42 protein-coding genes and 1 pseudogene (2 of these 43 only partly in view) are annotated in these 57,671 nt (G+C 57.1%); 18 read left to right on the top strand and 25 right to left on the bottom strand.

Going from position 1 to position 57,671, the window contains the following annotated elements; all coding sequences use genetic code 11:
* Positions 1-3,299, bottom strand: partial view of an efflux RND transporter permease subunit gene (locus EI982_RS01040; RefSeq protein ID WP_217635363.1) — the 5' portion only. The gene continues 13 nt to the left of window position 1, outside the view; 3,299 of the gene's 3,312 nt are visible here — the first part of the coding sequence; its start codon is at positions 3,297-3,299; the stop codon falls past the left edge of the window.
* Positions 3,300-3,544: 245 nt separating this feature from the next.
* Here EI982_RS01040 and EI982_RS01035 point away from each other — a divergent pair, with 245 nt between their 5' ends.
* Positions 3,545-4,216: a helix-turn-helix domain-containing protein gene (locus EI982_RS01035; protein ID WP_199710322.1), complete on the top strand. Its 672-nt coding sequence runs from the start codon at positions 3,545-3,547 to the stop codon at positions 4,214-4,216.
* 52 nt (positions 4,217-4,268) lie between these two features.
* On the opposite strand, the gene EI982_RS01030 is transcribed toward EI982_RS01035, so the two are convergent.
* The 3 genes from EI982_RS01030 to EI982_RS01020 are packed head-to-tail and all read right to left on the bottom strand — an operon-like array spanning position 4,269 to position 7,096.
* Positions 4,269-4,922 (bottom strand): hypothetical protein, encoded by a 654-nt coding sequence (locus EI982_RS01030; protein ID WP_123124703.1) that lies wholly within the window; start codon positions 4,920-4,922, stop codon positions 4,269-4,271.
* 27 nt (positions 4,923-4,949) lie between these two features.
* Positions 4,950-6,869 carry a heavy metal translocating P-type ATPase gene (locus EI982_RS01025; protein ID WP_123124704.1) on the bottom strand — a complete coding sequence of 640 codons (1,920 nt, stop codon included), beginning with the start codon at positions 6,867-6,869 and terminating at the stop codon, positions 4,950-4,952.
* 11 nt (positions 6,870-6,880) lie between these two features.
* Positions 6,881-7,096 carry a heavy-metal-associated domain-containing protein gene (locus EI982_RS01020; RefSeq protein WP_123124705.1) on the bottom strand — a complete coding sequence of 72 codons (216 nt, stop codon included), beginning with the start codon at positions 7,094-7,096 and terminating at the stop codon, positions 6,881-6,883.
* Positions 7,097-7,281: 185 nt separating this feature from the next.
* Between EI982_RS01020 and EI982_RS01015 the strand changes: the two genes are divergently transcribed.
* Complete coding sequence (locus EI982_RS01015; RefSeq protein ID WP_123124706.1) at positions 7,282-7,803, top strand: ArsR/SmtB family transcription factor; 522 nt, start codon at positions 7,282-7,284, stop codon at positions 7,801-7,803.
* A gap of 59 nt (positions 7,804-7,862) precedes the next feature.
* Here EI982_RS01015 and EI982_RS18600 read toward each other — a convergent pair whose 3' ends face one another.
* From EI982_RS18600 to EI982_RS00990, 7 genes are all read right to left on the bottom strand, one after another.
* Positions 7,863-8,012 (bottom strand): DUF2270 domain-containing protein, encoded by a 150-nt coding sequence (locus EI982_RS18600; protein ID WP_233255214.1) that lies wholly within the window; start codon positions 8,010-8,012, stop codon positions 7,863-7,865.
* A gap of 734 nt (positions 8,013-8,746) precedes the next feature.
* Positions 8,747-10,423 (bottom strand): transposase, encoded by a 1,677-nt coding sequence (locus tag EI982_RS01005; RefSeq protein ID WP_157687732.1) that lies wholly within the window; start codon positions 10,421-10,423, stop codon positions 8,747-8,749.
* 460 nt (positions 10,424-10,883) lie between these two features.
* Positions 10,884-11,267: a DUF5658 family protein gene (locus EI982_RS19060; RefSeq protein WP_394352047.1), complete on the bottom strand. Its 384-nt coding sequence runs from the start codon at positions 11,265-11,267 to the stop codon at positions 10,884-10,886.
* Position 11,268: 1 nt separating this feature from the next.
* Entirely contained in the window at positions 11,269-11,862 is a 594-nt protein-coding gene (locus EI982_RS01000) for a response regulator (protein ID WP_157687731.1), read from the bottom strand.
* Between the two features lie 10 nt (positions 11,863-11,872).
* Positions 11,873-12,196, bottom strand: a complete 324-nt coding sequence (locus EI982_RS19055; RefSeq protein ID WP_199243577.1) for a HalOD1 output domain-containing protein — start codon at positions 12,194-12,196, stop codon at positions 11,873-11,875.
* A 158-nt stretch (positions 12,197-12,354) separates the two neighbouring features.
* Entirely contained in the window at positions 12,355-15,063 is a 2,709-nt protein-coding gene (locus EI982_RS00995; RefSeq protein WP_157687730.1) for a response regulator, read from the bottom strand.
* Between the two features lie 3 nt (positions 15,064-15,066).
* The gene (locus tag EI982_RS00990) at positions 15,067-19,539 is read right to left on the bottom strand and encodes a PAS domain S-box protein (protein ID WP_157687729.1); all 4,473 of its coding nucleotides are present in this window, start codon (positions 19,537-19,539) and stop codon (positions 15,067-15,069) included.
* Positions 19,540-19,969: 430 nt separating this feature from the next.
* Here EI982_RS00990 and EI982_RS00985 point away from each other — a divergent pair, with 430 nt between their 5' ends.
* On the top strand, positions 19,970-20,371 hold the full coding sequence (locus tag EI982_RS00985; protein WP_089767472.1) for a DUF8048 family protein: 402 nt from the start codon (positions 19,970-19,972) through the stop codon (positions 20,369-20,371).
* A gap of 132 nt (positions 20,372-20,503) precedes the next feature.
* A pseudogene (locus EI982_RS00980) lies at positions 20,504-20,674 on the top strand (type II toxin-antitoxin system PemK/MazF family toxin); the annotation flags it as partial.
* A gap of 174 nt (positions 20,675-20,848) precedes the next feature.
* Here the strand turns inward: EI982_RS00980 and EI982_RS00975 are convergent.
* The 4 genes from EI982_RS00975 to EI982_RS00960 form a co-directional block, all read right to left on the bottom strand.
* Positions 20,849-21,250, bottom strand: coding sequence for a DUF7970 domain-containing protein (locus EI982_RS00975; RefSeq protein ID WP_157687728.1), 402 nt, complete (start codon positions 21,248-21,250; stop codon positions 20,849-20,851).
* Positions 21,243-22,181, bottom strand: coding sequence for a ParA family protein (locus tag EI982_RS00970; RefSeq protein WP_157687727.1), 939 nt, complete (start codon positions 22,179-22,181; stop codon positions 21,243-21,245). Before EI982_RS00970 ends, EI982_RS00975 begins: the two co-directional genes overlap by 8 nt.
* Before the next feature lie 129 nt (positions 22,182-22,310).
* Positions 22,311-25,949 carry a UvrD-helicase domain-containing protein gene (locus EI982_RS00965; RefSeq protein WP_157687726.1) on the bottom strand — a complete coding sequence of 1,213 codons (3,639 nt, stop codon included), beginning with the start codon at positions 25,947-25,949 and terminating at the stop codon, positions 22,311-22,313.
* The gene (locus EI982_RS00960) at positions 25,942-28,998 is read right to left on the bottom strand and encodes a PD-(D/E)XK nuclease family protein (protein WP_157687725.1); all 3,057 of its coding nucleotides are present in this window, start codon (positions 28,996-28,998) and stop codon (positions 25,942-25,944) included. Before EI982_RS00960 ends, EI982_RS00965 begins: the two co-directional genes overlap by 8 nt.
* Positions 28,999-29,333: 335 nt before the next feature.
* On the opposite strand from EI982_RS00960, the gene EI982_RS00955 reads away from it, so the two are divergent.
* Positions 29,334-31,271 (top strand): AAA family ATPase, encoded by a 1,938-nt coding sequence (locus EI982_RS00955; protein WP_157687724.1) that lies wholly within the window; start codon positions 29,334-29,336, stop codon positions 31,269-31,271.
* Positions 31,261-32,835, top strand: coding sequence for a hypothetical protein (locus EI982_RS00950; RefSeq protein ID WP_157687723.1), 1,575 nt, complete (start codon positions 31,261-31,263; stop codon positions 32,833-32,835). The genes EI982_RS00955 and EI982_RS00950 overlap by 11 nt, the downstream gene beginning before the upstream one ends.
* A 91-nt stretch (positions 32,836-32,926) precedes the next feature.
* Here EI982_RS00950 and EI982_RS00945 read toward each other — a convergent pair whose 3' ends face one another.
* The 5 genes from EI982_RS00945 to EI982_RS00925 all read right to left on the bottom strand — a co-directional run bounded on the left by EI982_RS00945 (position 32,927) and on the right by EI982_RS00925 (position 40,406).
* Positions 32,927-33,781: a DNA adenine methylase gene (locus EI982_RS00945; protein ID WP_157687722.1), complete on the bottom strand. Its 855-nt coding sequence runs from the start codon at positions 33,779-33,781 to the stop codon at positions 32,927-32,929.
* Positions 33,782-33,901: 120 nt separating this feature from the next.
* Positions 33,902-34,300, bottom strand: a complete 399-nt coding sequence (locus EI982_RS00940; protein WP_157687721.1) for a DUF8076 family protein — start codon at positions 34,298-34,300, stop codon at positions 33,902-33,904.
* 78 nt (positions 34,301-34,378) lie between these two features.
* Positions 34,379-37,018, bottom strand: coding sequence for a DUF1156 domain-containing protein (locus tag EI982_RS00935; protein ID WP_157687720.1), 2,640 nt, complete (start codon positions 37,016-37,018; stop codon positions 34,379-34,381).
* A 9-nt stretch (positions 37,019-37,027) separates the two neighbouring features.
* The gene (locus EI982_RS00930; protein WP_157687719.1) at positions 37,028-37,918 is read right to left on the bottom strand and encodes a PglZ domain-containing protein; all 891 of its coding nucleotides are present in this window, start codon (positions 37,916-37,918) and stop codon (positions 37,028-37,030) included.
* Positions 37,902-40,406 (bottom strand): DUF499 family protein, encoded by a 2,505-nt coding sequence (locus EI982_RS00925; RefSeq protein ID WP_157687718.1) that lies wholly within the window; start codon positions 40,404-40,406, stop codon positions 37,902-37,904. The genes EI982_RS00930 and EI982_RS00925 overlap by 17 nt, the downstream gene beginning before the upstream one ends.
* A 216-nt stretch (positions 40,407-40,622) precedes the next feature.
* Between EI982_RS00925 and EI982_RS00920 the strand changes: the two genes are divergently transcribed.
* From EI982_RS00920 to EI982_RS00895, 6 genes are all read left to right on the top strand, one after another.
* Positions 40,623-41,651, top strand: coding sequence for a Cdc6/Cdc18 family protein (locus tag EI982_RS00920; protein ID WP_157687717.1), 1,029 nt, complete (start codon positions 40,623-40,625; stop codon positions 41,649-41,651).
* A gap of 141 nt (positions 41,652-41,792) precedes the next feature.
* Positions 41,793-42,851 carry a hypothetical protein gene (locus EI982_RS00915; protein ID WP_157687716.1) on the top strand — a complete coding sequence of 353 codons (1,059 nt, stop codon included), beginning with the start codon at positions 41,793-41,795 and terminating at the stop codon, positions 42,849-42,851.
* Positions 42,852-43,103: 252 nt separating this feature from the next.
* On the top strand, positions 43,104-44,048 hold the full coding sequence (locus tag EI982_RS00910; RefSeq protein ID WP_157687715.1) for a hypothetical protein: 945 nt from the start codon (positions 43,104-43,106) through the stop codon (positions 44,046-44,048).
* 2 nt (positions 44,049-44,050) lie between these two features.
* A complete protein-coding gene (locus tag EI982_RS00905) occupies positions 44,051-44,356 on the top strand; it encodes a DUF8156 family protein (protein WP_157687753.1) in 306 nt (101 codons plus the stop codon).
* 2 nt (positions 44,357-44,358) lie between these two features.
* A complete protein-coding gene (locus EI982_RS00900) occupies positions 44,359-46,524 on the top strand; it encodes a type B DNA-directed DNA polymerase (protein WP_199243576.1) in 2,166 nt (721 codons plus the stop codon).
* Positions 46,525-47,707: 1,183 nt separating this feature from the next.
* A complete protein-coding gene (locus EI982_RS00895; protein WP_157687713.1) occupies positions 47,708-48,985 on the top strand; it encodes a Cdc6/Cdc18 family protein in 1,278 nt (425 codons plus the stop codon).
* Between the two features lie 88 nt (positions 48,986-49,073).
* Here EI982_RS00895 and EI982_RS00890 read toward each other — a convergent pair whose 3' ends face one another.
* Both EI982_RS00890 and EI982_RS00885 read right to left on the bottom strand, forming a co-directional pair.
* Entirely contained in the window at positions 49,074-49,397 is a 324-nt protein-coding gene (locus EI982_RS00890; RefSeq protein WP_157687712.1) for a DUF6788 family protein, read from the bottom strand.
* Positions 49,398-49,519: 122 nt separating this feature from the next.
* Entirely contained in the window at positions 49,520-49,933 is a 414-nt protein-coding gene (locus EI982_RS00885) for a MarR family transcriptional regulator (RefSeq protein WP_157687711.1), read from the bottom strand.
* Positions 49,934-50,061: 128 nt separating this feature from the next.
* Between EI982_RS00885 and EI982_RS00880 the strand changes: the two genes are divergently transcribed.
* Complete coding sequence (locus tag EI982_RS00880) at positions 50,062-50,610, top strand: DUF8170 family protein (protein WP_157687710.1); 549 nt, start codon at positions 50,062-50,064, stop codon at positions 50,608-50,610.
* A 67-nt stretch (positions 50,611-50,677) separates the two neighbouring features.
* Here EI982_RS00880 and EI982_RS00875 read toward each other — a convergent pair whose 3' ends face one another.
* The 3 genes from EI982_RS00875 to EI982_RS00865 all read right to left on the bottom strand — a co-directional run bounded on the left by EI982_RS00875 (position 50,678) and on the right by EI982_RS00865 (position 52,957).
* On the bottom strand, positions 50,678-51,502 hold the full coding sequence (locus EI982_RS00875) for a hypothetical protein (protein ID WP_157687709.1): 825 nt from the start codon (positions 51,500-51,502) through the stop codon (positions 50,678-50,680).
* 87 nt (positions 51,503-51,589) lie between these two features.
* Positions 51,590-52,522, bottom strand: a complete 933-nt coding sequence (locus EI982_RS00870; RefSeq protein WP_157687708.1) for a M78 family metallopeptidase domain-containing protein — start codon at positions 52,520-52,522, stop codon at positions 51,590-51,592.
* Between the two features lie 87 nt (positions 52,523-52,609).
* Positions 52,610-52,957 carry a DUF8013 domain-containing protein gene (locus EI982_RS00865; protein WP_157687707.1) on the bottom strand — a complete coding sequence of 116 codons (348 nt, stop codon included), beginning with the start codon at positions 52,955-52,957 and terminating at the stop codon, positions 52,610-52,612.
* 446 nt (positions 52,958-53,403) lie between these two features.
* Here EI982_RS00865 and EI982_RS00860 point away from each other — a divergent pair, with 446 nt between their 5' ends.
* From EI982_RS00860 to EI982_RS00840, 5 genes are all read left to right on the top strand, one after another.
* Complete coding sequence (locus tag EI982_RS00860) at positions 53,404-53,583, top strand: hypothetical protein (protein WP_157687706.1); 180 nt, start codon at positions 53,404-53,406, stop codon at positions 53,581-53,583.
* A gap of 104 nt (positions 53,584-53,687) precedes the next feature.
* Positions 53,688-54,566 carry a hypothetical protein gene (locus EI982_RS00855; protein WP_157687705.1) on the top strand — a complete coding sequence of 293 codons (879 nt, stop codon included), beginning with the start codon at positions 53,688-53,690 and terminating at the stop codon, positions 54,564-54,566.
* Between the two features lie 3 nt (positions 54,567-54,569).
* Positions 54,570-55,367, top strand: coding sequence for a hypothetical protein (locus tag EI982_RS00850; protein WP_157687704.1), 798 nt, complete (start codon positions 54,570-54,572; stop codon positions 55,365-55,367).
* 66 nt (positions 55,368-55,433) lie between these two features.
* On the top strand, positions 55,434-56,423 hold the full coding sequence (locus tag EI982_RS00845; RefSeq protein WP_157687703.1) for a hypothetical protein: 990 nt from the start codon (positions 55,434-55,436) through the stop codon (positions 56,421-56,423).
* A 2-nt stretch (positions 56,424-56,425) separates the two neighbouring features.
* Positions 56,426-57,671, top strand: the 5' portion of a protein-coding gene (locus EI982_RS00840; RefSeq protein WP_157687702.1) for a Piwi domain-containing protein. It continues 65 nt past the right edge of the window; the window shows 1,246 of its 1,311 coding nt (coding positions 1-1,246); it begins with the start codon at positions 56,426-56,428; the stop codon falls past the right edge of the window.

The following is a 57,671-nucleotide window of genomic DNA, read 5'->3' as shown; positions in this document are numbered from 1 at the left end:
AGCCAAGCACGGCGAAGACGTGCGACTTCTTTGGGAGTGATATCGTCACGCTCGATAGCGACCTCGATGTCCGCGGCAGTGACTGCACCACGCTCAAGCACGCGTTGGAAGATATCCTCAACGACAGTGGCCGTCTCGTCTCCACCGACCGACCATCGGCAGTCACTGCTTTCGACGGTCCCCTCAAACGTGACTACATCGCCATCCGCTGCTTCCGCGGGGAGTTCGACCGTGTACTCGAGGCTCGCGTCGACCACCGAATCAGCGATGTTCCAGTACACTGTGATGGTTCCGTCATCCCGGTCTACGGCAACTGGTTCGGGAGAGAGGTCGATATTGCCGATCTCGCCATCGACTGATTCCCTGAGTATCATCCGATCGCGAACGTTCCGGAGCGAGACAGTCACTGGAACCACCTGGTCGGGGGAGAGGTAGGAGCGGTGAACCGTTCGCGTCACGTCAGCCTTGCCTTCAGCTGTGCTATCGGGTGATTCTGTCGCCGTACCGGTGGTGGATTCCCTCAGTCCGGAATCTCGATTCACCACCCGTGCCCAGACGACGAGCAAGCTCGGGAGGACGAACACGCTGGCGAGGAACGCGAACACGATCGTCAGCGCGGTGATGAGGCCGAACGACTGCAGGAACGGGAGGATCGCGACGAGCAGCACAGCGAACCCGCTGGCGGTCGTCGCCGCACTCGAGAGTAACGCACCGCCGGTCCCGGTGACGGTCTCGTGGAGCGCCGCGGCAACCGTCTCAGCCCCGGCTAGCTCCTGGTTGAATCGCTCGCTAATGTGGAGGCTGTAGTCGACGCCGAGCCCGATCGTGAGCCCGGTGATCATGCCGGTGACGATGTTGAACGGGATGTCCAGCAGCGCCATCGTCCCGAGCACCCACGTCAGGGTGAACGCAACGGGGACGATCGTGACGACGCCGAGTGATGCGCTCCCCTCGGTGAGCCGGTAAGCGACCGCGAGGACGACGACGACCGAGAGCAGCGCGACGACGAGACTCAGGAGCGCCGTCTCCGCGAGTTGGTCGGCCGTGATCTGGTTAACGATCACGTCGCCGGTCGCGATGACGGAAACGCCCTCCCCGTCGGCGTCGTCGGCAACCCACCCCATCTGGTCGTGGACGACGTCGTCGTCGACGCCACTGTCGACGGTCACGACCATCCGGACAGCCCGATACTCGCCGTCCTCCCTGTGGACGACGTCGGCCGCTTCCTCGGGTGCCACCCGATACAGTTCGTCGTAGACGGCAGTCACGTTCTCGTCAGGGACGCCGTCGCCGTCGGTGTCGGCTGCCGCTAGCGTCCGGTTGAACGACGCGTTGTCCGCCGCGACGCGGTCCATCACCGTGATCGGGTCGGTCACCGCGGGCTCTCCGTCGGCGTACGTCTCCGTCGCCGACATGTCGCTCGCGTTCGTGCGTGCGGCGTCGAGCCGGTCGAGTGTCACGGGATCAGTCACGTCGCCCCTGACGAGTATCGTGGCTGTGGTGTCCTGTCTGACGAAGTCACGGTCGAGCGTGTCGATCGCCCTCTCTGCCGTGTACGTCCCGGGCGCGATCGGATCGGGGAGGTCTTTCAACCAGTCGTCGGGATCTTCCGCGAGGAAATCCGACTGCTCGAAGCTCGCGTCGATACCTGTCGCCCCGTACGCACCCGTCGCGCTGACGAGGAGCGCGACGGCGATGACGACGTAGGGGGCCTTCGTCGCGAGCGTCGCCCCCGTACCTAGGACGCGACTGACCGGCCCGCCACCCGTTCCGACAGCTGGTTTCAGGCGGTCGATCCCACGGCGTTCGAGGAGCTCGTCGAGTTCGACTTTCAGCGCCGGAACGAGCAGGCCGAAGACGAGCAGCGTGGCCACGATGCCGATAGCGCTGACGACGCCGAGTTCGCGGAACACCCCGAGCGGGCTCGTAAGGTTCGAGAGGAAGCCGATGACTGTCGTCGTGGTGACGTAGACGAGTGCGACACCGACGCTCCCGAGTGCGACAGCCATCGCGCGACTGGGCGACGTCTCGCTCGACTCGCGAGCCTCCCGATAACGCATCACGACGTGGAGGCCGTAGTCGATAGAGAGGCCGATCAACAGGACGAGGACGACGATGAACGGCTGGCTGAACGCGATGTCGAACCACCCCATCGCACCGAACGTCCACACGAGCACGAGCGCGATCCCCAGGAGACCGAGCAGGATGTCCAGCAGGTCCCGGTAGACGACCACGAGAACGAGCAAGACGAACGCGATCGCCAGTGGACCGACCAGGAGGACGCTGTCGATCATCGAGTCCGTGATCTCCGTCGAGACGACACCGTCACCGTAGACCAGGACGGCCATCGAGTCGTCGTCCGGCGCCAGGTCCGTCATCGTGGCCTGTGCGTCCTCGATCTCCTCGGGTGCGTCACCGGGTGCGAACGATCCGCCTGCGGACTCGTGGGTCACGACGAGCAGAGTCGCGTTCGTCTCCGTCGATCCCGGCTCGTAGTAGTCGGGCATGAAGGCAAGCGCGCGTGCCGACCGGTCCGATTCACTGGAAAGTACGTCCGCGACGAGAGCCTCGACTTCGGAGTCGTTTAGCGACCGGAGTTCCTCGATCTGCGTCTCGAGAGTTGGGTCGAGGCTCTCCAGCTCGTTTCTGTCCTCGGCGAGCGTTGCGTACTCGTCCGCGAGAATCTGTTTCGTGACGTTCCCCGTACTCTCACCGGTCTCGTCTTGCGCGCGTCGCTCCTCGACAGCGTCCGCGAACAGCCGGTAGTCCGCCTCGGTGAGGGTCACCGACGTGTTGGCGTCGACGGCCTCGAACGCGGGGCGAACACTCGCGTTCGGGTTGTTCGCGAGCGAATCGATGGCCTCCGCAAGGCTCGCCTCTGTCCTGGTTAATTCACGTTCGCGGGTCTGGAGCTCGGCGGCCCGGTCTTCCCGGATCGAGGTGGTCGCGACGAGGTTCGCGACGCTTCGCGTGGAGTCGTTCTCGACGAGGGTCTCGTTGACTGTTTCGTTGGTCTCGAGCGCCCGTTCGTATTCGAGAATAGAAACGAGGGTGTCCTTATCGAGGACGTTGTCGTCCCGGACGATGACCTGTGCTGAGGTCGTATCCGTCGACCCGCTCGAGAAGTTCGCGTCGACGTAATCGAGCGCATCGGCTTCGTCGGCGTCGGTCTGGAACTGGTCGAGGGACGTCGATCGGTCGACCATCGGCACTCCGGCGGCGACCACCGCGGACGCGACGACCATGACCGCAATAACGAGCCGAGCATTGTCCGTGATCCACTCGCTCACGTCGACCATTACTGAACATACACCCCCAGTTTCGACGGCGTGGACGAGGTACGATCCACCGTAACCGCCCCGTTGAGCGTGACGCAGGCCAGCGATCTGGCGACAGAAATCTGGACATCGGGAAATTTCGCTCCCGGGCTGCTAGCCACGCGTTCGCGGAGTTCCGACATTACATGTCCGTACACGCCTCGGCTGGTTAGTGATCAGCGCGAGAAATTGAGGCGCACCCTAACATATTCGTATAACTCGGTATAATGAGCGAAATAGTAGGTACGCTACAGACGATGCCACACGCGAAACTTTCCATAGATATCCCCGACCATACCTGGATCGGAGATCTCTCGGCTGCTCATCCGGAGGTGGTGTTTCAAGTCGTCACGAGTATTCCTGGCGAAGGGACCGGTATCGGGCTTGTCAGGCTCAAGACCGCTGACCCACTTCCACTCATTACCGACATTCAATCCCGTGACGACATCGAGGACCTCGAGCTACTCTGGAAGCACGAAGACGAGGCGCTCCTCCAGATAAAGACGGTGAACCCACTTCCACTTCTCCCGGTCCTGCGAGCCGGTGTTCCACTCAGAATGCCCTTCGATATTCAGAACGGTGTCGCTACGTGGGAGGTGACGACATCGACGAGGCGGCTCTCGAGTCTCGGCGATCACCTCGAGGATTTAGGCATCGGCTTCACGATCGAATCTGTTCGCGAAATCGACGCGAGCCAAGCAGACCAGTTGCTCACGGACCGACAGCAAGAGGTGCTTCTGGCTGCTGTCGAAGCAGGCTACTACCGGACACCACGGGAATCGACATTAGGCGAGGTGGCTGCGGCACTCGACATCGCGAACGCGACGTGTAGCGACGTGTTGCACCGAGCGGAGGGCCACATCATCCACTGGTTCGTCGAGGAGCATATGGAAGTGTGATAGCCCGACGGCGAAATCCTGGCCGACTGTCGTACCGTGGTTGACGCCGTGTCTAGACGGGTTCTACAGTGAACAGCGAGTCGTCCGCCAGGACGACTTGGACGCGGCGATGCCATGCGTCAGCGAAGGCCTCCCGTTGCTGGTCACTGGCTGACCCATCGAGGATCCCCTGGAGATTCCCGATTGCCGGTCCCCCGTCAGGGACGTCTCCGACGTGGTACGTTACGGCGACGGTATCGTCCGTATCGGTTCGTCGGAAACGGAACGTCGGGTCCGGCGTCTCCGAGTCGAACGCGTCGAAACGCAGGAGATCACGGCGCCCACCGTAGCCGCCGGCGAGTCCACCGAAGCCGTCGTCTTCGGTCGCACCGGTCACAAACGAGATGATGCGACTCATCACGCCGTACGCGGCATCGTCTCGCGGACCGGCCGCCTGCACCTCGATCTCGCTCCGGACCGGATGCTCGTCGGCGTACAGCGCGTCGAGGCCGAGCTGGACGATCCGGTAAGCGCCCGAGGCTGTCGGGCAGGAGTGTCCCGCCTCTTTCACCGCGTCTCTGTAGGTGATGACGAACGGATCGCCCGGTTCAAGGACGCCGAGAGCTTCCGCGACAGGGTCGCGAATCTCGATCGGGGCAACGTCGTAGTTGACCTGCCAGTTCGTGCTATGCTCGGTTCCGTCGGTCGCAGTCGAATCTGTTGTCATGCGTGTAATGGAGTTCGTGTCCAGTAGTCAGTAGCGAAGCAGTCGCATCCCGTTTAGGATGACTGCGAGGACGCTAGCTTCGTGGACCAGCATCCCAGCGGCGAGGGTGACGTAGCTGGTCAGCACGCCTGCGAGGAGGACGATTACGGTCAGCACCGCGAGCCCGACGTTCTCGAGGACGTTCCAGCGCGTCGCTTTGCTCAGTTTGACCGCGTAGGGGATGCGTTCGAGGTCGTCGGCCATCAGCGCCATGTCGGCGGTCTCGATGGCGGTGTCCGTCCCGGCGGCACCCATCGCGATGCCGACGTCGGCAGTTGCTAACGATGGTGCGTCGTTGATACCGTCGCCGACCATTGCGACGACGTGGCCGTCGGTCTGAAGCTCCTCGATAGTGGACTGCTTATCCTCGGGGAGCAGCTCGGCGCGGTAGTCGTCGATGCCGACCTCCTCGGCGACGGCGGCGGCCGTCCGCTCGTTGTCGCCGGTCAGCATCACCGTCTCGATGCCGGCGTCCTGAAGCGCCGCAACGACGCCAGGAGCGGCCTCCCGGAGTTCGTCCCGCAGCGCGATTGCGCCGATGATGTCCCCATCTCGGATGACGTGGACGACCGTTTCGCCGCGCTCCTCACGCTCGCGGACGTAGTCGGCGATCCGACTGGGGACGTCGATGTCGCGGTCGTCCAGCAGTGCGCGGTTGCCGACGACAACTTCGTGGCCATCGGTATGGGCGATAACGCCCTTACCAGCGACCACGTCGAAATCGTCCGGATCGGAAATCGACTGGAGGCTGGCGTCCGTATTGTCCGCCTGGGCGACCGTCGCCCCACCGTCCGTCGCAGCAGTCGGGCGCTCGCGGGCCGTGTCGACGATGGCGTCGGCGAGGTGGTGTTCGCTCTTCTTCTCGGCGGTCGCCGCGAGCGAGAGGACCTCGTCATCAACAACGCCGAACCCCTCGACGTCGGCGACGGTGCTCTCGCCCTTCGTGAGCGTCCCCGTTTTGTCGAAGGCGACGAGGTCGATCTTGCCAGCGCGTTCGAGGTGTTCGCCGCCCTTCATCAGGACGCCCGAACGGGCGGCGTTGCCGATGGCCGAGACGATGCTGACCGGCGGCCCGATGACTAGCGCGCCCGGACAGCCGATGACCAACAGGGTCAGCGACAGGATCGCGTTCTGCGTGATTGCATACGCGCCAATTGCTAACGCGATGACGGCTGGGGTGTAGTACTTCGCGAACCGGTCGATGAGACTCTCCGTGGGCGACTGGGCCTCTTGGGCCTCCTCGACGCGACGGATGATACGTTCGAGCGTCGTGTCCGAGCCCGCACCCGTCGTCCGGATTTCTAGTGCGCCCTCCTGGTTGACCGTCCCGGCGTAGACCTCGTCGCCGTCAGCCTTGTGGACGGGCGCACTCTCGCCGGTGACCGGCGCCTGGTTGACTGCACTCTCGCCGTCGACGACGTCACCGTCGACCGGAATCTTTCCGCCCGGCTTTACGACGACGACTTCGCCCTCTTCGACCTCACGGGCGGGAATCTCCTGGAGTTCCCCGTCGCGCCGGACGGTCGCCGTGTCGGGCGTCATCTCCAGCAGCTCTTGGAGTGCCGTCCGAGTCTTCCGCATGGTCCGCCCCTCGAGGTAGCTGCCGAGGCTGAACAGGAAGATGACGGCTGCGGCCTCCCAGTACTCTCCGATGACGATGGCACCGATGGCGGCCAGCGTCACCAGCGTCTTGATGCCGAGTGTCCGGTTGGTGACCTCGTGGTAGGCGGTTTTAGCGATGTCGTAGCCGCCGACGATCGCCACGAGGATCAAGATCGCAGCGCTCGCCGTGTCGAAGGCCGAAACGTAGCCGAGCGTCCAGCCGCCGGCGTACAGCAGGCCACTCACCGCGACGATGATGGCCTGCCGGTGTTTGCGATAGTACTGTTTGACTGATTGGGTATCCATGGCTTTTCTCCTCAGGTGGGCTGGGGCGTGTAGCCCTGGTTCTCGATCGTCTGTTCGAACGTGGCGGGATCGGCGACGTTGTCGTCGTACTCAATCTCGACCCGGCCAGTCGCGTAGTGAACTTCAACATTTTCGACGCCGTCCTGATTCGCGAGGGCGCGTTCGACGGTGCTTGCACAGCTCGGACAATCGAAGTCCATCACGCGGAGTTGCGTTGTTTCGCTCATCACAGTTCTACGTAGTGCCCATACCCTCTAAAGTATTTTTTAGATGATATGTTTGAATATGGATACGGAGTGTTTGAACGGACAAACGAGTCATCTAGAGCTATGACAGGCCTCCGAGGTGGGCATCAGGTGGAGTCCGTGCGATGGTCGCCACTACTTAGCCTGTACACGCTCTCGGTCCATATATGAGCACATCTGATGCCGAGCACGAACTCGAGGATATCGCCGTTCGAGATACGGGGGTCTCCGATGCGATCGATGAACCGATGCGAGCGATGATTCTCGATATTCTTGCTGACGAGACGCTGACGGCGAGCGACGTACACGAGCGCCTCGCCGACCGCGGAATCGACCGAACAGAAAACACCGTGCGCCACCACATCAACGAGCTCCGGGACGCGGGCCTCGTCGATGTCGTCCGGTTCGAGGAGGGGCGCGGTGGGACGACGAAATACTACGGGGCGAACACGATCGTCCTCTCGTACTCACTACCAGATTCGGCCGACTCCGCCGTTGAGGAGATGATCGACGCTATCCAGCCCCAGATTACGGATGCCCTCACCACGCTCACGGACGAGTACGACGACGAAATCGAGGACATTGTCACGGATATGCAGCCCTGCGAGCATTGCCGAACCCAGAAGTACGAAACGCACGTTCTTCTGACTGTCTTGCGACGTGCATTCGTTCGTGGTCACCGAGAATGACACTCAAAAACTAACGACGGCTATCACGGGAATCACGGTATAGAGGACGGCAACACCAATCACGAGCACGCCGGGAATCTGGCCGATAGCAGACTCTCTAGCCGGGGGTGCTCAACGAACGCCGTAACGCGAATGACCCACGCTGCGAGGATCACGGCAAACAGCGGAAGGTAAATCCAACGGAGCCGGTGGGCAATCGCTTCCTCCATTGTAATTTTGAACGTCGATCGGTAGTAATAGTCACTCCGGATCAGCGACATCTTGTGAGGGGTCCAGTCCCGGAACAAAGACGTACTCACGTGATTCGTGTCTGCACGGGCACTCGTAGGAGGGAACCATATGCATTGAGACAACCACCCTCAACCACTCTTGCCAGTGGAAGTTGAGACTACGGCGGGTTTAGCGGGGCTGTAATGCGTGGTTTCGGGCGAATTTGTAAGTGGAGGACGCTTAGAATCCCCTCTCAAAGATTTTCTCGTGTCGTACTGCCAACTGGATCGAGGAATTTCCAAGATTCCCGACAGCGTTGCCACTCAGGAATCCGCATTGCCCCGGACAGAGCACCGCTCTATCCGATTCCGGTCTCCTTCTTCAGCAGCGTAAGCGTATTGTCGGCCGTCACAATAGGTGAGTGTTCGTACTCACCCGTCAACTCGACTTGGACGAGCAAATCGACCAACTCTGCACGACTGAGCAGTGAGGGCTTGAGGCATATGCATTGAGATGGCCAGTCTCAACTCCTCTGAGCCGGCTGGAAGTTGAGACTACAGCGGGATTAGCGGGGCTGTGATGCGTGGTTTCGGCCGAATCGATGAGCAGAAACTGATTCAGATCGCTTTCTGAACGGCCGTTATTGTTGGATAGCCAATTTATTCGAGGTGTTTCCGAGACCGCGGGTAGTGTAGCCACTTAGACACCGCGCTACCACGGGGAGAGATCCTCACTACCCGATTCCAGTCTCCTTCTTCAGCAGCGTCAGCGTGTTGTCGGCTGTTACCATCGGCGAATGTTCGTACTCACCAGTCAACTCAACCTGCACGAGCAGATCGACAGCCCGCCAGATCGAGTACAACAGGCAGGCGAATGCGAAGTAGAAGAACCGTAGCCCGAAATCCTTCGACGTCGTCGCCGCCATGAACCGCTTTATCGATCTGTAGCCGCTCTCGATTTCCCATCGGTAGCCATACTTCGTAAGGTGTCCGCTCCCCCGGTTCGTCATGAACACCGAATACTGCCGGTGATCGTCGTACTCGGAGTCCTCTTTCCGCCGGTAGATCAGCGTCGTCTCGTGCCATTCGTTCTTGCCGAGGTGAAGCTTCCGATCCGTCTCGTATCGGTCCTGGTCACGCTGGAGCAACCGCTTGGCTTGGGCCTTCTCGCTGGTCTGCATCCGCTTGGGAACGACGTAGGAGAGGCCGCGCTGGCTGATCATCTCTAGGACGTGCTGGCTATCGAACTCCCGGTCCATCAGCACGTTATCGACGTGAACGAGGTCCTCAGCCGAATCCAGCAAGTCCTCGACGATTTCCAGTCGTGTCTCCCCCTTTCGGACGGGGCGCGCGTCCAGCACAATCGGGACGGCATTCCCGACCAACTGCACCGTCGCCCACTGGTAGGCGTATTCGTCGTTCTTCTCCTTCGTTCCGATGATCTCATCCTCGTAGCCAGTTCTATCGCCTGTGAAGGGGTCAGCTTCGGTAATGTCGATCGCGACGATCCCCGCTCGAAAGAACTGCTCTGTCTCCGCAACTTCGTTCAGGAGCCGAGTGATGGCCTGCCGGTACATCTCTCGCACTTGGTCAACCGAGAGGTCGCGGATGTGCTCGCGATGGGCGTGGCCCAGCGGTGTCCGATCCCGAGTCGATTCGTAGACAAAACTGCGAGCCCCTTCATTCGCGGCCAGCCGCTCGCGAAGTCCGAGATACGTCTGTAAGTCCCAGTAGGCGTTCTCGTGTATCTCACAGCCCTCGCCACGTTCCAGCGAAAACGCCGGGAACACGATGCGGCTGACGTGTCCGGTGATCTTCTCTGCCTGCTCCAACGTAGTTTGATCATTCGGGTCTGACTCACCAGACTCGTTCCCGTGGTATCGGAGCTTTCGTGCCGGCTCACGCGGAACCGCGACACCTGCATTCTGTGCTTTGATGAGAATCGTTCGAGCCGCTGTCTCGACAGTCTCTCGGAGGTCAGGGGTGAACCGCTCGTGCCAGCTTCGCCACAGTGTCGATTGGTACGGGATCGTCTCGAACCCCAGTTTATCGCGGAGTTCAGGGTGGTTCCTGAGGTAGCCAACGAGTGCGGTTTCGTGCTCCCACCCGTGGCATTCTTGCAGGACGAACACCCGGAAGAGAGTGGCCATCTGGTAGCGTGTCGACCCCGCATACTGATCATGGGCGCTAAATCGAAAGTAGGCTAGCGGGAGTGCACAGACGAACTCCTCGATAGAGTCGTGACTATCGTGATCGAACCACGTCTCTGAGACTGTCCGGATATCAGATTCCAGTCCAGCGAGCGACGTTCGATCGTACAATGGTGTCGAATTGTACGCCGGCCACTCACTATATTGTCGTTGGGCGATCCGTCGAAACACAGTCCGACAGGACTGACTGGTGTAGGGCATCAGTCTATAGAAAGTAGAACGAACTCAAAACGCGTGTTATATTTAATTAAACGGGGGGTGGGGGGTGGGGTGGGTGTGCCTCTGACGCTTCGCTGGATACCAGTTTGAGAGGTATCCGGTTCGATTATTATTGAGGAAGAACATAATTCTGAACCCAATAGATATACCTGATCAATATTGTCAACGTCTAAGTATTGGCCTTACTATCTATAATCCGGCTTTGAGGGATGAACGGGGCTATGTATAGTGTAACTCGTGGATTGTATCTGCTAATAAGTGCCAATACTCTATCCAGTTTTAATCCGTGAATTGCCGCAGGGCTAAGGCATCCTCCTATACCGTTTATAAAATGAGGGTTTGGAGCTTCATTGCAGAAATCAAAGCAGAGAAAGCAGCATAGCAAATGATATAATTAACACAATTGAAGCATATATTAATAAACCGACAAACTCGATCAATCTCATATCCAAATGAGTACCATATTATGAAGCGACACAGCGCTCCATACGACCAAAACTGAAAGGTATGCTACATTGCTCCACAGATCGATATTATGTCTCGATTGTGCGACTCCGGGAAGCAGGTATTCACCAAGAAAGAATAATAACACTAGTGACACCGACGAGAGAAAGAATAGGCCGGGGATGATTCCGAGAGTCTCAAGAATAAGTACGACAATCGGATTGGCTTCTCGCAGTCCGATGCTCAGCCCATAGTACGTGAGACTCGCATCTATAGCTCGTACGAAGACCAATCCGATGAGCAGCGGATATTTATTTTCTGCGAGTACTTCGATACTGCTGCTGGTAGCACAATTAGTGGATGCCACGGCTCCTCGCACCATATCAGAATTGCTCTACAGGTTGGGATCCGATACGCTGGTCTCTGACCAGCATATCGATCTGATAATCTGTTTCGAGACGCTGAAGTGTCGTATCAGCTTCCTCCTCCAACTCCCGTATTCTCTGGAGGAGATCGCCGTATCGATCGTCCTGTTCCAGCTCTGTTTTGTCAAGGTTCGCTTCTAACGTGGCTTTCCTCGCGGTGAGTGAGAGAAGCTCTGTGAGTGAATCTTCGTATGTTAGAATCAGCTCTGCAGCTTCCACAGCTCGAAGAAGCTTTGTCCGGTCGATTGGTTTGAGAAGATAGTCATCCACATCGATGGACGCTAGGTCTTCCGTTGGCTGAACAGCTGTTACCATGATCACCTGCTGGGCATCGCCGCCTTCACGAATTGATTGTAGCACTTCCGTGCCAGAGAGGCCCGGCATTCGACGATCTAAAAGGACAATATCAATCGGTTCCTCAGCGAAGATTTCCAGTGCATCTTCCCCGGAATAGGCCACATGAACCTCGAACTGCTCCTGTAGCCAAATGCCGAACAAGTCAGCGAGATTCTCTTCGTCTTCGACGATCAGAACGGTACTGGAATGGGTCATCTATTCTCACTCACGCATCTCGTTCGACGATGACACGCACCGTTGATGCGTACATGACCGTCACAAGTGCGTCCTGAAAGAGAAACTCCACAGAGGGCATATGACTGGTCTCCTCGACTGTACGAGTTTTGAACAAGCCATCTAATTTGTCTGCATCAACAAATTCGAACACCGGAGGTGATCTACTGAGTTCCGGCCAGTCTTCGACAGCTTCTATAAGTGTCTCAATGACCGCATCCGAAACACGGACAGGTCTATCAAATTCACGCACTATTTGGGAATCTGTACTCCATCCCGTAGGTTCAGACTCTCGGTGCGGAGAGCTTTCGGCCATAAAGAATACATCTATTCTACAATCAAACGTCTTCTACCCTCTAATATCGGGTTGCCAAATTTAATGCCTATATGGAAAGGCCCACTATTTGGAGCCAGTTTTCCGAATGTCGATAAGCAGGACAGCCCGAGTACTGTAGAACGTGATACTGAGGCAGGTCACAGCTCGGTTGAATCCTGATAGAGAGTCGTCAGCAGATTAGACTCAGCAGCTCGAAGATGCTGGTTGAACGTTGACTGTGCGATATCGAGAGTCTTGGCAATCGACGTCGAATCTGCATCCCGCGGCCAATTAAAATATCCTGCGTAGAGCGCCGTCTGCAAGACTTCTTCTTGCCGGGCGGTAAGAGCTCCATCAAGACGTACTGAGAGAGAGGTATTAGTTTCTCCCCGCTCACTATCCAGTTTGGATAACAGGGTGAGATCGCTGTAGTCTTCCCGGAGTGAACTCAGATATTCCCCGACGTCGACGGTGAATGGCACGGTTACTGAAACCACGATCTCGTTGGACTCGGAAGCGTTTGTGATTTGATTTATGGCAACTCCTTGGTCGGTCAGTTTCTCGCAAAAGCTGCTGTTCCGCACCGGGACTTTACAGTAGATACCATTTCGAGAGTCGCTCAAAATGACCGTCTCTGGATCGAAACCAGCAGCTTCGAACGCCTCGGGGGTCACGTTTTCACCGGTCACTCGCGCGAACAGGAGGTGATCTGGACTCTCAGTCACTACATTCAACACTTCGAGATCCGTCTCCATATCCGAAACAAGAGTTGCAAGGCCAGTATCGTCCTCGAACTGAATTTCGAGAATTGTGCCCCCACCAGATAGAAGCGCCGCCTTTTGCTGGAGTGCTGATATCCCGTGACCTATTATTTGACCGAGCTCTGTGAGGGCTGTCACCTCTTCTTCAGCGAAGGCGTTTGGTAGTTTGGAGTGGACTTCTAATACGCCAAGGATCGAAGCCTCGCTCTGTAGTGGTACAGCCACAATCGAGTTGGTGCCATTTTTCAGTGCGTCTTGTTCCCACTCCGTTTCGGAGTGAGCGGTCATTAAGTCGCTCTCCACGACCGAACCTTCAATCCTGTATGCCCGTTCAGCAGGTGGCAATGTAGAGTTACTCCGCTGGGTATTGTCATCTGCTGGAGTGTCGTTCGCCCCCACTTTTTGATATTGGAGCGACTCCGTTTTGGCTCTGACCTCGATCGTGTTCGTATTAATATCTTTTTTACCGATCCACGCCCCGCTAATCAGATCCAGATGAGCTAAAGCATTACAGACCTCTTGCTCCAGTTCTTCTCGTGTATTTGCACTGATAACCGTGGCACTTATCGACCGTATCAGTGTGTTGATGCGATCCAGTCGTGTCAGCCGTTCGTTTTGCTCGTTTAACCGCTGGTCGCGTTGCCGAAGGGCCGCCTCTTGTGCTGTTCGTTCGAATGCGCTTGCTGCGTTCGCTGCTAACGTCTTTGCCAATTTGTTCTTTCTCGAGGGGATCTCTGGCGTCGTGGTCATCCCCACCAACAGAACCCCCTCTGATTCTAGTGAGTAGAGTCGCCACGACGAGAACTCCTCTGCCAACCACTGGCTCGACCGAGTATCTACTACGTCTTCGTCGTCGGGAGCCAACTGTTCCGTTCGAGTCACATAGGTCGTCCAGACTGGTGTGTCTCCTTCAGAGATAGTGGGAAGGTCGATTTCAGTAACATCTTCCGTGGATGCGTGTGCTAGTGGGACCAAGCGTCCCGTGTGCTCTTCTCGTGTATATATCGCGGCAAACTCGAATCCGAGTTCCCCGACTGCGGCAGTTGTCACGGTCTCGCCGATGCTACGTTCCGAGTCCGCTGTCATTAGATCGCGGGAAACCGCATGCAGATCCTCAAGCTGTTGTTCATACGCGTACCTCTCTGTAATATTGTGGTAGTGTTCAATCCGCCCGCCTGCATAAAGACCAGTTTGAATCGGCCCGCTCCAGTACTCCAACCACTGCTGCTCTTTCGAAGCCGTCTCAGGGATACGGACGATGGCTTCGACTTCGGAATTCATGTTCTCTAGAGAATGAGTTACGAGGTCAGACAGTGTTTGCTCACCTGAGGGATATTCCTGGTACGATTCAGAAGCAATTCGACTGTAGTCAGCCCCTTGGATATCGTCTCTATCAACTCCGAGTAATTCTTCGGTAGTTTCGTTTGCCCACACCACTTGTCCATCACGGTCAATTACAATGACCCCTTCCTGTGATGTGTCTAATACGTCTTCAGTGAGGGACTGGTACTGCTGTTGTTCCCTGCGCTCTGCTGCAGTTCGTTGCAGACGCTCGATAGCCACTCGAAAATCCCTATCTGGCAGGTTCTGGAGGTACCGTTCGACTTTATTTTCGAGTTCTGTGATTTGGTCTGTGAGTGCCTGGTATTTCGGGCTCGTTTCGAGGGTATCTGCCTCCATGACGGCTTCCAAGGTCGATTGGCGTTCTATCAGCGAGAACAGCTCTTGCAGATCCTCGTTGTACTCGGCACGAGTGAGCATCTGGGAGATAACGTCTTCGAGGTCGTCAGCTTCAACGGGCTTTTCGAGATACGCATCGAATCCCATTTTGACGATATCGAAGTCCGGTGTCACCGCAGAGACGATAACCACCTGGCAGTTCGACTCATATTGTCTGAGTCGCGTGAGAACCTCTCCGCCGGATAACCCGGGCATCATCCGATCCAGAAGAACGATATCGACAGTCGCATCGAACGCTTCCAAGGCTTCTTCGCCAGAGTACGCGGTTTCGACAACATAGCGGTCTGCGAGCCACTCTGCATACAGCTCAGCCAAACTCTGGTCATCCTCGACGACCAGGATTTTTGTATTTCCGTCTTGGGTCATAGTTTACGACACGATGCCCGGTTTTTCTGAGTCCTCTCGAGCCGGTTGGGTGGGGACTTCCAGTCTGATCTCACTCCCATCGCCCGAGGTTTCAACTGAAATCGATCCCCCGGCACGAGTCACCAGTGATCGCACCATCCACAATCCGAGTCCCTGCCCGTGACTCAGCGGCGTTTCTTCGCCAGTTTCGAGGAGATTTTTCTCCATTTCCGGGAGTCCAGGCCCAGTATCGGACACACAAACCTCTACCCACCGTTCATCGGATTGCGAGACACTGATCTGTACGGATGGATGCTCAGTATCGTTCGCTGTGATGGCGTTCTCAACGAGCTCAGAAATCGCCTTGTCAAGTTCACTCGGTATTTGTGATTCTAGATCGTGGTCGGCTGTGATAGTGATATTCGCATTAGCATATTCGTCTTCTTTTTTGGCTTGAATATCCTGAGCTATTTGCTGAGCACTCTGGTAGGAAGCGAGAGCGCTCTCGCTCGTGAGTATATTCTGGAGCTCTTGGGTCTTGTTTGCCATTCTTTCCCACTTGTCGAGAATGTCTCGGATCGTCGCAGCGCGCTGTTCACGAGTGTCTGTCTCTGTGTCCGACGCAAGCAGATCGACATACCCTCTCAGTTTCGTCAGATCATTTCGGATATTGTGCCGCATAATCCGGTGTAAGACCTGGACGTGTTGCTGACGCTGTTCCTGAGCTGTAATATCTCGTGCCTCAAATACTAGGAAGCTAAGCTCCCCGTGCTGGCTTGAGATCGGCTTGACCGAGAAGTCGAAGCTGGCGAGTCCATCAACGCCTTCTGCTTCCACGTCGAACCGAACGAATGAACCCGAAGATGCTTGAGTAACTGCCTGTCTAATTTGAGTTTGCACTTCAGACGAATGCGCGAACAGAGGGCATTCCCAGAGCGGTGTGCCTCTGCTCTCCTCCACACGTATGCCGCCGAACTCCATGAAGGGGTCGTTTAGCTCAAGGATTTCACCACTCTGGGTCATCAGACCCGTCAATTGGAACGTTTGATTGAATACGGATTCGAATTTTTTCGTTTGTTCTCTTATATTACTGATGTCACGTATATATAACAGAAACCCACCAATTGCTTCATCGTCAAAGAGATTCCGTCCACGTGCCTCTACGGTAATCCACTCGTCATCCGCATCCATTGCTTGGAACTCTAGCTGAACGCTTGAATCGGAATCCTCCACGGCGGCGAAAAACGCTTCCATTACACGTTCCCGATCCTCTGGATGGATATAATCAAAGACACTCTCTTGATTTAGCTGAGTTGGATCATATCCAAGAACCCGTTCAGCAGAGCCACTAAGATAGGTGAAACACCCGTCGCGATCTAAGATAGACACGACGTCGACTGATTCCTCAACGAACCGCTCTGTTCTACGCCGCTGTTGACGCTGGTTAGTAAGATCTCTGATGACCATTCCGTATCCCAGGAACACTCCATCTTCAGTTTGAAGCGGGACGTATGAGACTTCTGCAGGAAACGACGATCCATCCTGACGGACTCGCTGTCCTTCGTGAGTACTTTCTCCTGCGAGTGATGCCTGTTTTAACAACCGATCAGCAATCCCACGTTTTTGATCCTGTTCAGGGTGTAACTCTGCTGCTGGCATACCAATTGCAGCTTCTTCCTCATATCCAAAGATGTCGGCTGCTCCATCGTTCCAGCTGTCGATCTGTCCATCGTCATCGAGAAGTACAAAGGCGTATTCTTCGAGACTTTCGGAGAGTATCTCAAATCGCTTCCGCTCCTGTTGAATCTGCCGAGTCCGTCGTTTTTGCTCCGTGATATCCGTTGCAATCGCGACAAGTTTCTCACCAGTTTCGTCATCGGGTATCAGAACAGCATCTGTGCGTATCCATCGCGTTTGTTCGTTGGCGTCAATAACTCTGAAATCCGCAGACAAGTCGTTGATCTCGCCGACTTGTTCTAATGAATCACGAACACGGCCTCGATCTTCTGGCGCGACGATCTGTACGAACTCTTCATAGTTGTCCGGATCATGGCCAAATAAATCGACAAGCGTGTCGTCGAATGATATCTGATCCGTCTCAAGACTCCACTCTGCAATACCAGTGTCCGTTCCAGAAAGAACCAATTCGAGTTTCCGGTTCTGTTCTGCCAGGCTCCGAGTCCGTTGCCTCCGACCTGTTACGTCCTGCTGTATGCCAATAAACTTCGAAAGCGTCCCATCTGCATCAGTGACTGGCGTGACAGACAATCGATTCCAGTATTCACTCCCGTCTTTTCGGTAGTTTTTCAGTTCTACCGTTACCGGTTCACCGGCCGCAATCGCCTCTCGAAGCTTCGATATTTCGTCTGGGTCTGTCTCGGGTCCCTGGAGGAAACGTGGATTACGACCTAAGGCGTCGTCCTCCTGGTAGCCAGTAATGTCGGTGAATCCTTTATTTACGTACTCGATCGGGTTGTCTTCCCGCTGTGGGTCGGTGATCATGACCCCAACATTCGAGGAGTCAATCGCTTGCTCCTTGAGTTCGAGTTCGCGCTTCCGTTCTCGTTGTGCAGTCTGATCGCGCACAGTACAAACGAGGGGGCCCTCATCGATGATGGTCAGAGAGAGATCAGCCGGGAATGTGGTCCCGTCCGGTCGGGATCCGGTTACCTTACCCCGCCAGTGGCCCTCCGACTCAAGAACAGGGAAGGCTTCCGACTCAAGACGCTCTTCCTCATCTTCGTCATAGAGCATCCGCCAAGAGTCCCCGAGGAGTTGGTCAGTACCATCGAATCCATACATATCCACGTGTGTGTCGTCGATGTAGGTGTATTCTCCATCCTCAAGAATAGCGAAGCCGTCTTTCGCATCCTCGACAGCCTGCTGGAACGTCTCTAACTCGCGACGTCGTCGCTCACGGGGAGTAATATCACGGCTAGAAATGACGAGCGATTCGACTCCAGATTCCCCTGTAACCGGACGGATTGTGCCCGTCATGAACCGACTGTCACCGTCCTGATCCGAATGTTCAGCCTGGAAACTAACATACTCGCCAGCAGCCGCTCGTTCGATCCAGTTTTTTAGATCTTCTTGTAGGTCCGAGGAATGCGACCACCAGTCTCCTTCCCAGAACGGTTCCCCCAAGATATCGGATTTGTCGTTCGAAACGTAGTTTAGCGCTGTTTCATTGACCTCAATCGTCTCACCATCAGTTTCTAATAACGCCACCAGCATTTCGGGGTCTTCGAACACCGACTCGAAACGCCGCTCATTCTCCCGAAGTTCCGCTTGACGCCGATATTTTTCAGACACGTCACGGACAACACAGACGATTCGATCGTCTTCCAAGCGTGTCAGCGATAGTTCGGTCGGGAATTCTCCCTTGCCTTCTGGAGATGCAGTTACAGTGCCTCTCCACTCTCCATCAGATCGGAGCGCTGAAAGCGCCTCATCCTCTATGCGCTCGATTTCAACGGCATCAGTATACAAATCACGCCAAGTCTGCCCCAGTAACTCATCTTGGTCCTCGAACCCGTACATTTCGGCATGCGTTTGATCAACGTACGTGTACTCCTCGTTCTCCAAAATAGCAATCCCATCACTCGCGTTCTCGATGGCCGACTTAAACGACTCTAGGCGACGCTGGCGTTCCCGCTGTTCCGTCACATCTCTCGCCACGGTATGCATATAGGCCGCCCCATCGCGCTTGATCCGACGGTTCGAGAACTCGACATCGATTTTACTGTCGTCGCTCCGAAGCAGTTTTGCGTCAGTGGTTGCTGGTTCGCCGGCTAAAATTTGGTCGTGGTAATCCTGATAGGCATGTAAGTCGACCTCTTCGTGAAGATCGGGAATACGCATCGAGAGGAGTTCCTCTCGCTCATAGCCAGTTAACTGGCAAGCAGCCTGATTCACTTGGACGAAATTCGCATCTGAATCACTAATGAAAATGGCATCGTTGGAGCTTTCAAACAACGTGTGTGTCCAATCACGCTCAGCCTGTAACTCCTCGAGGTGTCGGATTTGTGAAATTGCAGGTTCGAGATTCGAGGCGACGATTTTCGCCAGTTCTGCGTCTTTCTGAGTAAAGGCATTGAGTTCAGTAGCTCCGACACTCAAGACGCCGAAATCTGAAATTGGCACAATAATTTCGCTCCGAATCGGGGTGTCTGAATTATACGTGCCATCGGCCTCGTGGACATCGTCGAACACTTCCGGACGGTTCTGTCTGTACACACGTCCGGCGAGAGAGTCAGGTGGAAGGATAGGTGCATCGCCGATCACCTCTTGTGCCTCAGTTGATTCGGCGATTGGGCAGAGTTCGTTTTCCTGCTCATCGTACTCCCAGATCGCCGAAAGAGGCGCATCAAAATTGAGATCCAACATTCGGACAGCAACGACAGAGATGTCCTCGATAGAACCAGCTTGATTCAGTTCCGAAGACAATTCGAGAAGTCCCGCGGGGGTATGTTCCGTGTACGCGTCTCCATCGCTCATACATCCGATGTTGTTGTTCCGCTCTATTATGTTTTCGCTTAGAGAACCATTTCATATCGGCCCTAATAGAATTAGATCGATAAATATAGGGTACAGCTATTCAGCCTTGAGAATCAATCGTGGCAACAAGATGTCGACGGAAGCAGTTGAGGTACTCGGGCGGAAATACAGCGTAGATATACTGCGGGCGGCAAGGGAGCCGCGATCAGTTAGCTGGCTGAGTCAAGAGCTAGATATTCCGATTGCCACTTGTTACAGACGTGTGAAGGAACTCTCTGAGAATATGTATTTAGAAGAGGTCACTGCGGACGAGAGCAGGGACAGAACACAGTACTGTCGAACGGCGGATAGTATTGAACTCAGCCTTGCATCTGACGTATTACTTAGCGGCTCTCGATCTCGGGAAACTCAAGAAGTACCAAGAGATACAATACCGTTAGATTCCGTTACGCTTGATGAGTTCTCCCAAACGATTGATGCTGTCGAAGACTACTTCGGGAGTTTGATCGACGATGTTGCTGTTCATGCATCCATTTCACGCCGGCAGCTTGTGGCGGTGCTGGCACGCGCCCAGCTCTCGGGTGGTCAACTCGACACCGAGGGACTGAGCGATAACGGCGACATCGTCCACCAGTCGAACGATGAGACACTGTTTTGGCTTGACGGTGATTTCTGGACGGAGCTGGGCGGGCTCCACTACTTGAGCCCAGACGAGGGACGAGCAGCCAGAGAAGTTCATCGCCGACTCATCGAAGCGGTCGCCGGAGATGTCGCCGACTACAATCGCGAGCGCGATCCGTTTATTCTCATCACGGAAACTCCTGGGTGTTGATATCGTTTTATTTGCTCCGTTCAATATTCAGTGTATATTGTAAGCTTCGGCCGCTACCGACCGTAGTATGTCGGACAGAACAAGTCCTCGGTTAGGTATCATCGTTCTCACTTCTTGACGGGTTGATTGGCGTTACTTGTGGAAGCGTCGGACTCACTGGTTGAGAAAGATCACTTCGTGCGGCTTGACCAAATTCGAGTCGTGTCTGTCGAGAACCGAATCCATTCGGTGGCTGGCAGTCTCGACGACTCGACAATGGGTGAGATCGACGACGCGCTCAAGTTAAGCCACGGGATCGACTGATCGAGAGGTCCTGTGCAAAGAAATCAGTGTCAGACCCGTATGCATTGAGACGATCAGTCTCATCTTCTCTGAGCCGGCGGTCCCGGCTGAGTCCACCGTACTGAGGAGGAATTCGGCACCTCTGAGGCTGCTGTGAAGATATTGTAGAATAGTATTCTATTTTAGAATAGCATACTATTCAGTCGATTCTGAAGAAGCAGACTCGCGGGCTTGTTCGAACCGTTCGGCCACTTCATCCACGAGGTCTTCCTCCACAACGGTTCGTAGGAGAGCATCAGTCATCTCTCGAACGACGATGTCCTGGTAGCCCTGCTGGTTGAGTTCCCGCTCTAATTCGTACTTCAGCCAGGAATCGAAGTCCTCGATCGTGGCCTCACGAGCGTAGAAGGGGCGCTGTTTGGCTGCCTCGTAGCTGAACGCAGTATCGGTCATCGGGTCCCGCGGCTCGACCGAGTCACGAGCAGAGGTCTCCTCCGTCGTCTCCGATTCAGACGTCTCATCCGTATCCTGTGGTTCGTCATCCGGTTCATCCTCGAGTGTCTCCCCCAAGTCGGCGAACGGATCGTCCTCAGCCATGGCGGACCACCTCCCCGGCCTTGACGATGTGCGCCAACTCGTCAAAACACTTCAGCTGGTCACAGTCGGGATCGTAGTCCAGCAGCGGTTTGCGCTCGCCGTAGGCTTTCGTGATGCTGGTTCGGTCCCGTATACCCGGTGAGGGGCTGAGGTCGCCGGCGTCGACGGCCTCCCAGTCCGTGATTCGTGCGAAGTTCGGGATGCGGTCCTGGAGGTTATCGTGCGAATTGAGGCGTTCAAGCAGCTGGCGATCCTGGGTCTGCTGGTCGATACGGCCGCTCAGCATATTCGGAACTAGCGCCAGGACGTCGACGTCCATATGCTGCCGAAGCGGTGAGATCTGTCGCTCGATGGTCCGCTCCAGGCCGGCCATCGCCTCGTTTCCAGGGGCAAGCGGAAGCACGAGATTCGCCGTCGCGACGAGCGCGTTGTCCGTGAGTCGGGACCGGTACGCCGGCGAATCCGTGACGATATAGTCGTACGTGTCCTCGAGGAGTGGATCGACGACTTCCCGCTTGAGCAGCGCAGAAGGTTGGAACACGTCGCCCACGACGATCTCCCGCTCGACCTGTTCTAAGTCCTCGCTGGACGGGAGAATATCGAACTCGTAGCTGGTATCGTAGACAACAGAAGTCGGGTCAGCATCGTCGAAGAAGACGTCACCGATGGTTTCCTCGGTGTTGTGATACTGGTCGTCAAAGCCTAAACCGACGGATGCGTGGCCGTTCGGATCAAGATCGATGAGGAGCACATCGTGGTCCTGTGCGGCCAGCTGTCGAGTGAGGTTGACAGCAATCGTCGATTTGCCGACACCCCCCTTCAGCATACACACCGAAACCGCCCGAGAGTTCCCGTCGGTCTGTATCGAATCATATGGGCTATTCGGGCTATTCGTTCTATCTATGCTATTCGTACTATCTGAGCCACTCATGCTATTCAGCAGTATCAACCCCTCTCGACTTAACTCTGTGGTGAATAGCCCGAATAGTATTCTATTCAGAATATTTTTGCTATTCCAAAATAGTATACTACTCTGGAATAGCAAAAATAGAATTAGCGCTCAGACGACGAGATCCAAGATAGAGCGAAGTTCGGATTCGATATCAGTCAGTTCACTCCGTTGCCACTCAAACTGTTCTTCGACGCCGACACCGGTAAACCGGAGTGAAGCACGAACCTGTCGTGCGGGATCGTGCTGAAAGAGCGCGAGAGCGTAAGCAAGCATCTGCGGCCGATAGTGATCAGCGAGGGCACCGGTCGTTGTCGACGACAGGTCGTTCGTCTTGTAGTCGATGATGTGATACGCATCTGGAGTGACCAGAAGACGGTCGATATCACCCACTATGCGGGAGTCATCGAGACGAGCGACAACTGAGTACTCATCGTTGGAGGCTTCAAGCGAGAGGGCCGCCTCAGTTTCATCGACGAACCGGATCGCATCCTGGGCATGGCTCACGGCTGCTTGGAGGTCATCATCCGTCGGTTCCTCACCTCCCATACGACTCAACTGACGAATGAACGAGGGCCACTCATCCCGTGGAGGACGGAGCTCATTGAGCCGATGGACAACAGTTCCGAAGGTGGTCGGACTCAATCCGATTGTCTCATCCCCCGACGTGTAGCTGTGACCGTTCTCGGAAGCGTCCGCAACGGCACTGACGAGTGTTGTCGCAGCAACGCGAACAGCGGCCTGTCGTTCCGGCGGAGAGGGGACAGTAATCGCAGGGTCTACCGCTTCCGTGGGAGCCTCAGACTGCCATTCAACCGGCCGAGGTGGCGTCTGAATAGTGTATGAAGCGTCACCGATTCGAGCGTCCGTAGCTCCCTCGTGAACCGCCTCAGCGACTAGCTCTTGGTCGTCGAACAGAATTGGTTGGAGCCAATCCCGCCATCGGCTGGCGTCAGCGAAGTCATCTGGCTCACCGAGTTCGATGTGTCCAGACTCATCAATATCGATGTCGTGTGTTCCACACAGCAACAGGTGGTCCCGAGTTCGGGTACAGGCCACGTAGAGCAGTCGTTTGGATTCCGCACGCTCTTGCGGGAGCGAGCGACGATCGGCATATTCGTGGACTGCGGTCTTCTCGATTGAGAACGCATCGTTGGGGTGAGGGGCACCCACGGCAGGAATCGGTGGGGCATCAGTCGTCCCCTCGACGAGGCGGACATAGCCGTGGTCGTCGACGGACCGCCCGAAATTGAGATCACTTCCGAGGTCGGGGACGGTGACGATCGGGAACTCGAGTCCCTTCGCGGCGTGAATCGTCATTATCCGGACGCCCTCCACATCGCCGGGGATGTCAGCCTCTCCTTCTCGGGGGTCGATCTCCGCTTGGCGGTCGATCCGGTGGAGCAACCCAGCAGCCGTGTGAACACCGTTCTCGCTCCACGTACGGACTTGATCACGGAACTTCTCGACGTTCGCGACGGCCTGCTGACCGCGTTCGTCAGCACTCACACTCGCCAGATACCCCGTGTCGTCGATCACTCGGGACAACAGACGGTTCCACGGGAGGACGCCATCCTCAGACGGCGTCGCGCAGCCGCTAAGCGTCCGCCACGTCGTGAGGAGGTCGAACGCGTCCGAGAGCTGTGGATCGTCCGTCTCGGCCAGCGCGTCCCACACTGAATCAGCCTCGGCAACCGCCGGTGCGACGCGGTCATCGGTGAAGCCAAACAGCGGCGACCGAAGCACCCCATAGAGAGAGACGTCGTCCTGTGGATCAGCAAGTACCCGAAGCAGGTTCGTCAGCGCCTGGACCTCAGGCGTATCGTAGAATCCGACACCACCGACGACAGTGTAGGGAATGTCGTACTCCTCGAGGGCCCGCTGATACCGATCCAGATGTGTTCGCCGGCGGAGGAGGATTGCCGTGTCGTCCGGCGTAGCGTCGCGATGATCACCCGTGTCGGGGTCTTGGACTTGCGGCGGATCGTCGAACAGGTGAGTCAGTCGGGCAGCGAGCGCTTGCGCCTCGGCCTCGATGGTGTGGTCAAGCGCACCTTCGGCAACCGGATGGTCATCGCCGAAGAGTTCCGCCGCAGTGTCGGCGTCGTCGGGCACAGCGAGATACTCGACGCTGCCAGTGAGTCCCTCGATGTCCTCGACACGGTCACGTTGCGTGGTCAGCTCCTGCGGTGGCGCTTCGTAGGGCTCGTGGGTGTCCCCCTCCGGTTGGAACAGGTACTCGAAGAGCTCATTCAGGAACGACAGCGGCTCGTCCAGCGTCCGGAAGTTCCCGGAGAGTTCGAGCGCGGTCGGACTCTCGGCTTCGCTGTCGGGGACGTCGTCGACCCCACGGGCTTCGTTGACGGTCTGGAGTTCCGCTCTCGCCGCTCCGAACGTCGTCACGTCGGCCCCACGGAAGCCGTAGATGCTTTGTTTCTCGTCGCCGACCAAGAAGACGTTCGACGCCGTCTGCTCGTCGACGCCCGTGAGGAGCTTGACCAACTCCCACTGTCGCGGGTCCGTGTCCTGGAACTCGTCGACCATCACGGCCGCAAACTGCTCTCGTAGCCGCTCCGTGACGGCATCGTTCGCTCGCAAGAACTCGAGCGTCGTCTCGATCACGTCGGGAAAGTCGAGCGTATCGCGGCGCTCCTTCTCGTCGGTGTAGGCTGTGAGGACATCGTCGAAGACGCGCATTAGGGCGAGCGCGTAGTGGGCGCCGTTCGCTTCGAGCTCACCGGGCGTCGTCTCGACCGCATCAGCGTGCGGTTCGACGGCAGCGATGACCGTGTCGATGATGTCCTTCAGGTCGTCGTAGACCTCACCGTACTCATCCCACTCGTCCCGGTCGCCGACGACGTACCCCGAACTGCTGTACAGCCCGCCGTTCTTCTTCTCACAGGCCTCGTACAGCTCGAGGATTGCCCGCTGACACTCGCGGCGATCGCTTTCCTCCGGGTCGGCAGGGAGTGTCGTCGCGACCTCGGTGAAGGTCCGGTAGGCCCGAAGGCCGTCCTCGTCGGCGATAGCGTCCTCGCGGTCGACACGGCCCGTGACCGTGCGTATCTGCTCAAGGAGTCCATCCACATACAGCGTCTGTCGAGCGTCGGCAACGTCGAGATCACAAACGACCTCCCAGCAGATATCGACGTAGTCGTCGACCTCGGCCTCACGCCACTCCTCGAGGACGGCCTCGCTCTGTGGGCGCTCATCGAGTAGCCCAGCGAGTACATCGACCAACTGGTCGCGACCCCAGAGCTGCGCGAGGAGCGCGACATCGTCATCGTCCTGGTTGCGTTCGAGGAACTCCGTCACGACTTCGCGTTGGAGTGTCGCGGCGCCGTCTTCATCGAGCACGTCGAAGCCGAGCGGGACCGGAGCCTCGACGGCTCGTTCTCGCAAGAGCCGGGTACAGAACGCGTGAATCGTATGGACGTAGCCGTCCTCCAAGTCATCGAGGACGTTTCGCCAGCGGTGGTAGGCCTCTGGTGAGTCAACAGTCTCGAGCCGGTCGTACACCTCCTCCCGAACGCGCTCGGTCAGTTCGGCAGCGGCCTTTCGGGTGAAGGTGATTGTGACGATATTCTCTGGGGTGAGTGACGGGTTGTCGGCCAGTATCGTTACGTACCGTTCGGTAAGCGTCGTCGTCTTCCCCGTCCCGGCACCGGCAGTGATCGCAACGTTCCGGCCCTGGACGAGCGCATCCTCCTGTTCCTCCGTGAGCTGAATCTCCTCGGAGGGTTCAGTCATCGCTCATCACCGCCTCGATATCCTCGTCGTCGCGAACACGGAGCGGAACGTACGCGGCGTCGTCCTCGTGAACCTTGTCGACGAACTCCCGCTTGCGGTGGTGGCGGACATCGCACGCCCGACTGTAGTCACAGTATCGGCAGTTCGCTCCGCGGGCCGACAGAAGCGTCGTATGGAACCGTCCGTTGGCGACCGCCTCGTCGATCTGGCCCAACCACTCCGGAACGACATCGTTCAGGAAGCGACGGAGTTCAACCTCGGAATCGAACTTCGACTCGACACCGCGTGGAACCTTGAGGTCGTTGGGGGGTCGTACCTGATAGTACGTCGCTGAGAGCGAGCCCTCCTCGAACAGATCACCGTCGACGACCTCGGCGGCAGCAAGCAGATAGATGGGGAGCTGGAACTTCGTGCCACCGGTTGTCTTCGTCATATACGGTGCTCGCCCAGTCTTGTAGTCGTAGAGCGTAAGCGTCGGTTGCTCGCCGTCCCGGCTCACGTCGACGCGGTCGATGTATCCACGAATCGAGACGGTCGAACCATCCGGTCGCTCCACCGTGAACGGACCACCATCCGAGTCGGGAAGCCCCTCGCCGAACGGGGCCTCGAATAGGTGTGGGCGGCCAGCGCCGTCTCGGGAGAGTTCGTTGTCGAGGAACGTAGCGAACAACCCCTGTTCCGGTGCGTCGTGGGGTTTGCTCCCAGCCTCGTACGGAGCGCTCTCATCATCACCAAGACCTGCGAACAGCTCCGCCTTCCACCGCTCGTAGAACAGGCCGTCGTACTCGAAGTCTGCATCTTGGAGTTCTTCGACGGCAATCTCGCGAAGGTGTGTCGCCAGGTCGTCTCGGTCGAACTCGGCGAGATCGACACCGTCTTCGGTTTCGTCCTGTAGATCCGCGAAGAACCGTTCGAGGACGTCGTGGACGTACGATCCAGTTTCGAGAGGCGTAGGGACGACCTCGACGTCGTCGGGATCCTCGATTCCGAGTACTTCGTCAGCGTAGAACTTGAACCCACACTCGACGTATCGCTCGATGCGACTCGCGCTGTAGGGTTCCCGCTCTGACGGTGGATAGACTTCCGCGACGGTCTCGGGGTCCAACACGCCGTCGTGGTCCGAGAGGCCAGCCGTTCCCCTGTTGGCCGCACAGCGGAGTCCCCGATCCGTGCGCTTGGTCTGCTCGGGGGAGAGATCGCCCCGGTCGCCGGCGTGACTGACTGCAGCACGCCGGTCAGCCGTAGCGGCGACGTGCCGCTGCAGGTCCTCGCGGGAGCCCACGCGGTCGTCGACGCCGTCTTCGGGTTCGATACCAGTCACGCGCTGGAGTTCGTCGAGGACTGGCGACCGGACGACTGCGGACTCGTCGTCGCCCGTCTCTGGTGTGGTGATCGTGAGTTCGTCGACGTTCGCGAGCAGCGTCGCGAAGAGATAGCGACCACGAAGTCGCTCGTCGCCGGTGTCGAACCGTGGGTGGGCGTCGGTCATCTCCTCGAAGAAGGCCGGGCGTTCCGGCGTTACCGGGAAGTGCTCGCTCGTCAGTCCCACGAGGAACACCTTCTCGAACGAGCGCATCCGGGCGTCGAGCAGCCCCATCACCTCAACGTGGCCACCAGCAGCGCGCTGTGGAACCCGAATGGGCACACCATCGAATGCACGGGTGAACAGTGCCAACGGAGAGAGTTCGCTATTGACTGCCGCCAGCGACTCGAACGAGGAGAGGACCTCATCCACGAGGTCGTAGGCTCGCTGTTCGACGGCTTGCTCGGCGCCGCTAGCGTATTCCTCCGTTGCCGCCTCCAATCCGAACCGGTCGTCCAACAGTCGACGGAACGTCTCGGTTGCATCCTCGACGTCACCTGTTCGGAGCGTCTCCAGCGTGGCCAGCAGATCCTCGATCAGTGCCGCTGCTTCGTCGTTGACGTCATCGAGCAGGAGTGACACAGAAACGGTGTCACGCCGGCGAGCAGCTGCCGTGACGGCGATGGCTTGATCGGTATCGACGACGTCGACCAGTGGATTCGCTAACAGGGACGTGAGGTCCTCGGCCCGCGGATCCGGTTCGGCGAGGTTCAGGAGATCGTGGACGACGCCCCCGGTGAACGTTCGGTTCAGCTGTGATGCGGCGGTCGTGACGTGCGGAATGTCGAACGTATCGAACGTGTCCTCGACGTACCCCGAATAGGCCTCGGTCCCGGGGACGACGACAGCCAGGTCGTCAGGAGCGCGTCCATTGGCCAACTCAGTCCGGAGCTCGCGAGCGACGAAGCGAATCTCGCGCTCGGGCGTCGGGAGTTCACGCCATCGCAGAGTGTCTGGAGCAGGGACAGTGTCCGGGTCCGGACGGTAGAGCGACTCAGTGATCGTTCCAAAGGCCCGCCCTGACTCGTCGACGGGCTCGAGTTCTACTGTCTCGAAGTCAAGAACCTCGTAGACTTCCAGGGCATCCTCTGCAACGGCGTCGACTCCGCTCCGACCATCCTGGTGGAGTGGCAGCAGTGCAATCATCGGAAGTTCGTCAGCGAGGCGTTCGATGAGGCGGCGTTCGACGGGGCGGAACTCGTGATACCCGGAGAGGACGACGATATCCAGTTCCGGGGAGAACGCCGATAGTGGTTGGTCCGCCGTCGCGACGGCGTCGAACATCTCTCCTCGGGTACAGACCCACTCATCAACGTAGTCAGCATGGAGGTCCTGGTAGTGGCGGTACGTGTCGACAGTAGCTGCCGAGATTCGGTCATCGAGGGCTGAGCCCTCGAACTCCGTCGCCAGTGCGTCGGCGGTCCCGACGCCGGCGTCATCGAAGAGTGAGAAACGGCTACTGAACGAATCCGCGAGAGCGGCCGAGGCCGGTTCGCCGGCGAGAGCGCCATCTGTTTCGGCTGTCGTTCTGTCGAGCGCGTACTCCGCCAGTCGGCGGTTCAGCTGCCCGGAGAGTGGCTGGACCGGACCGTGGAGCCCCTCGTACCACTCCCGAACGACCGCGTCGAGCGTCTCGGCACGAAGACGGAGGGGTTCGTGGGACGCGGCCCAGCGGTCCTCGACCATACTCCGGCGAGCGTCGTTCCGCGTTATGTAGAGAATACTCCCCAGCGAATTGGTGGCGATGTCATCAGCCCGCTGAAATGCCCGCCGTTCCAATCGGGCGTGTTTCGGGCCGGTGAGAAGCGTTGAATCCATCGAACACTCCCTACCAAGATATCGGTCTCACTTCACTCTTGTCAGGACTGACAGCTTACGAGTGGCTTACCGAGAGCGGCCAAAATAAGTCAGAGAGGGCTGAGAACTCAGTCGACGGTCATTAAGACTCGGACATCCCACTTTGTCAAACTGACTAACTAGACAGCGACGCTTTTATCGACCTATTATTATACGACAAAGATATGACCAGCAAGTCCTCTCCTCCAACCCCTCGTGAAATTCTTTTGGATGCTCTAGGCGGATACGTCAAGCAACATTCCGGTGTTGACTCTAACCCTCTCGATGTAGATCTACAGGACCCTCTACCGAGTCAGGTTCGGTTCTATTTATTCGAGACTAGTTATAGTGATGAGGATCATGGATGGGCGATAAACGTTCGCCTGGATAATACAAATGAAAACGGTCACGAGATTACCGACCGTGAAAGTGGTAGCGATTGGAACCCAGATGAAGAGTATCAGGTGATTCTCGGAGGGTATCACGAAGACTATGATGTCTTCACCTTCTGGGACGATGCAGTCTATTCACACTACGACACAGGAGATGATAATGCTCCGCACAAGTCCTACGTAGCTGATGAGACCCTTGAAAGAGGAAGTGAGAATGGGATATCAATTCAACCGCGTGAACTGAGAGAACGCGGTGATAGGGGAGGCGAGACTGTAATCACAGTAACTCCGGATCGTATTGATGAAGCTCTTCAGATGCGTGACCGTATTCGGTGGATCCGAACACAGCTCAATGAAGTACTGGAGGATAATTGGGCCAGCAATCAATACCGAGCCCAACGCCTGGAACATCTCGTTTATGAATATCTCGTAAATACGGATCGGCGTAAATCCGTACAAGAGCGGCGGGAACAAGCCATCTCGCGAGTTCAAGAATTGCAAGACAAAAGTAAGAGCGCAATCATGAGTTCACTTCGGGCTGAGGTTTACGGTGATAATGACGGCAATACGCTGCCGGAGTCACTGGGATCCCTGTTATCCCAAATTGAACGACACTACTTTGAGAGCTATAATCTGTGGAAGGAACCGGTTGTCTTCGAAGAGGTTGACGGCACACCCGATGATATTGACCTGTATTTTCCCCCCGACGAGGAGCGAAGCCAAACTGTAATCGAACAAATAGATATTGCGCTTCGAAGTGGGAACCACGTCATCCTAACGGGTCCTCCTGGTTCGGGAAAAAGTGATCTTGCCGAACAAGTGGCTGAGTACTATGCTGACAATTACCAGATGGCGACGGCAACAGACGACTGGACGACCTTTGATACGATTGGTGGGTATCGTCCACAAACTGACGGCGGTCTCGAATTTCACCCTGGCCTATTCCTTCAGCGATTCATGGATGAGAGTCGCATAGGGGCCCGTGGTATTGAGGCAAAAAACGAGTGGCTGGTAATCGATGAGCTAAACCGAGCTAACATCGACAAGGCCTTCGGATCACTGTTCTCCGCGCTGACAGGAAACAACGTCACACTCCCGTTCGATGATACAACTCAGGAACCCTCGAAACCGATCAAACTGAATGGGAATCCCAACGCCATTACAGAGCCACGAGTGAACTCACATACGTATTATATCCCCGAAGACTGGCGATTGATTGCGACGATCAATTCTGTCGATAAATCATCATTATACCGGATGAGCCGGGCTTTCATGCGTCGGTTCGCGTTCATCCAAGTGCCGGTCCCTGATGACGAAGACTTGGAGGAAGATGGTGAGTTCCTTCTTGACGAATACTTAGAAATCTGGGATTTAGGTTATCCTGATGAAGAGGATATCGAGAACGTCAGTAGTGACTTGGATAATCGCCTGAAAGAGGATCTGACGATTCTATGGACAGCGGTTCAACGACATCAAAAAGTTGGACCAGGTGTGATTGAGGACCTTGCTAAACAAGTTATTACAGGCATAGAACGAACTGGAGAACTCCACTACGAATACGCCACCGTTGCGAAGCTACTTCCACAACTCGATGGTCTTCCGCCAAGCAAAATGGACGATGTATTAGGTGAAATTGGGGGTCGACTAGATGACGAACTTTTCGATCGTGATATAGTGAACGAGTTTACCAGAGAGTATTTAGATATCGCGATACCCACAGATGGCGAGTAGAAACGGTATCTCGGCTCCGGAACCCGAGGACATCGTCAGAGAGTGTGCTGAGCACCTGACGGGATATCTCGGCGATGTGACCAACATTGAGGGATGGTCTCGGGCTCTTGATCCCAATGTTAACATTCGTGGTCTTGATGATATCCTTTCGTACCATTTCCTCCGCACAGGGAAGTGGGAGCCACGAACGACCAAACGCCGCGAAGAACTATCTGTTCCGATCGAGAAGACAGCAGGGATTAGGGACAAATATGGAGAGTCAGTCGGTGTTCTGGATTTTATTTCACTATTACCAGCTAGACTCCGATCTCTCGATCCAGAGGTCACTCAGCGTGTCGAAATCACAGATGGTACACTCCGTGGTCACATAGATTGGGGTGAAACTATTCAGTATCGCTATCGGACAGGCGATATAAGGTCACAGAAGTTTGCCTGCCGCGTGCGGGAAAAGACGCCCTATTCGACCCGGAATCGGGTTCTGTTTGCGGTCCTCTCGACAATCCTGTCCATCTGTACAGACTTCAATCGTAACGTCGTTGAGGATGGTAAATGGCCAACCTGGTTTGAAGAATGGGGGCCTGAGGGCGAATATCGGCAGGAGCTAAATCGCATCCTGAACAGCCCCCATTTTGAGACAGTAGATCTTAATACAGTCTCGGTTACTGACCGGGAAATTGCTGAAGTGAAAGCTGATCGCGACCGGGTCTATCGGGAAGCGGCTGCCCTGCTAGAATACTACCGGGGTTTGGGCACGGATTGGCTCGACGAACACGGGGAGTACGCCGCGAGTCTCCTCAGTCTAGACCTGTTCCATCCCACTGAAGAGAATGAAGAAGGCTCAGATGTATACGAACTATATTGGATATTCAAACTCCTCGAGCAAGTTGAACAAGTCGAAAATCAATTGGAGCCTTTCACCGGAGACACAAGTGGAGACTATCGTGGTGAACTCTTAGCCCGGTGGGAACACGATAACTCCGAATTTCTCCTGTTCAACGATTGGGAAGGTAAGTATCCCTACGACGACAGCACCGACTTTCATGACCTTCTGTCAATTCGCGAGCCAAGATATCCATCCCCTGAACCACCCTTAACAGACGAGTTCGGTACGAGTGATCCAGCGCGAGTAGGCTACGTTCACCAACATCGCCGGTGGATACGTAGCGAAGCATTCGGCCAAGAGTCCGGAAGCGGTCGCAAGACTCCCGATATAGTTCTATTAGAGTTGGACGCAGAAGCAGACGATCCAACCCTCATCCGCCTGTTCATCGGAGAAGTCAAACACAGTATCGTATTGGAGGATGAGGAATACGAACCCCCAGTCATCGAGGGAACGAAGAAAATTCTTGAGTACGGTGCCTATGCACGACCAGGTGAGGATATGGAGTTGGATCGTGATGGCCAAAATAAGTATGTCGGGAGTAGCCCCGATCCTCTTAGGAGTCCGGAACTCGAATTAGGCCTATTCGTCGGCCACGCCGATATCATTCAAGAGCATAACATCCCAGGCATCCAAATCAAAGGATGGGAAGACAGCCCAAAACATCCCTTTGAGAAGGACTGACAGACTTGTTAGTAAACCCCAGATATTGAGAGTAGACTTGAGAAAGTGTTTGATAGAGCACACTTAAACCTTTAGTAGAGCATCTGGATGTTTACTCGTCGTCGTTAAGACCGTCAAGCGTAGTCTGCTCTGTATCGTCAACCTCGAACTTCCCAGCTTCATCGAGGTCGTAATTGAGGATGAGGCGCTCCGTGACCTCAGTTGAGCGCGTCTCATCATTATGTTGCTTGTTCATGAACTGAGAGCGGCCTTTCTCCACGATGATGTAATCTTGTAATCCCTCTGGGACTCGTTGGTAGGATACCGCCCACTTGCCCTCGGTTTGAGTCAGAGTGTCGACGAACCGTTCATGGTCAAAAGCGTCTTCGTGTCGGTAGAGATCGTCACCTTCGTCGAGGTAAGGCGGGTCGCAGTAGAAGAACGTGTCCTCGCTGTCGTACCGATCAATCACTTCGGCGTAATCAAGATTCTCGATCTGGACGTTCTTGAATCGGTCAGCAAACTCGTGGAGTTTCTCCGCAGCGTTTCTCAGCTTCCGGGCCTTGTTTCTCTGATGGGCTCCCGCGAATCCCGAAGCTGTCCGGTATTTTGAGGCGTACTGGGAGTACCGGAGGTAGAAGAATCGGCCTGCCCGCTCTATCGGGTCGTCAGGCCTTTCGCCGGAGTAGAAGTCTTCTTTCCATTCCTGGTGCTGTTCCCTTGCGTAGGGCGTCAGGTTCAACCACTCAACGAGCTCGTCTTCTCTTTCCCGAAGTACCTTGAAGAACTGGACTAGGTCGCCGTCTAAGTCGTTGTAGACCTCGGTATGGCTCTCGGGCTTGTTGACCAGCACCGCTCCACTTCCGCCAAATACCTCAACGTAGCACTTGTGCTTAGGGAAATGTTCGATAATCCAGGGGGCTAGATATGATTTGCCTCCTGGAAACGGAAATACAGACTCAGTCACGACCGAAGCGTAGACGACGATTGATTATAATACTTCCTTCATAGCAGTTTCCCCGGCCGGTGATCTGAACAATCGCAGGAATAGAGCAACGAGACCCGCCACAGAGCGATGGGGCCAGTTCTATGAGGTCACGTTCAGATTGCTGGAGTACCAACCTGGCCCGACCTGTTCGAGGCTTCCCCGGAAAATTATATTTAGCTCGATTCGGTCGGCGCCGTCAGGTAGTACAGGCTCGTCCCAGTACTCCACGTTGTCTACCACGAACTGTACTCTGGGGTTGTTCGTCATCAGGAAGTTCACGCGCTCCGCCAGGATATCGTGGATAAACTCGCTGATCTCTTCAGGATCTTCGGCACCTCGAAGATAACTGTCGAGACCATAGACCGCAATATCATAGGGAAGATCGCTCATATCGTCGACTCGACGGAGAAACTCTACTACGCTCATCTTCTCCTCGAACCTATCGCCGTCTTCTAAGGTCTCCTCGTCGACGACGTGATAGCCAATATCGAAGTTCATCCGGTTCTAGCAGTCCGTAAACTGGCAATTGGTATAAAAGTAATCTCAAAAGCCCCGTCCCCGCGGGGCGATACAGGGTCAGCTGAAGTCTTCGATCTCCAGCTGGGTGTCTGACTGTTCCTTCACGTACTCCGCGATATCATCGTAGTCGTCATTTCCTTCGATTTCAGAGAGTCTCCGTAGAGCATTGATTGCTGCTTCGTCTGTCCATTGGCCGAATTTCTTCGCTAACTGGTCTGTCTCGAAGAGGTAGTAGAGGTAGTGGGCCTTGTCGATAGCGAGCGGCTCGTTCTTGTTCTCCAGGCGGTCGGCCCGTTCTAGAGGGTTGAGGATGACGAGGTCGTCTCCCTGCTGCTCCAGTAGGTCTTCGTGGACCAGTTCTGCTACGTCGACACCTCTCTGCCGGAGATCTTTATTGAGAGCATTGAAGGACAGTTCCTCACCCCGTCCGAGTACGTGGGTCAGGTAGACAGCGCTGAGCGGGTCCATTTCCTCGCTGAGGATCTGGAACCGTTCTTCAAGGAGCTGCTCGTCGACGATTTCCTTGATGGCGTCGACAGCCTCGACGACGTCCATCTGTTCTCCGTCTCGGGTGACGTTCGGGTAATGCTTTGAGAAGATTTCCAGGCACTTTCCCATCGCTACCACGAAGATATCACCGCCAGTTAAGCGGCGTCCAGCCTGCTCTAAGCGGTCGATCTCGTCTTCTGCCCGGAAGTAGATGTCGTCCTCAAGGGACTTCCAAGAGACCTCCTCTGGGTCTTCCTGACGTTTTCTACAGACGATGATTGTGTCGTAGTCCACGGTGGCTCTGCCGTGCCGTGTACCGCCTCGGGTCTCGCTGTTCACAGGGTAGAGAGCGCTGATGTAGAAATCAGCATCCAAGACAGATTGAAGCGTTGAACCCCAGGCCTCGGTCTCCTTGTGATGGAAGGTAAAGGCCATAATGCCATCGTCGGCCAGTTTTCGACGAGATTCGTTGAAGACGTTGGTCAAAGTCTCGATGTAGTGCTCTTCGGTTCTCTTGTCCTCAACGTCTTTGGCAGGATCGACAACGGCCTCGCTCTTCTTGGGCGTCCGTTCTCCCTGGAAGTGATCGTAGGTGTCGCTGAGAACCTGGTGCAACCAAACGTAGTAGAAGTCAGAGAGCTCGGCGTACATCTCGTTGTCGTAGTACGGAGGATCCGTGATGATCGCGTCCACGGACTTATCTTCGATAGGCAGGTACTCTGATGTTCCGCAGCGGAGCATAGCGTTCCCTGTCCCCCCAAGTTCGGACGCATCGTCTACCAGAACACCCTCTACAGGAGTCTGCATCTGCTTGTCCTGTGAGTTTCCGTCCTCATCGATGTACTTCTCGACCGGGCTCTGACACCATTCCTTCGCGGCCTTCGTCTTATCGAACATCCCCTTGAAGGTGCCACGTCCGTAATCACTTCCCCAGATATTGCCTTCAACGGGTGTGTGGCGGGCGATAATCGTGTTGTAGTTATAAATGGGTTCAAGCTTGTTCGCCACGCGATTGTACATGCAGAACATATTGTTCGACTCCAGCATGGCGGAGAACGTGGTGAGCAGGAACTCCTTCACATTCTGATCCTCGATATCGTCGATCTCGTTCAGGAGTCGGCCCAGCAGCAACAGCTGCCGGTCGTTGAACATCTGGTGGTACTTGTGGTAGCCGTGGTTCCATGCACGGTCGCTGCTGCCCTGGTACCGGTCCTGCTCCGGGATCGGAAGCTCGTCCCATTCTTCCTCCAGCTCCTGGCTGGCCTTTTCGTAGAGCTCTAAGTCGTGATCAGTGGGATCTTTGTATCCTTTATCGTCGCAGGAACTGCAGTAGTACTCAACCGCGTACATCTGGGAGTCCGGCTTCCCGAACCGCTTCGTGGCGTCGATAATCTTGCTCCGGACACCGCAATCAGGACAAGTATAGTTCTGACCTGAAGCGGTTCCCTCCTTGGGCATGAACTTGTTACCGCAGTCTTCGTTCACGCACTTCGTCTCGGTACTGTGGTCGTCTGTTTGCTGGACGGTCCAGCAGTCCGGGCAGAGAACGTTCTTGTAGCTGTCTTTGGAGGAACGGGAGTTAGCAAAGTAGTAGCTCTTGAACAGGGGGACGTCATGGCCGCAGTTCAGGCACTCGATTTCCTTGACCCAGAAGTAGTACATCGCGTCCGCCATATCGTCGCAGTCCGGACATGGAGTCTGGTAGTATTCGAGGATTTCCTCACCGACGGATTCATAGATCTCGTCGTAGGCCTTCTGCAGGTCATCGATGTCGACCGGCTCGATCTCTTTCTTGACGGTGAACCAGGCGACAGGATTGAGGTCGCTGCCGATGACGTTACATCCCATCCGCAGGGCTTCGACGATGGTTGTCCCGCCGCCCATGAACGGGTCCAGAACAGTCTTGCCGTCGAAGTCGACATCTTCCAGGTAGTACTCCCACAAGGCCTCAGGGTTATCCCAGTCAACGTCCGGCAGCTCCTCAAGGCTCTCCTGTCCGTTCTCCTTGATATGTATCTCATCTTCTGCGAGAGAGTACAGGAGCATTGTGCGGAAAACTGAGCCCAGCCGCCTGGCCCAGTACTTGTGCATCGTGTACACCGGACGGTAGTACCGCTTGGCGTGGCCTTCTTTCGACGCGATCTCGTTGACTTCCTCGATCGGGAATGAAATTTCGATAGGTCGACGACTACTGTTGTCTTTGCTCATAGCTGGATTTTAGAGGTTTACTGTGATTCGCGGAGTGATACATTCAGAAACGCTGAGGCCTCCGTGCTGGAAATTGGAGTACTTCCCTCCTGCGGGCCAGGTGTACCGTCCAAGAGGCATATAGTATCCGTCAGCCTCGACAACAAGGCCTTCCTCTACGAGGTCGTCCGCGTTGACCTCTCCGACGCTTTCGAAGCGTCCGCTGAAGGTGTCCTGAAGCCGGTTTTTCTGCCGATCCGATATCTGGAAAGTGTGGCCGGAGTCCAACCGTGCGTAGCCGTGATCCGAGGTGATGACCAGTGTATCCGTATCAAGTTGGGCAATGATGTTTCGGAGGGCTGTCTCCGATTTCTCGTACATCTCCTCGATCGAGGATAGCTTCGTTTTCCCTTCCTGGATGTTTTCGAGAAGTGCGTCAGGGAAACGGCACCAGACTATCCGTTCGTCACCGTCCAGTGATGGTTCCTGGCTTTTCACGCTCGCAGTTTTGTACTCCTTCTTCAGGTCGGAGTAACCTACTCGTTCCCGGAAAGGCATAGTCTCTGACGGGACGGTCGAGTAGGAGTAGCCGACGGACAGATCACTGTCTCCACTTTGCAGGAACTGTACGAACAGAGAGGCCTCCCGGACACTCATCGAGTCCATCATAATCAGTGTCCCGTCCTCAGGGACGTTCATGGAGGCCTCGTTCACACACTTGTCGGTCAGGATGTCTGTGTAAAACTCGCTGTAGACGTCAAGAAGCAGGCGTTCGTACTCCACCATCTGCGGCTCACGGCTGTAATGTGAGCCGATATCGTCTCCTGGTGGAGCCCAGATATTCCAGACTGCCTGCCAGACTGAGTTGACAGGGTCTTCGGCTTCGACGAGGTCGGTGAGGGCCTCAGTCTTGAACTTCACTTTCGATCACCACCTGGGCGTCGATGTGGATGGCGCTTGGAAGCTGTTCCAGGAACTCGATCAGCTCTTCCTTCGAGAGGTCGTCTAAATCGTAGGAGAGATCGATGTGGGTAGCAGTGTCTGAGTCTGCGTTGACCCTAGATTCGGCTACGCTTCGCAGAACACGGGGGCTGTTCCCTTCCAGCTGTACTGTCTTTGTCTCCGTCTCGGTGCTGACGGTCTCTCCTCCACTACCTGTCTCAGTCTCGGTTTGCCCAACAGTAGTCGTTGTTCCGTCTCCGGTCCCGATGCTGCTACCTGTCGTAACCCCTCCAGTACCAGTGGTGTCTGGGTCAGGCTCTGGCTCAGGTTCCGTCTCCGTGTAGACTGACTCGTCAAGGTTATCCGGGTGGTGAATGGTCAGATCATCGTCCAAGTCCGGTAGCGGATCGCCTTTCTGAGTAGCGTAGAACTTCGCCCGGTCACTCTCCAAGATGATCTTCCCATCACGGTAGAGCTGGCCGAGAGCGGAGTAAAACGCACTGTCCTCTAGGACCACGGGCATCCTTCGGAACTGGCGGAAGTCGTTGAGCATCGAGGCCACGTTGACGCCGTTTTCCGCGTCCTGAACTTCGTCGACGATCTTCTCGCCGATGTACGTCTTGTCACGGCCAACCTTGCTCTTCACGTCCTCCACATCTGGGCTGACCGATTTCTTCCTCATCCGGAGACCGCCTCCTGAATCAGTCCACTTCACCCAGCTGCCGTAGTTGTCCTCAAGCTCGTTCCGGAGCTCCCGGCGCTCGTCACGGATGATCTTCTCCAGCTCTCCCTGCTCGTCGTCGACTTTCCCTCTCAGATTCTCCGCACCGAGCACCCGTGCGGCCTTGCTGATAAGGTCGTCATCCTGCCGGATCTTCTGGTTCGGCGTGACGAAGAGAACCGTGTTCTGGTAGGTTCGGCCCTCGAAGAAACCGTTCAGCTTCTTCTCCAAGGCCCCATTCGACAGGTAATCCAGCATAACCACGACGGAGATATCCCGCGAGTCCGAGACGTCATCCTCAGGGTAGACGATCACACCTCCGTCCCAGACATCATCTCTGACGACCTCGGCCAGCTTCTCCTCGATAGCTTCCCTGTCCCCGTCCAAAACCCGTTCCTGCTCCCGGGTTACGAGAGCGGTGAGCTTCGGATCCTCGGTGATGTAGTAGTTGGTCTTCTGTTCGTCACGGTCAAGGTAGTGAGCCGTGCCGTACAGGTTCTGAAGGGACATATCAAGCTTCGACACCGAGTTCTTCCCTGGCTTGTAGGTTCCAAGCAGGCACTCGGTGACGGAGGCCATCTGGGACCGCTCGTCCAGAGTGTATAAGAGGATAGTCTTCAGCAACTCTTCACCGTAGTCGATATCCTCGACTGAATCGAGATCGGAGACGTACCGGTTGAATAGGGTCTGGTTGATCCCCCGGAACGCAGCTGCTTCGATGTCGCTGGTGATGATGAGATTTGTCTCCTGGTACAGCCTGCGGACCGTGTCTGCGAGGACGTTCATCGCTCCCCGGACGTTCTGCCGTTCCTTCCCGCCCTCGTATAGATTGTCGAGCAGATCTAGAAGCTCTGGATGGAACGGATAGGTCTCGACCATCCGATTCTCATACCGTTTCTCCTCCTCGATCTCGATGGGGTAGCTGTAGTTCTCGACGTAGTTCTGAACGATATCCCGAACCTTATTCTCGTCCAGCTCCTCGCGCCGGGTCTCGAAGAGGCGGTGGAGGATTATCCGTTCCCGGTCCCCTGTAGCGTTCAGGTCGACAGCGTAGGGGTTCGTCCTGTTGAGAATCCGCTTGAAGTCGTCGCTCTTGTCCAGGAGCGTGATGAAGACGAACAAGTCCTCGTCAGGGTCATTCGCTACCTCCAGCAGGTTCTGGATGAAGAACTCGTTGCGTTCCACCAGTTCCTCGTCTTCTGAGTCGCTGAAGGACTCCCACCACGTTTCGATCTCGTCGAAAAAGATAGCGACCGGCTTGTCACTACAGAGGTCCTCGATATGATCGGTCGTGACGTAGCGCTTGACATCTTCCGAGATATCCTCACGTCCCAGGTCTTCGAAGATCGGTTCCCAGATATGGTCGGCGTCGGTCTCGCTGGTAGAGAGGATAGTTGCTTCTGCAGAGTCCGGGACGTCGAGAGCGATCTCCCATTCGTCGAGCCATTCCTGGCCGATATCCGGGCTGTTGAAGAGGTGGTAGAGGGTTAGCAGGCCGTGGGATTTACCTGCTCCGTAGGGGCCGGTGAGCGTGATTCCTCCTTGGCTATCTCGGCTCCGGAGTTTGTTGTCGACGTGGTCGAACGCGGTTTCCAAGGCGTTCGACGGGTATGTCATGGAGAGCAGGCGGGAAGGGTCGTTTTCCAGTCGGTCCTCTGAGCCACCTACCTTGTGAGCTTGGAGAACTCCCTGAAATCTGCCTTCCTGAACTTCTTCACGAGGAGTCAGGAGGTCGGAGATTGGCATGCTCTTATGTTCTAACCGAGGCCTACTTGATGCTTGTCCAAATAAAGGAATGTTACTGAACTAATCTCTGGTCTTTCCCGGAAACAGGGATTTCTGGTTGTGGAACCACGGGGCAGCGACCGGATGAGAATGTTTTCGGTATCCAGATCTTGCTTTTCCGGAAACGACCCGGTTACGCTTTATAATCAGGACGGAAAATATGAACAGCTATAGAAGATGATCCGCGATGCTCGCGTGCTCCGCGCCGGATTCGTTCCTCGAGAAGTCGAGCATCGCGACGCCGAAGTCAACCACCTCTCCAGTGTCCTCGAACCAATCACGAACGGCGAACCCGCCGATACCGCCATCGTCACCGGACCCAGCGGTGCCGGTAAAACCTGTATCTCGAAGTTCGTCACCGAACGGCTCCGCGAAGAGGTCCTCGACGTCAAGACCACCTATGTCAACTGCTGGCGCAACTACACCCGATTCCGGACGCTCTACCAAATCCTCGACGACCTCGGCGCTACTATCGACATCCACCGACAGTCGACGCCCCACGACGAACTCGTCGATCGCCTCCAGCAACATGACGGCCCGCGAACGGTAGTCATCCTCGACGAGGTCGACCAGCTCGAAGACCCCAGCGTCATCTACGACCTTCACAGCCTCCCGCAGTTCGCGATCATCTGCATCGCGAACAAGGAAGAGGAACTGTTCGGCCGCGTCGACGATCGCCTCGTGAGTCGCCTGCGCTCCAGCGAACACGTCCGGATGGACAAGTACCACGACGAGCAGCTGTACGACATCCTGAGTGCTCGCGCGAAGTGGGGCCTCGATGAGGACGTCATCACCGACGACCAGCTCTACCGGATTGCCGACGCGGCCGCCGGCGACGCCCGTCTCGCAATCGGCATCCTTCGAACAGCGGCCAGCAAGGCTGACCGCGAGAACCACGAGCGGATCACCGACGACATACTCCTAGACGCCGCCGAGGATGCCCGGGCCCAAATCAAACAGAAGAGCCTCGATTCACTTACCCCCCATCAGCGGGTCGTCTACGATATCGTCCGCGACCACGGCCCGATCGGACCCAGCGAGATTCACGAGCAGTATGCCGAGGAGGTCGACGACCCCCGGACGAAGCGGACTATCCGCACGTACCTCTCGAAGATGGAGCAGTACAACCTCCTCGAGGCGGAGGGGACGAGCCGGGATCGAGAGTACTCTCTCGTCGATTCTGCAGCGGCGTCGCCGATGCAGTGATCGTAGTGCCGTGTCCTGCCAAACTGGACTCACCGACACCTGAGTATTCGTGGTGTGGTGTTTCGTTGGCCTGAGGGTCTTATTTCTGGATTTCTACCTGTGTCGGTTTATAACTGAGCAGGTCCAAGAGGAGAGAAATAGATGTCCATCGCATCTCGATTACCGTTCGATGCAGAGGCAGGTGGAACGAATCTCACCTGTCCGCAGTGTAAACAGAGACTCGGCATCATTCAGCTGTTCAGGCACTTAGAACGGCGGAACATATCCCACAGTAGTATTACTCCGAATAGCTATATGCAGTGTCCGGTCTGTAGTGCCTGGTTTTTCCCCGAGAATGCTTTCTTGATCTGTCTTGAGGAGGTTGCTGAAACTGGAGAATCATATCGGTCGTACCCGTTCAGTATTGGGGGCAGTCAAGGACTGAATTATACGGACGTGACCGTCGGTGAAACATCCGAACACACCCTTAGCAATCTATACACTGGGTACGAGATCGAGCCCGGTTCACTCATATTAAAAGGTGCGGAGCGTGCTAATGTCAACGAAGACGACCGGCTACCGATTGATACCCATGAAAACTCGGTTACTAGGGCCACCTTGGCCGATATCCTCCTCGTCTCAATCACACAAGTCGCACCGCGAAAAGTCCTGATTACTGCGAACCTCCGCAAAGACGAAACCGAGCAAGATGAGGTCACGGCAGGCGACGAAATCACCCTAATCTACCAACAGAATCTTCTCCAAACCGAAGGAACTGACCCACCCTGGATCAAACTACTTCGCGAAGCTAAGGCGGCTATTAACCGTGAAAACCCGCTTGCTGCCGGACCCCTTCTAGTCTCTGCAATCGATAATTGTCTCTACCGTCAGGTATACCTCTACTATCGGTGGCAGGGAAAGGACCACAGCGCGGCTATTGATGCAGTTAAACAGTACAAAAGCCGTAACAAGCTTCGTCGAAAAGACTTAGCCAAGGATGCACTAGACGACATATCCGGAATCACCCTTACTGCCCACGATGGTCCGTACTTCGATGAATGGGACCAGTTTCAGACATTTCTTCAGCAGCGCCATGATATCATTCACCCTACTGACGATCCAGTCCCTGTCATCGACACAGCGACAGCGGTCGACTGGTTCAACCTCACCGTTGACCTAATTCTTGGCCACTTTGATCTCGTCTGGCGAGAAAAGGAGTAGTACAAAAACAGAACCACGCCGAAGTAGCTCCAAAGTCGATACTCAATCTTAACCAACATTCTGGCCCATCACACCAATATGTTGGTTAATTTCGTCACCTCGGTCAAATCTGATTGTGGAAACGATCTCGGAAACACTCAATCGTCACCAAAAACACCCGACTGAGGGCGAGACACCATCTATTTCGTACATTCCATGAAACGCGGAAGCGCCACGCCGCGGCTTATCGGGAACGTGGACAACTGGTCGAGTATGGGAGAACATTCAACGTCGAACCGATTGGCGGTGGACCAGCCAACACGGGGGGCTGACCGCAATCGGTCCCTTGCTGACCAGGCCGATCCGACTACGGACGAGATGTTGTTGCCGTCACTCGACAACGGGATCACGCTGCTCGACATCGAGGGAGGCCGCGGCGTCCCGATCCTGCAGTCGCTGGTGCTCGACCATCTCCTCCTGTACGACGGGCCCGCCTTCTGGGTCGACGCAAACGGACACGCGACGACGACAACACTCGCCCAGATCGCGCCCAGTCAGCGGTTGCTCAACGGAATCCACGTCGCCCGCGGATTTACCGCCTACCAGCACTACGGCGCCGTCTGTGATCTCCCGACAGCGGTGAACAAGTCGATCCAGATGTCCACCACCAACGCCGGGGCGGCCGGTCGACGGGCACCAAGTCGCAAAGAGGACGCATCGCCCCACACGCCAGCCCTCATCGTCGCGCCAGCCGTCGACGCCCAGTACCGCGCCGACGATACCCTCGGCGAGACTCACGCGAAAACCCTCCAGGCCCGAACCCTCGCCCGGTTGGCGACCTACGCCGACGGATACGACATCCCGGTGCTCGTCACCCGGGCGCAGCGCGACGACTTCACGGCGCCGGTCGCGACGGTCGCCGACCACCACCTGGAGTGTGAGCAGACGCGAATGGGGCCACGGGTCGTCGGCGAGGACTTCGAGACGCTCGTCTATCCCGTCGACGACGGCGCGTACTACCAGACGACGTTCGCGTACTGGCGGCAGCTGCTCGCGGCACGCGCCACGCAGGTCGGCATGGAACCGACGACACCAGCGCCGTCGACGCCGACCCCGGAGGGTGTCGGCACGGGGGTCACAGCTGACGGTGAGACCGTGGCGGCAACCGCCGATCCCTTGCTCGATGCGTGGACGGCGACCGGGACAGGAGGCCGATAGCGATGGGGCGGACGAACCCGACGTATCGGGATGCGCTCCGGGCCATCGAAGAGCGTTGGTCAGAGTTCCGGCGGGCACTGCGGCGTCGCGACCAGCCACGGTTCGATCGCTTGTTCGAGTACGCCCGGGAGCACGCCGACGCGAGCGGACTGTTGAACCACCAGAATCCGCTCCTGCCGGCGCTGCTCAGCATGGATCTCGAACAGGAGGCCCGACTCGACGACCACGAAGAACGCCTTGAGGAGCTCGAAGCCGCGGTCACAACAAGCGATGACCAGGAAGCCGCTCCATCGGACGCGAACCCGTGACGATGCCGTTCAGCATCGACTTCCTGGACGACGGCCGCGTCCTGGAGTGGGAGGCAACCGCCGACGGCGCCGTCGCGACCGAGCGCGATGACTACACGCCACGCTTCTACGTCGCCGCTCGCGATCCTGATGCCGACCTCGACCTCACGACGCTCCAGTCCGTGTACGATCAGCACCCGGACGTCGTCGCGACCGAAATGGGTGCGCGACGTCCAGGCTTTCGACGGGACGAGGAGACAGTCCTCGCCGTCGACGTCGCCCACATCGACCGCATCACCCCTCTCGCCCGGCAGGCACGCCAGTTGTCGGACTATCCAGTTGGGGATCTCGCCTGTTTCAACGTCGACTTCTCGCGAGAGTTCCGGTACTGTCTAGAGACCCGCGCCGATCCGACGCCGGCGAGCGAGCTGTCGACGCTCCGGCTCAGCGTCCCGGTGACCGAAACGAGCAACGACGTCTATGGGGAGCTGTCCGTCGCCGGCGACACCGTTACTGGTTCGCCGACGGATATCCTGACCGACGTACAGGCAGCGCTCGACGCACACGATCCGGACGTCCTAGTCTGCTCGACGAGCGAAATTGTCCCGACGCTGTACGAGATGGCAACGGACGCCGGCGTCGACGACTTCTCGCTGAGTCGGTGGCCGGACGTCGATTACCAGCAGCTTGCAAGCCGGTCGACGTACTCGAGCTACGGTCGCGTCGGTCACTCCCCAGCACGGTACAACGTGCCCGGCCGGGCGATCATCGACGAGTCGAACACGTTCTTCTACGGAGAGACAAACCTCGACGGCGTCCTCGACCTCGTGTCGCGTTCGAACAAGCCCGTCCAGGAGCTCGCGTGGGCATCGATTGGGAACGTTCTCACAGCGATCCAGATCTGCGAGGCCCACGACCGCGGCGTCCTCGTCCCGTGGAACTCCTGGCGACATGAGTTCTACAAACCGATAGGGACGCTTCACGACGCCGACCGTGGCGGCTTCATCTTCGCGCCCGAGGTCGGCCTCCACGAGAACGTCCACGAACTCGACTTCTCCTCGTTGTTTCCGAACATCATCTGTACGCGGAACGTCTCGCCGGACGTCATCCGATGTAGCTGCCACAGCGACCGCGACGACGTCCCCAGCCTCGGATACTCGATCTGCGACGACCGGGGCTACCTCGTCGACGTTCTGCAGCCGATCATCGACGCACGCGACGAGATCAAGGCGGCTATCCGTCGCGAGAAGGAACGGGACGACCCCGACGAGGACCGGCTGGCGGAACTCGAGGGGCGGTCGGGAGCGCTGAAATGGATCCTCGTCGCCTGCTTCGGCTATCAAGGGTTCAGCAACTCGAAGTTCGGCCGCATCGAGTGTCACGAAGCGATCAACGCGTTTGCCCGCGAGATTCTGCTGACGGCGAAACAGCGGCTGGAAGCCGGCGGCTGGCGGGTCGTCCACGGCATCGTCGACTCCATCTGGGTGACCCCGGACCCTGACGTCGATGACAATGACCGCAAGGACCTCAAAGCACTCGCGACGGCGATCACGGAAGAGGTCGAGATCCGGCTCGAACACGAAGCCCACTACGACTGGGTGGCGTTCGTGCCGCAGCGCGATAGCGACGCCGGCGCGTTGACGAAGTACTTCGGGAAGGTCGCCGGCGACGATGATTTCAAGATACGCGGTATCGAAGCCCGGCAGCGCTCAACCCCACCGTTCATTGAGGACGTCCAGCGGGACTGTCTCGACCAGCTCGATGCCACGCGGTCACCGGATGCCGTCCTCGACTGTCTTCAGGACGCGATCAAGTGCCTCCACGCTGGAACGGTGCCGGTCGAGCAGCTCGTCGAACGGAATCGTGTCTCCAAGCCGCTGGAAGGGTACACGCAGAACACACAGAACGTGGCGGCGCTGAAGCGGGCTCGGGACCAGGATCTCGCCATCCACCCAGGACAGGATATCGAGTACGTAGTTGTCGACGACGAGAAAAGCTCGCGAGAGCGGGTCGCGTTAGCCCACGAGGAGATAGAGTCGTACGATGCGTCGTACTACGAGACGCAGCTCATCAGAGCTGTCGAGAGTGTGCTGGCACCGCTTGGCTGGGATCGGACAGAAATTCAACGCGAGATCGCGGAAACTCGGGAAACGGACTTGACCGCCTTCACCGAGATTAAGAAGGATTAACCAACACTATCGAGGTATCGCGAGAGTTGTTGGTTAATGCTGAGTGGAGACACGGAAGGGAGCAGGAGAGAATACCTCGCCCACACACCCCTCGTCCAGAGTGAAAACCAATCAGGAGAGTGCGGTGAGGTCCACGGGAAACGGGGGTTCTCGTGGGAGGAGATCAGCAAGAATCACGGAAAGACAGCCTGAGACGAGAGAACACGGAAGAAATGGAACAGCAAACACGAGCAGCGGTTCGAAACCACCCGGACGAATGCCGCCTTCGTCCTCTTCTGTGTGCCGAATGCACTTGGAGAGTGGTAGGAGGTAGGTAGTAATAAAACCTCTAGGTAATACTATGAAGATTGGTATGTTTGGGAAAATTCGACTGTGTGCCAACTGCTGTTCGGGGCATACTCGTCTCACGTCTTGTGATTTCGGTACTTGCTAGCCGACTCGTCGTGTGGTTTCCGCCCGGCCAACCGAGGGACTCTCGTGGCCTTTCACTCTGGACGAGGGGTGTGGGGGCTCGATTCCGTCGTCCGTGTATTATGAGACGTTGAAGGAACAATCGTCATTCTGACTATTCGCCAACCTGCGAAGCAGCATCAAAGCCGAAATCGGGATTGGTATCTCCCGATCTCCCTCGTCAATCGGAATCAAGACACCCGATCCCGACAGTTCCGATTGTACCCTGCTTTGCTTCGGCTGGAGATCTGACCTGCGTCTTCACTCTTGATTGGGGTGCCGACGAACGCTCGTCAGCATCACTCGAGGTTCACACTCCACTCCAGCTCGTCACACCAGTGCTTTCACTCTGGACGAGGGGTGTCTGCCGTGCGTCAGACGTCCAGGGCCGATGTGTCCTCTCATAGAAATGATTGATTCCCCGATTCGGGAGATACACTCTGGACGGGGGGTGTCGTCTCAACCGGGTACGCTGCTCCCGGATGGAGGGCTATTCACTCTTGACCAGGGGTGTGTCAAACTCGCTCCAGTCTGGCGTTTTCACTCTGGATTGGGGGTGCCGGTCTGCGTGGGTAACTCTCGCTCCGAGTCCGATTTCACTCGGGACCGACTCGACCCTTTGTGAGGATGATACGCCAGCGACAAAACATCAGAAGACGACCATAGCCCGATTTACACTCTGGTCGAGGTAGCCAAATCATTAAGTAGGTCCCATCCGCGATGTCTGATATTGATGGCTGAGGAACCGTCCCAACTCTCTGACTTCGACGGCCGCTACGAGGATCCCGCTGACGATCCCCTCTTTGACTTTGATGAAGACGACCCCGACCGCGCCAACATTTTCGCTCGCAAGGAGCTGCTGAAGGTTGGCCACGTCCCTGAAAGCGGCCGTATCGTCGGCCGGGATGGCGAGATCAAGGCCGTTGCTGCTGAACTCAGACCGATCGTTCGTGGCGATCCGCCCAACAACGTGATTATTTACGGCAAAACGGGAACCGGGAAGTCGCTCGTTGCCCGTCACGTCACTGAACGAGCCCGGCGAGCCGCGGAGTCGAACGGCGTGTCCGTCGGCACGGTCTACGTCGACTGCGCGCAGCACAACACACAGACACGCGTCGCGAGGACGGTGACTCGTTCACTCAACGAGACGGACGAGACTGACTTCGATATTCCACGCGCAGGGATTGGCAGCGGTGAATACTACGACTATCTCTGGGAGATTCTGGATACTGCCTACGAGTCAGTCATCATCATTCTCGACGAGGTGGACCGACTCGATGACGATGATATTCTTATGCAGCTCTCGCGGGCTCGCGAATCGGGGAAAGCGGATTGCCACCTGGGCGTCATCGCAGTCAGCAACAAAATCGAGTATCGCGACCAGCTGAACGAACGCGTCAAGTCCAGTCTTCGCGAGGAGGAGTTCGTCTTCCAACCCTACGACGCGAATCAACTGCGCGAGATTATGAAGCACCGACGGGACGCGTTCCACGATGGCGTTCTCTCTGGTGATGTGATTCCGCTGACGGCGGCTTTAGCCGCTCAGGAACACGGTGACGCCAGAAAGGCAATCGAAATTCTTCGTCACGCCGGCGAACTGGCCGAGCGAGAAAACGTCGATACAGTCGTCGAGGAACACGTTCGCGATGCTCAGGAGTGGGCTGAAATCGATCGCTTCGAGGAGCTTCTCCGTGGATCGACGACACAGGTCAAATTCATCCTCTATTCGCTCGCGCTGCTCACCGAAGAGAATCCGAACGAGGACGGGTTTTCGACCAACCGGATTTACGAACGGTATCAGGCGACGACAGAGAAGGCTGACGCGAAGACTCTCAGCGAGCACCGCGTCTACGAGCTGTTGAAAGAGCAGGCGTTCCTCGGGGTCGTTGAATCAACTCGGACCGGAGGTGGACGGGGTGAAGGCAGTTATCTCGAGCACCGGCTGGTTCAGGACACCGGTATCGTGTTGAAATCTGTCCTCCGGGACAGCCGGCTGGAAGACTTGGCCTAGCCCTCGGTTCGGTCGCTCACCACACCCCTGGTCACGAGTGTATCTCTCGACACGTCGGGCACGTGGAGTGGGTGTGTATCTGCTTCGGCTACTCGTCTGGGCTAACTGGACTCTTGTACTTCGACTTCACTCTGTCACCTTCCCGCCACTGCCAGTAGTAGTAGCGGTTGTCGTTGATATCCTTGATCGTGATCGTGGCCTTTGACGGGACGTCGTCCGGAAGGTCGTCCGGCCGCTCGTCGATCTCGTCGTCCTCCGACTCCTCCTCGAGACGCGCTTCGCGAGCTTTGTGCTCTGCCAGCTCTTCGGCGTAGCGCGCGACGTGCTGGAGCTGGTCCGGCGAGTAGCCGTTGAGTGTGTTGACGATATCTGTCGGAAGTTCCGCCGGCGGCGTCGGTGGCTCGTAGGACATCAGCGGTCGCCTCGTGTTAACCAACAAAACGGGTATCGGCATAGATTTGTTGGTTAACTAGATATCGTCTCGTCACGGGTTAAAGAGTACGAATAGCAAACTATTCAGAAATAGACGTGGCGTTAGACGCCGTCCGGACGGGGGGCGTTCTCGTACTTGACCATCTTCTCGGGCTTGTCGGAGATGGTGTCGTAGATCTGCTGGAGCGTCTCCTCAGCAGCGAGTAGGTTGTGGTTCTCCAGGAACTCCCGACCTTCCTCCGTGAGGCCGTAGAACTTCCAGGGGTAGCCCTGCCGGCGCTGGTCGTCGTCTAGGGCGACCTCCTTGACGATGCCGGCGTCGATGAGCTTCTGGATGTGCTTGTAGACGGTGGCATCGCTCACGCTGGGGTTGAGCTCCTCAAGCTCGTACATCGAGGGCAGCTGGTCGGGGTGCTGGAGGATGTTGTTAATCAGCGCGAACCGCGTCTGTTGGGTGACGAAGTGGACGAGTTCGCGGGATTCCATCCCCTCAGCTGTCCCCAGGTCGGTGCTCATACGACACGATACACGGCCTGGCGGCAAGTAGTTTACCCTTGAGTAAACCACTCTGGACTAAACCACACCTGACTAAGCTGGTGATTTACTCCGTAAATCATATCGCACGACGCTGAGAGGGGCCATATATGTCCGACGAGGAGCCGCCCGTCCCTGAAGAAGTCCTCACCAGTGCGAAGGACCAACTCGACGACGAAGAGATCTCGCTGGCAGACAACGAGGAGATCCTCCACGCCCTGAGTGAACTGACCCCCGTCTACGAGAATGAACGCTCGTACTTCGTGCTGGGCAACTACGACCGGGAGCCGATTCGGCGGCTGAACCTCGTGGTCGACCGGCTCAACCGCCGGCAGGACGCCTACGCCTTCCGGATGGTCGATATCCGTGGCGAGTGGGACAACAGCATCCAGAAGTTCTGCCTGATTGCCGACATCGTCACCTACCTCGTTGGCGTCGCCGAGAAGGAACCAAGTGACTTCCTCGTCGAACAGGGCCTCCTCGTCGGCACGACGGAGTTTTTCGAGAAAAGCCACGTCCTCAAGCGGGTGTACGAGGACGAGGAACACCCCTTCGGATGGATGCAGGACGGCGTCTTCGAGCTGTTCGAGCAAGAGGGACGGCTGTATCGCTGGCAGACCGAGGAGGAACTCGTCGACGTCACAGAAGAGCTCCCGTGACGGCAGTGGACCCGTAACTGTCTGCGTTAACCAACGTAGGTGATGAAGAGGGTGGTCTGTTGGTTAATCAGACTCCGTCCGCATCGGCCGGGAGTCTGCCATCCGGTCGCGGGACTCGGCCACGCTTGATTTCGTGATCGACGCGACGGAGGTGCTTACATCCGCCGGCGGGGGAGCGCTGCTGCCAGTCTGGACAGGTACAGTATTCGCCGACGACGTCGACTTCGTAGCGGTTCCCGGACGCCGACTGGACCTCGTACCGACCGCCCTTCTCTAGCAACGAGACCGACATCTCCTCGGTGACCGCGCGACGGGTACGGGGTTCGAGATCGTCGACCTGCCCACCGTTCGCTGACGCGACCATCCGATCGCGAACGTCTCCTGTACAGCCGCCATCCGGCGCGACGGCGTCAGGCCCGTGGACTCGCTCCTGAAGGAGGTCCTCGACCGGGTGGCCCTGCGGCCACAGGAAGTGGACTTCACGCCGTTCGCGATGGTCGTAGGACCCGCAGTCGACAGCGCGCCCGGTCCAGACCCGCCACGCCCCAAGCGCACTCATCACGTCGACGATGAGGCGCGGAACTGACTCGTACTCGGTGGGGTAGAAGATCCGAAAGCGCGTACACTCCTCCTGCGGAGGGACTGTCGTCCACCACTCGACGTCGGTGTGCCAGCTCTCGAACATCGCCGTATCCTGCCCGTATCCGACGGTCACATCGTCGATTCGCGGGAGTGTACTGTCCGGATCGGACGGTCCCTCTTCGAGCAGTTTCAGCACCGCGTACCGCAGATACTCGTGGGCTGCATTCTCGGTCGAATGGGCGACCTGTTCGTGGTGGGTTGCGATCTGTTCTGCTTCCTCAAGAACGGTAGAGAGGTATCTCTCGGTCATCGGTCGTGGTCTCCGGTGAGTGCCTCCGCCCCTCTGCGGGCACTGAAAACTTAACCAACAAAGTAGGCGGACAACCCTCTATGTTGGTTAAGCCACGCTGTCGAGAGCGTCGATGATCTCTTCAGCCGTGGTGCTGATCCGGGCGAGGCGCTCTCGAACGATCTCGGGATCCTCTGACTCCCACGCGGCCAGGTAGAACGCTGAGCCGCTCGTGTCGAGCCCGTAGTACCGGCCGACGACGTAGGCGACCGCCTCGGCCTCGACCTCGCGTTTCGACCGTTCGGTGTCGTCCTCGACGTCGAAGTGAAGCAGGGCGTGTGCGAACTCGTGGATCAGCGTCCGGGCGAGATCGGCATCGCTCTCCCGGTCGCGAACCTCGACGAGCGGCTGGACGTCGACGAGGCTCAGCTGCTCACAGATGCCCTTCGCCTCGCCGTGGGTCCACTCCGCTTGGGGGACGATGCGAACCGTGACGCCGAGTTCGTCGGCGGCACCGGTCAGCCAAGCAACGAGGTCGCCGGCGTCCCCGGTTGCTTCTGTGTCGAGGTCGGGAAGCGGTTCGCCTTCGGTCTGAGAGATGTCGAACACCGGCGCAGGCTTGAATCCGACGAGGCCCTCGGACCAGTCTTCGGGTGGTGTCTCGTCGTACTCACAGTCGCTGTCCTCGTGGTAGCTTGGCGAGTTCCCACACTCTGGACACTGTGTGGTGATGATCGGGGCCCAGATCCAGATGGCTGACTCCCCTTCCTGGACGTGCCGATCGAAGTCCTCCTGCCACGTCCGGTAGCCGGCGACCTTTGTCGCGTCGGGGTACTGCCGCTTGATCAGCAGCGTGTTCCGATAGGAGTAGTCGTGGAACCGGCTCTGGATGTCCAGCCACTCCTGGAACTCGGCACTGGCCTGTGCGTCGTCGACACCGGCGACGAGGTCGTCGATCCACTGTTCGATGGTACTGTTCATCTCGTCGGATCGCGTGTCGGTCTGGTCGAAGGAGACCGACGAGTCTCTGGTCGTGGACATGGTGGTCACTGAATCGGATGAACGCGATTTCGCCAGTTCAGAACGCGCCGCACCCCTCAGGGGCGGATGAACAACCCTCGAGGAACGCTATCGAAGCTCGGCTGTATCGTCCGCAAAGCCGACTGTGACGAGATACTCGAGGAACTCGTCGAACTGATTGATGTCGCTGGGCGTGTCGGTCGCGAGGTGCCGGGCCCACTCTATTGCCCAATGAAACGCAGGATCAGCTCCACCCTTGCCGTGTAGATACCACCACCGGGCCGCTTTGAGAACCACTATGGGGTTCGTCGGCGGCTGCTCACTGGCTAGCCCGCGGGTGATGGACTCGATTTCCTTGGGGACGTCGGCGGGACCGATATCTTCTGATTGTGTGTTGTCGATATCGACGGGGATATCATCGATTGAGACGTTGTCGGCACTCTGTTGTTGACTCACAGAATATCACCTCTGAGGACTGTCGATGGAGCCCTCACCCTCTCTGGGGCGCGAAAAACCGCTCTTGGCATCACGCTGGGGGGAGTAGACGCTCTGTTCGCCAGCGCGTTTTTGATTGTTCTGTTGAAAACTATGGAAAGTGACAGACCCTCTCTTGGTGCGGTCTGTATAGGGGACTCACGTGTCGCTCTACTCGTGGAAGCACTCTCCAAGTATCAAGAATACGATGAGATATACGGAGGATAGATGTAGCAAAGGGCATAGATCCAATTCATCTAGTGGTCCGAAACTGGGACACACCATTCGAATTGGCTAACACGACGTCTGTACCAGTAATGACCTCGTTCCCCCATCTCGTGCGTCTGTGTTTTCGAACCATCTACACTGTCAATGCTGGGTCTGGGGTGGCGATAGGGCTTATGTGATGTTCGGCCGTCGATATCCATATGACCGAGGATCAGTACTGCGGCGATTGTGGCGGCGAACTCGAACTGGTCACGGAACACACCGCAGCGAACTCGACAGAATCAGTCGGTGGCCAGTACCGATGCCCGGACTGCGGCGACGAGTTGGTAATCGTGGAACTCGGCGGGAGTGAGGTGACCCGCGTCCCATTACCACGCTAATTGCTGATAGAGGTCGCTGCTCTGGCCTTGAACGTAGTATTAATTGTATAAAACGGGAGAAATATATCCCGGATTTATATGAGAGGCCACAAGAAATGCCGTATATGAGCCCCGAATTCGGGGTAGACGAGGCTACTGCCCTCCTCCTCGACGAGCGAGATTACGATAGCCCGCTCCGCGAAAAGGAGTTCCATAAGCTGCTGTACTTCATTAAACACGAGCTGGAGGAGCGCGGGATCGACACGGACATCCCGTACTACTGGTACCTGTACGGCACCGTCACACCGACCTCCAAAACCCAGGTATCGATCACCGAAGCCGCTGACGGCGGTTCGAAGGTTGACTGTCCCATCGAACCAGACACCCTTGACGCCGAGCCAGATACGGTCGGTGTGGCGCGAGATGCGGTGAAAGAGGTGCTGCTCCGGTACTACGAGATGGGCGGCCTACAACCGCTCACCGACCGAATGTACGAGGATGCTCCGTACCAGGTGCAGCGAGAGTTCCGGGAATTGGACAAGCAACTACGGACTGCGGCCGAAGACCACCCTGATATCCTCGATGACGGCTACGATCGAAGTGCGATCCGCCGCACCCTGTCCCGCATCGTGAAGAGTTTCCCGACCGACGAGTTTCCCCATCTTGAATCCGACCTGTACTTGTGGTATAACGTGATGAGCACAGAACTCGACCAGCCGGACGAGTTCTACAGCGTCAACGAAATGCTCAGTCTCAGCGGCGCGTTCTGGACTGTCTTCATGATCGAGGTTGCCCAGGAGGAGCACAGCGACATTACGGTCGAGGAGGTGCGAAACGAGATCGGGGACGATGACGTGGACCGGTTCCAAGAACGGATGCGGAGCCGGCTCGAGAACAAGAAAGCGGAACAGACCAAGTACGGGCCGCGGCTGGAACGGGACGAAACCGTGCGAGCGGCGCAGGACGCTGTTTCCGAAGCACTCGTCGGCTTCTCTACGCACTGACTGATGCGGTACTATCTCGACACGAACTGCCTGATGGGGTACACGTTCTTCCACGACTGGTGGCATAGCGATGCCCGCCGTCTGTTCGACTCGGACAACACCCTATACATCGGAGATGCGGTACTGTTCGAGTACTGCAACCGTGACGTCACCAAGGACGAGTATGAGATGGAGTGGGACCGGTCCGAGCTTTCATGGACCGCCGAGGATGGCTCGTTCAAGATGAAGATGACCGAGCTGTGGGACAGTCGGTTCCACTTTGAGGACGAGCTGCTTGAAGAAGACGACCTCGATCTTCCCACCGTGGTCGAGGCGTTCATGGACGCATACGATATCCGGGACTCGGCCGAGCCGGCCATCCACCGGTACTTCGACGAGAAACTGGACCAGCTGGATCTCGCCGTGACGGTTGAGAACGCGCGGAAAATCCAGAAGATGCTGGTGGAGGATCTGGAGGAATACGCCAAGGAACGGAAGGAAGAACTCCGCCGCCGCGTGGAGATGGGGCCGAAGCGAGGCGATATCCCCGAAACCCGTATGGACACGATCAAACGAGAGTTATCCGACGAGATGGACGCCGAGGTCGTGTTTGACGCCTCCTACATGTGCGACGAAGGCGTCCTTGAACGCATGGTCACCGGAGACAAGGGCGACGCACTCCGGGACGAGGACGGGAACGTGATCCGGTACGACGACACCGGTGACCCCGTCTGCGGGAATGTCGGGATCTACAACAGCCGGGAGCTCATCGATAGCGTGACCGGTCTCACCGTCCTCTACCTGCGGGACGAGTTCGCGTAACGCCAACAGGATTCCCGATATCTCACCGACAAGATATTAGCCCCTTCTGCCGCTACATGCATAGGAATGGTTCACTTGAACGTGTACGAGTGCCAGCTCCCCGGCGACGACCTCCAGATCTGGCGGTATCCCTCTCCTGACACGGATATCCCGCAACGTATCGACGAGCGCTTCGACGCGGTCACCATCGACACCCGGGTCACGCCGACCGTCGCGATCCCCAACAACGAGGAGGGCGTACACGTTCTGGAGGAGGAAACCGGGTACGAGCAAAGTACCGTGCCCTGGCAGGACTATCTCTGGATCTATTCGAATCTCGTGCAGTATGGCGCAATCCAGCATCTCGTTGACCACCATGACTTCACCCCGCTGCAGGTTGACCAGAACGATGCCCGTCTCAACCAGATCAATGAGGTGTACAAGCCGGATCCCATCGCCGAACCCGTGGACGGCTTGGAGATCCGGAAAGGCTTGAAGATGCGCTCCCGGTTCTGGGACCTGCCGGATCACGGCCCGGTCGTCGGCCTCAACTTCGCGTACACCACGACGAATTACTTCACCGACCCGCTGGACGAAGTGCTTGACAGCACGGACCAGCAGGACTACTGGCTGAAGATGAACTGCCCCAGCGACTGTCAACACGAGGACTGCACGTTCCACGGCCATGACCGGCTGGTCGGCCGGTTCGACGGGTTCACCGCGACCGGGGAAGAGTGCCAGTACGACGACGGCTCGGACCGGTTCGCCTCCCTGTCCCCGGCCGTCGACGGGATCACAGCCAACCCGCCGGTCGAACGGGTCGCATTCGAGGCCAGCTACGACAATATCCGGCAGTGGGCGACGGACAAGTACGGCGATCACCACTCGGACATCATTGAGGACATCGGCCGCGACCGGCTAGGCGTCCCGGACTACATGGACGATTACTCTGACCGGGAGTTCCAGTACGAGTGGGACCGTCTGGAGGAACTGGTCAACGAGATCGACCGCGAGATCACGCTGCCGACCGGGCAGACCGTGACGATCGCGGATGAACCGCTGGAGGTCGTTGCTTAACCATGCCGCGCCGCCTCCACGCCGAACAGCTTGAGACGCCGACACACCGCTTCGACTACACGAATCCCAGCATCACCGACAGCATCGTCGGCCGAGGCCTCGGGAATTACGGGCCGTTCGACTCGTCGATCTCCCGCGACTTCACGGACGCCACGTTCACTATGGTCTACCCCGAATCGTGGGAGTCCGACGCGCAGCGGTTCCAAGACGCGTTGATTGACGGCCATTCGACCTACTATCCGAACGGCTTCGAGTCGTTCTTCCGGATGGACAATGTCGCCGTCGGGAACACGGTCACGGTGGACGGCACCGATCTCAACGCCTACCTTGACGTGGTGGACCACATCCAAGCTGCGGACGACGACATCGCTATCGTGTTCACGTCCCACGAGATGCGGACGCGCGGCTACCGGTCGCCGTACTGGGCGATGAAGGCCTTGCTCACGAGCGCCGGCATTCCGAGTCAGATGGTGCTCGTCGACAAGCTCCGGCGGCGTTCCCCGCACCACGTCGACCTGCAGTACCTGATCGTCAACATCGCCTGCCAGGTCTACGCGAAGCTCGGCGGCACGCCGTGGGTGGTGAACCGGCCAAGTTCACCGGTCGACCTCATCATCGGCGTGGGAAAGAGCGAGTACCAGTCCGGCCGTGTCGGCGGGGTTGAACGCACACTGGGGTTCGCGTCTGCCTACCAGAGCAACGGAGCGTTCCTCTGGTTCGACGCCACACAGGCGACCACGTCCCATTCGACGTTCACCGACCAATTGACAGACAGTATCGTGACTGCCGCGGAGAAGTATGCGGAGCGTGAGATGCCGCCGGAGAATATTGTGGTCCACAGCTACAAGCGGATCGGCGATGCGGAACGCAACGCCAAGGACCGGCTTGAAGACGAGTTCGACGGCGTGGACGTCGTGCTGTCCCACCTGAACACCACGCATGACTTCCGGCTCTACGATGACACCGATTCGTCCGGACTGTCCGAGCGCGGCCTGTGGATCCAAACGGGGGAAAACAAAGGGTTCGTGATGACCGGCGGCCGCCGCGATTATCGGCCCGGTTCCCCGGTTCCCATCGAGCTCACGGTGGAGGGTGACACCGCCACTCAGGCAATTGCGCAGGGCATCTACGACCTGTGCTCGGTGTACTGGAAGGACCAGTTCGGCGCGAATCTGCCGATTACCATCCGGTACGCCGAAGATATCGCCGATATCGTTGAGAACACCCAGAAAGTTGATGATGAGGGAT

Source organism: Haloplanus salinarum, assembly GCF_009762275.1.
In the GTDB taxonomy this organism is placed as follows: Archaea; Halobacteriota; Halobacteria; order Halobacteriales; family Haloferacaceae; genus Haloplanus; species Haloplanus salinarum.
The sequence above is the reverse complement of the archived record's forward strand: the minus strand, read 5'-3'. Positions and strand labels throughout refer to the sequence as shown.

Bases quoted from the DNA above. Each gene is read 5' to 3' on its own strand.
- EI982_RS01035 (WP_199710322.1), top strand. From the start codon at position 3,545: ATGAGCGAAATAGTAGGTACGCTACAGACGATGCCACACGCGAAACTT.
- EI982_RS01030 (WP_123124703.1), bottom strand. From the start codon at position 4,922: ATGACAACAGATTCGACTGCGACCGACGGAACCGAGCATAGCACGAAC.
- EI982_RS01025 (WP_123124704.1), bottom strand. From the start codon at position 6,869: ATGGATACCCAATCAGTCAAACAGTACTATCGCAAACACCGGCAGGCC.
- EI982_RS01020 (WP_123124705.1), bottom strand. From the start codon at position 7,096: ATGAGCGAAACAACGCAACTCCGCGTGATGGACTTCGATTGTCCGAGC.
- EI982_RS01015 (WP_123124706.1), top strand. From the start codon at position 7,282: ATGAGCACATCTGATGCCGAGCACGAACTCGAGGATATCGCCGTTCGA.
- EI982_RS18600 (WP_233255214.1), bottom strand. From the start codon at position 8,012: ATGGAGGAAGCGATTGCCCACCGGCTCCGTTGGATTTACCTTCCGCTG.
- EI982_RS01005 (WP_157687732.1), bottom strand. From the start codon at position 10,423: ATGCCCTACACCAGTCAGTCCTGTCGGACTGTGTTTCGACGGATCGCC.
- EI982_RS19060 (WP_394352047.1), bottom strand. From the start codon at position 11,267: ATGGTGCGAGGAGCCGTGGCATCCACTAATTGTGCTACCAGCAGCAGT.
- EI982_RS01000 (WP_157687731.1), bottom strand. From the start codon at position 11,862: ATGACCCATTCCAGTACCGTTCTGATCGTCGAAGACGAAGAGAATCTC.
- EI982_RS19055 (WP_199243577.1), bottom strand. From the start codon at position 12,196: ATGGCCGAAAGCTCTCCGCACCGAGAGTCTGAACCTACGGGATGGAGT.
- EI982_RS00995 (WP_157687730.1), bottom strand. From the start codon at position 15,063: ATGACCCAAGACGGAAATACAAAAATCCTGGTCGTCGAGGATGACCAG.
- EI982_RS00990 (WP_157687729.1), bottom strand. From the start codon at position 19,539: ATGAGCGATGGAGACGCGTACACGGAACATACCCCCGCGGGACTTCTC.
- EI982_RS00975 (WP_157687728.1), bottom strand. From the start codon at position 21,250: ATGGCTGAGGACGATCCGTTCGCCGACTTGGGGGAGACACTCGAGGAT.
- EI982_RS00970 (WP_157687727.1), bottom strand. From the start codon at position 22,181: ATGAGTGGCTCAGATAGTACGAATAGCATAGATAGAACGAATAGCCCG.
- EI982_RS00965 (WP_157687726.1), bottom strand. From the start codon at position 25,949: ATGACTGAACCCTCCGAGGAGATTCAGCTCACGGAGGAACAGGAGGAT.
- EI982_RS00960 (WP_157687725.1), bottom strand. From the start codon at position 28,998: ATGGTCGAGGACCGCTGGGCCGCGTCCCACGAACCCCTCCGTCTTCGT.
- EI982_RS00955 (WP_157687724.1), top strand. From the start codon at position 29,334: ATGACCAGCAAGTCCTCTCCTCCAACCCCTCGTGAAATTCTTTTGGAT.
- EI982_RS00950 (WP_157687723.1), top strand. From the start codon at position 31,261: ATGGCGAGTAGAAACGGTATCTCGGCTCCGGAACCCGAGGACATCGTC.
- EI982_RS00940 (WP_157687721.1), bottom strand. From the start codon at position 34,300: ATGAACTTCGATATTGGCTATCACGTCGTCGACGAGGAGACCTTAGAA.
- EI982_RS00935 (WP_157687720.1), bottom strand. From the start codon at position 37,018: ATGAGCAAAGACAACAGTAGTCGTCGACCTATCGAAATTTCATTCCCG.
- EI982_RS00925 (WP_157687718.1), bottom strand. From the start codon at position 40,406: ATGCCAATCTCCGACCTCCTGACTCCTCGTGAAGAAGTTCAGGAAGGC.
- EI982_RS00920 (WP_157687717.1), top strand. From the start codon at position 40,623: ATGATCCGCGATGCTCGCGTGCTCCGCGCCGGATTCGTTCCTCGAGAA.
- EI982_RS00915 (WP_157687716.1), top strand. From the start codon at position 41,793: ATGTCCATCGCATCTCGATTACCGTTCGATGCAGAGGCAGGTGGAACG.
- EI982_RS00910 (WP_157687715.1), top strand. From the start codon at position 43,104: ATGGGAGAACATTCAACGTCGAACCGATTGGCGGTGGACCAGCCAACA.
- EI982_RS00905 (WP_157687753.1), top strand. From the start codon at position 44,051: ATGGGGCGGACGAACCCGACGTATCGGGATGCGCTCCGGGCCATCGAA.
- EI982_RS00900 (WP_199243576.1), top strand. From the start codon at position 44,359: ATGCCGTTCAGCATCGACTTCCTGGACGACGGCCGCGTCCTGGAGTGG.
- EI982_RS00895 (WP_157687713.1), top strand. From the start codon at position 47,708: ATGGCTGAGGAACCGTCCCAACTCTCTGACTTCGACGGCCGCTACGAG.
- EI982_RS00890 (WP_157687712.1), bottom strand. From the start codon at position 49,397: ATGTCCTACGAGCCACCGACGCCGCCGGCGGAACTTCCGACAGATATC.
- EI982_RS00885 (WP_157687711.1), bottom strand. From the start codon at position 49,933: ATGAGCACCGACCTGGGGACAGCTGAGGGGATGGAATCCCGCGAACTC.
- EI982_RS00880 (WP_157687710.1), top strand. From the start codon at position 50,062: ATGTCCGACGAGGAGCCGCCCGTCCCTGAAGAAGTCCTCACCAGTGCG.
- EI982_RS00875 (WP_157687709.1), bottom strand. From the start codon at position 51,502: ATGACCGAGAGATACCTCTCTACCGTTCTTGAGGAAGCAGAACAGATC.
- EI982_RS00870 (WP_157687708.1), bottom strand. From the start codon at position 52,522: ATGTCCACGACCAGAGACTCGTCGGTCTCCTTCGACCAGACCGACACG.
- EI982_RS00860 (WP_157687706.1), top strand. From the start codon at position 53,404: ATGACCGAGGATCAGTACTGCGGCGATTGTGGCGGCGAACTCGAACTG.
- EI982_RS00855 (WP_157687705.1), top strand. From the start codon at position 53,688: ATGAGCCCCGAATTCGGGGTAGACGAGGCTACTGCCCTCCTCCTCGAC.
- EI982_RS00850 (WP_157687704.1), top strand. From the start codon at position 54,570: ATGCGGTACTATCTCGACACGAACTGCCTGATGGGGTACACGTTCTTC.
- EI982_RS00845 (WP_157687703.1), top strand. From the start codon at position 55,434: ATGGTTCACTTGAACGTGTACGAGTGCCAGCTCCCCGGCGACGACCTC.